Here is a 57,671-nt window from a genome sequence, read left to right on the forward strand (position 1 = left end):
AAACAAAATCTTTAACGAAAATCTCGACTGAAAATGCGCTCGAGTTCCTCGCTTCTGGGAAGGACTTTATTATGGATCGCCTTACAGGCTCGAAATCTTAACGAAAATCTTTAGAATAATCTTTAACTGAAATCTTTCTCCGTGTACTCCGTGTGCTCCGTGGATTTTTTTTAGTTGCCTACGCCGTGTCGTCCGTGTGACATTTTCCGTGTGCTATTGGCGGAGAGACCCGCATACGAGTCCTCTTCCGTGTGTACCCACATAAACGCGACCGTATTCTTGCATGTCTCCGCAAATGTGGAGGACAAGGCCATACTGGTGGTTGTCATCGTTGATGCGCACCCAGTTGTTGCCAGAGTCGTCAGAACGGAAGAAACCATAGACACCATCTACTACACCTATTATATATAGGGCGGGATAGCCATCTTCTATGCGTGACTTGCCAAAACCGAAAGCATAGAGGGTGCTGACATGAGGCATGGCACCCACGGCCTGTAAGTCAGCGTTGAGATGATACAGTCCGTCGTAGGCGGCAAGCCATAGGTCGCCTTCGCGGTCGGGCATGGCGTATATGCGATCTTGACCGCCCCGATTGTCGCCCCGTTTTTTCTTTTCGGTGGTTCGCAATGTGATGTTGAGCGGTTTTGAAGTGAAGGTTCTACCCGCATCTATACTGGTATAGAGTGTTTTGTTGATCACATCGACAGCATAGAAGCGTTGTGGATTTACTTTGTCGGCGATGACTTTGATGTTTTTGGGGAGACCTTGACATGTGTTCCACGATTCCCCTTTGTCGGTAGTGAATGAGGGTAGGGCACCGCGTGGCGTCCATATCCATACCGAGGCATCGGCATTGACAGCGATGTGTCCGCTCTCCGCTTTTTCTACAGGAGCATTTGCGCATGGCTTCCATGTGCGTCCGCCATCTTCAGAATACGAGATAGGTGGAATGTCGAATAGATGGTTGAAGATGACACCCACGCGCACCATGACGTCAGGTTTGTTCCATGCGCCAGTTACTCCGTCGGTATTGCCGAAATATGGAGCGTAGTGCATGCCCTCCGGTACTGGTTTGGTGATGTCGAAATGCGTATATCCGCCGTAGTCTCCCACACCGCTTACTATGCTTGCTCCCGTTGGAGGAGCATAGAGTTCGAGGGGTACAGTTTCCTCAACTCCCTTAGTGGCAATGCTCCACACGATGGTGTCGCCCTGTCGTTCGCCAGCAGAGAGATTGAACGTTTCCCAACCTCCGAAACCAGTAGTGAAATAGGCATGATCGGCATTGCAGGGGTCGATCTCTATGTCGAACATCCAGTGGAGCGGTGCCATCTTCGTATAAGGAGCTTTGCTATGGTCGTATCTGTAACCATGTTTGAAGAGTGGTATCCATTGTTTACCGCCATCGGTACTGCGAAACATTTCCTCGTCACCGTAGCCGTATTTCTTCCCTAGTCCGTGTGTGCTTACAATGATATGTTGCGGATGGTGTGCATCGACAGCAACTGCCGCATATCCGAATCCCGATTTCTTGCCCTTGTCGAATTTCAAAGGAGAGATGTCCGTCCATGTGTTCTTCTTGATATCGTAAGCCCACAGTGCGCCATCGGTCATGGGTGACGGTCCTGGCGAATCGGCATAACTGATATACAGTTTTCTGTCGGCAGCCATGACCATGTGGGTGGGGCGCAGTCCGACGGGTTGATTGTCAACGGCTTTCCAACTCTTTCCGGCATCGCGGCTGACAAAAATGCTCTGTCGGTCTTTGAGCGAAACAGCCACAAAGATATTCTTTGCATCGTTGCCTTTCTTCTCTTTTTTGTCGAATACAACGGCAATGATGCCGCTGCCTCTGTTCATGCGGTTTTGGGGATTGGAGAAGTCCGTCTGTTCTGTGACATCAGGAAAAGTGTCCACGCGCTTCCATGTCATTCCTTCGTCAACCGACCTCCAGAGTCCGTTGAGCCGTGTTCCGAAGTAGATATTGCGTGAATTGAGCGGATCAACCATCATTCGTTCGCCGTTGCCACGTCCGTTCTCGTTGCCTCCCATGGCAATGGGCACTTTCACCTCGATGAATGATCTGCCTCCGTCGTTTGATTTCAGAATACTTCCCGTCTTAATTGTATATGTGCCACAGGCCAGATACACCTTTTGGTCGTTGTTGGGGTCGATAGCCACGCTCTCCACCCCTTGCAGATTTTGATTGTCGAGCGACACCCAGTCGAACATCTGTATCCACTCTTTGTTGACCGCATCCCATCGGTATGCGCCTCCCATATCTGTTCTGCAGAAGCGTACGTCAGGGTTAGTCGGATGAAGAATAAACCCATCTACGAATCCTCCGCCGACGATAGGTACATTCTTCCATTGGTATTGTTGTGCTGAAGCAGTCATGCCTGTCAACAGGCAAGCGATGGTTAACAGAAAGTGTTTCTTCATATTCCTGAATATCATGTTGGGTTATTAGTATTGGGCTGTAAAGGTAGTCATTATTCTGAAGAAAACCACAAAACTTTGTGTGAAAAATGCAAAAAAGCTTTTGATGGGATGTTGCTTCGCTTTTTTATCATCGTATGATCGTATGATCGGAATTTAAACGGATTTTTTGGGGGGGTGCCTACGGCAAGAAATCTTTGGAGGAAATCTTTTTTTAAATATGGCCTTTGGCCAGAAATCAATCATCGGATCATTGGAATTTAAACGGAATTTAGACGGATTTTTTTGGGGGTTGCCTACGGCAAGAAATCTTTGGAGGAAATCTTTTTTTTATATGGCCTTTGGCCAGAAATCAATCATCGGATCATCGGAATTTATACGGATATTACGGATATACGGAATTATGGCGGGCTGAAAGCCCAATGGTTTCCTTAGCCCAGGGTAACACCCTGGGGGGCTTTGTATTATTTAGCCAACGTCCTGTAAGGACAAAAGTAATTACCTGGTAGGCTGGAAACAAAATCTTTAACGAAAATCCTAACTGAAAATGCGCAACAGTACGTTGCTTTTGGGAGCGATTTAATATGGATCGCATCGGAGATGCTCGAAATCTTAACTAGAATCTCGAATAAAAATTTTTAACTAGAATCTTTTCCGTGATTTCTGTGATTTCCGTGTGACATTAAAAAAAATCCGTGTTCTTCGTGTGTTCCGTGGATTTTTTGGGGTTGCTTCGCAAGATGTTTTGGGGGGAAATCAGTTTTCGGGTATTGTATTTCAATCAAACACCCAATCAATCAAAAACCATCCGGCAGAAAAGGAATATCTGCCGGATGGAATATAGATGATAGGTTGTCAACGCTTAGAAGTTGTCTTTGTGGATTTCGAAGTAGGCTTGAGGATGAGCGCATACAGGGCAAACCTCTGGTGCTTTCTCACCAACTACGATGTGTCCGCAGTTGCGACATTCCCATACTTTCACTTCACTCTTAGCAAACACCTCCTTCATTTCTACGTTGTGAAGCAGTGCGCGATAACGCTCTTCGTGGCGTTTCTCGATAGCAGCCACCAGGCGGAATTTTATTGCCAAGTCAGCGAAGCCTTCCTCTTCTGCGGTTTTAGCAAATCCCTCATACATATCAGTCCACTCGTAGTTTTCCCCTTCTGCAGCAGCAGCCAGGTTTTGAGCGGTGTCTCCAATGCCGTTGAGTTCTTTGAACCACATTTTAGCATGCTCTTTCTCGTTATCGGCAGTTTTTTGAAAGAGTTCAGCAATTTGTTCGAAACCTTCCTTTTTTGCTTTTGATGCGAAATAGGTATATTTGTTACGTGCTTGCGACTCGCCAGCGAATGCGGCCTCGAGATTCTTCTCAGTCTGTGTTCCAGAATACTTTGTTGTCATAGTCTTTATTGTGTTTAGTTTATATCATTGATGTTTATTGTTCACGATGCAAAGTTACGGATTATTCCAATAGGTTGTTTGAAAATAAAAGAAATCGAATGGTAAATAATGGAAAAAACATGAAAAAACACATGTTTTGCCATTTTTTTAGTATCTTCGCATAATGAAACAAACGATAGCAATCATAGGAGGCGGTGCCGCGGGCTGCTTTTGTGCCATAGCGGTCAAGCGCCTGTTGCCTCACGCAGATGTCACGGTCTATGAAGGCGGCCGTAAGGCGTTGGCCAAAGTGGCAGTGACAGGAGGTGGACGGTGTAATCTGACCAACTCGTTCCGGCAAGTGGAACACCTTGCCGCAGTATATCCGCGTGGTGAAAAACTGATGAAGCGACTGCTGAAAGGCTTTTCTGCTGCCGATGTCTGCCGATGGTTTGAGCGCGAAGGAGTGCGCTTAGTGACGCAAACCGATGAGTGTGTGTTTCCCAAATCGCAGTATGCGATGGAAATAGTAGATACGCTGTTGTCGCTGATGCGTCAGTTGGGCGTGACGCTGAAGTTAGGTCATCGTGTCAGCGCTATTGCCCATGAGGATGAGTGCTATCGGTTGACTTTCTCACCGGCCGATAGCGTTCAGCAACCAACCGTTACTGCCGACATGGCGGTAGTGACGACAGGAGGCAGTCCGACGATGCAGGGTCTGCAGATGCTTGCCGGTTTGGATTTAGAAATGGTGTCGCCAGTGCCATCGCTCTTCAGCGTATGTGTTGCCGACCGCGCTCTGACCCAGTTGACGGGAACCGTGGTAGAACATGCGACCGCCGCCCTTCCCGGTACTAAATTCCGAGGCGAAGGTCCGTTGCTCATCACCCATTGGGGCATGAGCGGCCCTGCCGTACTGAAACTGTCGAGTCGTGCAGCACGCCATTTGCACGGCTGTGGTTATCAGCACGACCTTTGCATCAACTGGTGTGGAGCGATGACGCTCCCTGAAGTGGAGGCCATGATAGGGGAGATGAGTGTGGCACATGGTCGCAAACAGGTATCTACTGTGTATCCGCCCCATTTGAACAGCCGACTTTGGCAACTGTTGGTTGACCGATCGCAGATACGTGGCGGACAGCGTTGGGCAGAACTTCAGAAGAAACAGATCAATCGATTGGTGAATACGCTGACTGCCGATGTCTATCGGATGACAGGTAAGTGTAGGTTTAAGGAAGAGTTTGTGACCTGTGGAGGTGTGGCCCTTTCCAATGTCAACCTCTCTACCTTAGAATGTAAGCAGCATGAAGGTCTTTATTTTGCAGGTGAGGTGCTCGATGTAGATGCCGTCACAGGCGGTTTCAACCTGCAGGCAGCTTGGACCATGGGGCATACCGTTGCCGTTGCCATCAACAAGAAGTGCCATTGACCGACAGTCTGTCGGAGGCAAACGAGATGTAAGAATAGAAACAACCGGCCGTTCCTTCCCTTGGTCATGGGGCAGTGGGGCGGTATAAAACAAATATGAAGATGAATATGAAGAAAACACTGATGTGGATGATGCTGATGCTGACCGGCACCGCCACGCTATCGGCACAGACCGCTGCCGACACTACGCAACACGAGGTGGTGATGGAAACCACCATGGGTACCATTGTTCTGCGGCTTTACAACGACACCCCCTTACACCGCGACAATTTCTTGGATCGGGTGCGAACGGGCTATTATAATGGCTGCACGTTTCAGCGTGTCATTCGTAATTTCATGATTCAAGCCGGCAATCCGCAAGCCCGTCAAGTGTCTGCCGGCGATACAGTGCAGTATGATGTGGAGCGCCGTGTACCTGCAGAAATCCGTTATCCGGCGCATTATCATCGTCGCGGACAACTCTGTGCCGCGCGCGAGGGAGATGATACCAATCCTGAGTTTGCCTCCTCGTCGCATGATTTCTACATCACGTGGGGTCGCAATTTCTCGCCTCGGCAGATGGAATACTATGCCGACCAACTTCGCCGTGAGGGCAGAGCTTATGTCATTCCCGATTCAGTGATGCAACAGAACTATATAAAATATGGTGGTGTGCCCCATCTGGATGGCGGTTATACTGTGTTTGGCGAGGTCATCGAAGGACTGGATGTGGTTGATCGCATCCAACAGACTCCTGTGGATCACGACCATGGTGACCGTCCGTTGGAGGATGTGGTTATTCTCCGGGCTACTATTCGCAAGTGATATGCTACGGTTGTGAATCTGCAATCCGGCGCAACATAGAGCCCAATGGGTTTTCTTAGCCCTGCTGATGTTACTGTTGCCCTTACAGGGCGTATAGGTAAAAATAGGCATAGAACCCCAGGGTGTTACCCTGGGCTATGAAGATATTGCCCCGTTCGGGGCGTTGGTTGCAGAACGTGTGCATGTGGTATAATCACACAACCACAACAGGCCGAAAGCCCAATGGTTTTCTTAGTTAGGACATCGCCCTGCTGGTGAGAATATAATGACCGCATAAACAAAGGACAACGGGCTGAAAGCCCAATGGTTTCCTTAGCCCAGGGCAACGCCCTGCGGATGTGAATGTTAACAAATTAATAAACGTCCTGTAAGGACAAAAGTAAAAATCATATGTCACAATCACTTTGCAAAATCTATTTGCATATTATCTTCCACATCAAGACATCTAGCCCATGTATTCTTGATGATGATCTCGATCGGGTGCATGCGTATATAGGGCAACTCGTCAACGATGCAAATTGTCTAAATATTTGGGTTGATGGCACAGGTGACCATGTGCATGTATTGTGTCTATTAGGGCGTGAGATTTCTATTGCAAATCTCTTGGAAACATTGAAGCGCAATAGTAGCAGATGGATTAAATCATTATCACCACATTATTCAATGTTTGCGTGGCAGGGGGGATATGCAGCATTATCGGTCAGTCAATCTGTAGTCGATAAAACGTTAGCATACATCAAAAACCAGAAAGCGCATCATAAGAAGACAACATTCCAAGAGGAATACAAGCAATTCTTGAAGCTATATAACATAGAATATGATGAGAAGTATGTGTTCTCTGACTAGCTTGATTTTACTGTTGCCCTTACAGGGCGTATAGGTAAAAGAGGCATAAAAACCCAGGGTGTTACCCTGGGCTATGGAAATATTGCCCCGTTCGGGGCGTTGGTTGCAGAACGTGTACATGGGTAATAATCACACACCATTCGTGATGTTTTCCATCTGCAACAATCCGACGTTGCAAAACGTGTCGTGGGTAATAATCACACACCATTCGTGATGTTTTTCATCTGCAACAATCCGACGTTGCAGAACGTGTACATGGGTAATAATCACACACCATTCGTGATGTTTTTCATCTGCAACAATCCGACGTTGCAAAACGTGTCGTGGGTAATAATCACACAACCACAACGGGCTGAAGGCCCAATGGTTTCCTTAGCCCAGGGTAACACCCTGTGGGTGTGTGGGGTTATTTTACCGAACGTCCTGAAAGGACAAAAGTAAAATGTTAGAAGACCTTTTCAATGAGTATATAACACAAATCCGCCCTCTTTCTGATGGAACGGGGGTGGACTTGTGTTTTTATTTATTGTTATTTCGGCAGATTGAATGCGCGACTCATCTCCTGCATTTGCTCCTGACTCATACCTTCGGGCATGAAACCCATGGCTCTTGCGTTGACATAAATCTTAGCACTCTTGGAGAGAACGTCAATCTGGTCGAAGGCATCCATCACGTCGATACCTTTGGCAAAGACACCATGTTTCTCCCAAAGCACCACATCATAGTCTTCCAACTGATGGAGTGTGGCCTGAGCGAGCGTATTAGATCCCGGCAGTTCGTAAGGCACAATGCCCAGTCCGAGCGGACAGAAAGCCTTGGTTTCCGGTATCATCGACCAGAGCAGATTGGTGAGCACATCCTTGCCCAGCATCTCGCGGTTGTGGCTCATTGCCACCAGTTCGATGGGGTGGGTGTGTACCGTAGCACGGTAGTTGCTGCCTGTGGCAATGAGCTGTGCATGTACGGTGAGGTGGCTTGGCAGTTCGCTGGTAGGCATGACGGGCTCGTCGGCAATGATTACATACGATGCGCAGTCGTCGAGAATGCGTATGATGCTACCGTTTGTCATGGGCTTTCTTGCTAAATCGCGCATGCGCTTACCCGTACCTTTACAATAGAAATAGGTATTTTTAAGTTCAGGGAGAGTCACTCCAATGGGTATTGCATCGCTGATGGGAGGCATCTGCCTGATTTCGTCATCAACGAGTTCGGTGACATTGACGGTGATGTTTCCACCGTTGCGCTCTGCCCATCCGTTTTGCCAGAGGTATCCTGCCACTTCTGCAATCTTCTCAATTTCCTGTGTCAGTGCAGGACGTTGTTCCAATATACTTTTCATTTTGTTTGTAGATTTGTAGTTTGAATGGTGCAAAGGTAGTCATTTTTCTGATATTTAACGCTATTTGTTCATGATATTTCATATATTTTCAGTAATTTTGCGTCTCGAAGAAACCAAATACAAAACGACGATGAATAAGAAGGAATTACCTGTATTGCTGCTCACGGGTTATCTGGGCAGCGGAAAAACCACCTTGTTGAACCGCATCTTGACCAATAAGAAAGGCATCAAGTTTGCTGTTGTGGTCAACGATATTGGTGAGGTGAACATCGACGCCAACCTCATTCAGCAGGGCGGTGTGGTCAATCAGAAGGACGACAGCCTTGTGGCTTTGCAGAATGGCTGCATCTGTTGTACGCTAAAGATGGATCTCGTGGAACAGTTGAAAGACATTGCTGCCATGCAGCGCTTCGACTATATCGTGATAGAGGCGAGTGGTATTTGCGAGCCTGCACCTATCGCACAGACCATCTGCTCCATCCCCACCTTGGGTCCGGAATATACGAAAGACGCGATACTGCGCCTTGACAGCATTGTTACCGTGGTCGATGCATTGCGTATGCGCGATGAGTTTGGCAGCGGTGAGGCGCTGACCAGCCAGAATATTGGTGAGGAAGACATTGAAAACCTGGTTATCCAGCAGATAGAATTCTGCAACACCATCCTGCTCAACAAGGCTTCTGAGGTGTCGGCAGAGGAGTTGGAGAAGATCAAGCAAATCATCCATGCACTGCAACCCAAGGCAGAGATTATCACATGCGACTATGGTGACGTGGATTTGGATAAACTGGTGAACACCCACGGTTTTGACTTTGATGCCGTAGCCACGTCGGCTGCGTGGATTGACGAGATAGAACATCACCATGAAGATGATGACGACGAAGAAGAAGAACATCACCACCACCATCATGACGACGATGATGACAATGAGGAAGAACATCACCACCACCATCATGACGATGATGACGACGACGAGGAAGAACATCACCACCACCATCATCACCACCACCACGACCATAAAGGCGGCGAAGTGGAAGAGTATGGCATTGGCAGTTTTGTGTATTATGCCCGCAAACCTTTCGACATCAACTACTTCGATAATTTTGTTGCGCGGCAGTGGCCCAAGGGCGTTATCCGTTGCAAAGGCATCTGCTGGTTTGTCGATGAGCCCGACCGCTGTTATGTGTTTGAGCAGGCAGGCCGCCAGATGGGACTTCAGGGAGCCGGTCAATGGTATGCTACCATGCCCGAAGACGAGTTGCGCGACATGATGGCGATGAACGAAGACTTGCGTCGCGACTGGAATCCGATGTATGGCGATCGCATGCAGAAACTGGTGTTTATCGGTCAGCACATGGATCGCAAAGCCATTACCGATGCGCTCGATTTCTGCCTGAGCGACAAGGTGACGTGGTAATCGCACGTGATAAGACTTACAAGTCGGAGATCGGTTAGTGTGCCGCTCTCCGATTTTTTTTGTTTACCCTCTTTTCATATAGGTCGCAAAATACCTGTTGCATGTAGTCGTGGCAATATCCTACAGCGTGTCGGTGGACGTCAATCAAATAGCTTATGAATAAAAAAACAGCCCAGTTTTTGTAGATTTCCCAGATTATTTCATATATTTGCAAAATAATTGCTCCAACAGAGTCATTGGCAATTAAAAATACTACTATCCTGCATGTCAGACAAGAATATTATATATAAGGTGTATCGATTCTATCGAGATGGATTTCGCAGCATGACCATAGGTCGCACGCTGTGGACCGTTATCATCATCAAACTCATTGTGATATTCGCCGTGTTGAAGTTGTTTTTCTTCCCCGATGTGGTGGGCAGACAAGCCAAAAACGGCGACCGCGCCACATTTGTGGCAGGCGAACTGACGCGCCGGTAGGTATCTGTGCTGACAATACAGCCTGACAGTGAAGCAAGCAAATAGAAAAATAATCAATAATAAAAAAACTAAAGTTTATGAATCATCTTCTGACAATCGACCCCGCACTCATTGATTGGTCGCGTGCCCAGTTTGCTCTGACAGCCATTTACCACTGGTTGTTTGTGCCGCTAACATTGGGCTTGGCTGTAGTGATGGGCATTATGGAAACCATCTATTACCGTACGGGAAAACCTTTTTGGCGCGAACTGTCGCAGTTTTGGCAGCGTTTGTTTGGTGTCAATTTTGCCATGGGCGTAGCCACAGGCATCATACTTGAGTTTGAGTTTGGCACCAACTGGAGCAATTATTCCTGGTTTGTAGGCGACATATTCGGCGCTCCACTTGCCATAGAGGGTATTGTAGCCTTCTTCATGGAGAGTACGTTTGTGGCAGTGATGTTCTTCGGATGGGACAAAGTGTCGCGCGGATTCCATCTTGCATCCACATGGCTTACCGGTATCGGTGCTACGATATCTGCATGGTGGATACTTGTGGCAAACTCATGGATGCAGTATCCTGTGGGTTGCGAGTTCAATCCCGATACTGTGCGCAACGAGATGACGAGTTTCATGGAGGTGGCACTGTCGCCGGTGGCTGTTGATAAATTCTTCCACACCGTCACTTCCACATGGATTGTGGGTGCTGTGTTTGTTTGTGCCGTGAGTTGCTGGTATCTGTTGCGTGGCAGAGAGAAGGAACTTGCACGTCAAAGCATCAAGGTGGCAAGCATCGTGGGACTGGTGGCTTCGCTGGCTGCCATACATACAGGCGATGGTTCTGCGGTAATGGTGGCAGAGAAACAACCCATGAAACTTGCTGCTATGGAGGCACTCTACGATGGTGGTGAGGGTGTCGGACTGACCGTGGTCGGTGCGCTCAATCCCTTTGCTCAACCCGATTATGCCCAGGGAGGCGAGATGCCTTTGCGCATAGCCGTGCCTTACGGACTCTCTATCCTTGCCACTCATTCCACCGACGGATATGTGCCTGGAGTGAACGATCTGCTCAACGGCTATACGCGCAAGGACGGTACGCGCGAACTGTCGGCTGAGGAGAAGATGGAGCGTGGTCGCAATGCCATTGCCACGCTTGCCGAATACCGCAAAGTGAAAGCTGCCAATGCCAACGACAGCCGTTTGCCACAACTCGCAGAACAGTTGAAGGCCGACATGCCATACTTTGGTTATGGTTACATCAAAGACCGTGCAGAACTCGTGCCCTATATCCCCATCAACTTCTACGCCTTCCGCGTCATGGTAGGAGTGGGCAGTCTGCTGTTGCTGTTCTTCATCGTTATAGGTTTTGTGGCATGGCGAAAAGACATCACCAGGAGTGGCAGATGGCTCTGGATAACGGCTGTTGCGATGCTACCACTGGTTTATATTGCCAGCGAAGCAGGTTGGATAGTGGCAGAACTGGGTCGTCAGCCATGGGCTATACAGGATATGTTGCCCACGGTAGCCGCAGTTTCCGACCTGAAGGCAGGTAGCGTTTCGCTGACCTTCTTCATCTTCCTCGTGCTGTTTACCGTTCTGCTGATAGCAGAAGTCAGCATCATGTGTCGTGTCATCAAGAACTATAAGTCGGCACAAGAATAGAGATTACATCCAATATTCAATTTCCAACACTAAAAAAGAACACTGTTATGACTTATACATTTCTTCAACAATACTGGTGGTTTGTGGTGTCGCTGCTTGGCGCATTGCTCGTATTTCTGCTCTTTGTGCAGGGTGCCAATTCGCTGGTCTATAGTCTGGGACGTACCGAAGAGGGACAGCGCAAAGTGATGGAGTCCACTGGCCGGAAGTGGGAAATCACGTTTACCACACTCGTAACCTTCGGTGGTGCATTCTTCGCCTCCTTCCCATTATTCTACAGTACAAGTTTCGGCGGAGCTTACTGGCTGTGGATGATTATTCTCTTCTCGTTTGTGTTGCAGGCTGTGAGCTATGAGTTTCAGCACTGCAAAGGCAATCTGCTCGGCAAGCGCACCTATCAGTGGTTTCTTGTGATCAACGGCATAGTGGGTCCGTTGCTGTTGGGTGGGGCTGTTGCCACCTTCTTCAATGGGTCAAACTTCATTGTCGAGAAAGCATCGCTCACCGATCTTGGCGCACCGGTCATCAGTCGGTGGGCCAACGCTTCGGCAGGTCTTGACGCACTGCTCGACCCTTGGAACCTTGCATTGGGCTTTGCCGTGATGTTCTTGGCGCGCATCTTGGGCATCCTGTATATCATGAACAATGTTGATGACGAGGATATCCGTTCGCGCGGTTCAGTAAGACTGGTGGGATGTACGATACCATTCCTGGTGTTTTTCCTTGCTTTCTTTGTGCGCACGCTACTGAAGGATGGCTTTGCCGTTGACCCTGCCACGGGTGCTGTGTTTATGGAACCGATGAAATATCTGCACAACTATCTCCAGTTGTGGCCGCTCGCAGTGCTCACGGTGATTGGTGTTGTGCTGTTGCTCTACGGCGTGGCGCGCACCATTTTCAGTGCCACCTATGTCAAAGGAATATGGCCTGCCGGTATTGGCGTGGTGCTTGTGGTGTTGTCGCTGCTGTTGGTGGCAGGGTGGGGCAATACAGCCTACTATCCGTCGAATACCGATTTGCAGTGCTCACTGACCATTGCCAACAGTTGCAGCAGCGAGTTTACGCTTCGCACCATGTTTTATGTTTCGCTCCTCGTGCCTTTTGTTTTCTGCTATATAGCCTACGTTTGGCGCGTGATGGACAGAAAATAGCGACGTTGCCGATAGGCTTTGCAAACATGCTAATATATCCGTGGCTTTGCTGCGGATATATTTTTTTAGGTGTTTGCCTATTGCTTGGCTCACTCGGCAATGGTCTGTTGATGTGGTTCAGATATTCCCTTGCTCGGCAATTTCAATGAATTTGCTGAGTAATTTCAATGAATTTGCTGAGTAATTTCAATGAATTTGCTGAGCAAAACAAATTGAATTGCTGAGGAAAACAAATTGATTTGCTGAGCAAAACAAATTGATTTGCTGAGCAAAACAAATTGATTTGCCTTTAGAAGTATGTGCTATAGGAATGTAAGGTGTTGCTTGTTAGGTTGTTAAGCGACGCTTGCACGACCTGTGGCAGCACCACTTTCAACATCGGTCGAAACCCTATACGGCAAAAGCGCATGCCACAGACTATTGCTGCCGATGGACTGCAAGAGTTAAGTCAGCTGGTGACAGACCAACAGTCAGATGCATGTAGCTCAAGGGCGGATGAGATATGCGGCGAATACTCAGATGTAATACTCGGCAGAATCGACGAGGCCGGCACGTAGCGCATACTTGGTAGCCTCGTGTGCATTGTTGACACCCAACTTGCGGAAGATGTTTTTGCGATGGGTGTTGACGGTATGGAAACTGGAGAAACGGCGCTCGGCAATCTCTTTCGTGGTAAGACCGAGCGCAATATCCTTGAGGATCTCGGTCTCTGTGGGCGTCAGGCGAATGTCTTCCTCTTGCTTCTCCTGACTTGGCGCCAATAGCATTTCTGCCATGCGCTGGCAGATGTAGCGCTGATGGCGACAGGCGGCAGACAGACATTCGCGCACTTCTTGCAAGGGAGATTCCTTGAGCAAAATGCTGAAACGGGGACTCAGCGCCAGCAAACGGCGTACAAAATCGCCGGAAAGGTCGGTGCTGAACATCACCCATTGCACATCGGGAAAACGAAGATGCAGAATGTCGAGCTCGTCAACATCATTGACGTCAAACAGCGTATAGTCCATCACAACCACCGCTTCACTATCGTTTTTCAATAATTCAATAAGTCCGCATTTGTCTTCAGCACTATCCGTTGACCACTGGTCGGCCTGACTGCAAACATACAGAATGCCCGCACGGGTGATGTCTTGATTGTCGGCAAGGATGATGTGACTGTTCATGGGGCAAGAAACTATTGGAAGGAAGCAAGTCGCTTGGTCATCTGTTCGGACAGGCGCTCATGGCTGCGGCGCATGTGTGCATACATCACGGTATAGACCGTAATCTCCAAAATAGGATAAACGTAGGGCACACCCAGCAGACACGACAGATAGACAATGATGGCACGGCTGTTGAAAGTCAGCAGATTGGTGTATTTCATCAGCGGAAGAGAACCTCGGCGGAACTCGTCGCGCAACGATTGCGGAATAGTGGCAGGATTGGAATAACGCTGGCGCAACTGCTCATAGAATGCCTGAAACTTAGGAGTGCGGTCTTCTTGTGATTTGCAGTAGCCGGCATAGTTGGAATAGAATAGGCGGGCAAACCAACGCTCTTTGGGCATCGACTCGGCTATCTTACGCTGTTCGGCAGAGTTGTCGAGCTCGCTGCCTTCCTTGCCTAACAGGAAGAAAAGATGAATCTGACGATAGTAATCGGCTAAGGAACTCTGACGGGAGTGGCAGCCGAAACCTGCCCAAGCGGCAATGGCAAAGGCTATGAAGTAGGCAGAATAGCCTATTTCGTCATAAAACATATTACCTGTGCGAAGGAAGATGGCTACGTAGATGAAGAGAAACCAGACATCGCCGGATAGTCCATCGAGCACACGGCCTACAAGGGTTTTCTTGCCAGTAAGGCGCGCCATCTGTCCGTCGGTAGAGTCGCAGAAGTTAGCAAACATCAGGAGAATGACTCCTGCAATGTTGTGATAGAGGTCGGGGAAATAGAACATCACTCCGGCTGCAGCACCAAGGAAGAAGGAAATGATGGTGATGACGTTGGGATGCACACCGAAACGGTTCCAGAAAAGCGCAAACGCCAAACCGATAGGACGTGTGAAATGCACATCAAGCCACTCTTCGGTATCGTCTGACTTGAAGGATGCACGAAGCAGTTCGCTGAAGGTTTTATGTTCGTTTGTCATAATCGTATTGTGAATGAGAAATATCTGTTATTGACCGGCGAGGAAGGCTTCTGCCTTCTTGATATCATCGGCATGGTCGATGTCGAGTACTTTGGAGAATGCCCAAGCCGTCAGCTGACGACCGTCGGTCAGCAGGGCACGCTGGAAATTGCGCATGCGGCTTTCGCCACGTTCCATGCAGCCATTAAGTGTTTCGATGGCTGACGAGGTGAGACCATATATGCCGCCGGAGATGTAACGGGGATGCTCTTGATGGTCGAGAAAATTGAGAATACGGAGCGTATCGTCGGTTTCGACATAGAGTGGCTTTTCGTCATCGATGTAGTCGGTGACGCCCATCACGCCATCGATATGTCCGTCGGCAATCTGTTGACGGAAGGCTTTCACGTAGTTGCTGAATTCTTCTTCGCGGAAAATGGTATCGACGGTGGTCAATACAAAAGGACTGTCGGAGAGATAGGGGCTGATGACATGGAAACTGTGCATCGAACTGGGAGTGCTCTGAACGCAGAAGCGCAGAGGAATGGGGCGTCCTTTCAGTCCGTCGCCCTGCAGTTCTACCAAGTGTTGAGCTACCAAAGTGGTGAGATCGTTGCAGATGACAACGATTTCTTCTGCATCATTATCCATGAAAACACGTATCAGACGGTCTATCAGATACTCGCCGCCTACCTTGACCAACGGTTTGGGAGAGTCAATTCCCTCGGCTGCCAATCGGCTGCCTTCGCCGGCCGCAATTATTGCATATTTCATCTTATATATAAATAATGTGTAACTTTGCAAGCGCAAAATTACACATTATTCGTGAAAAACGAGCAATATACTGTCGTTTTTTATCTTAATACCAGTTTGTTGGTATATACATCGCCTGAACCTTTGACGTCGTGGCGCTCCCTTTGGGCTGTTCCTTCAATGTTGATATCGCCCGAACCGATGACCTGACTCTCGATGGTTCCGCAGTCAACGGCTTTCAACTCGATATCGCCCGAACCTTTCAAATCCATGTGTGTGGCGATGACTTGGTGCTGCGTGATGTCGATGTCGCCCGAACCGATAAGGGAAAGATTGGTGTTGCGTGCCGTAACATTGGGGAGATCGATGTCGCCACTTCCGGAAAGAACCACTTTCAGATTGTCGCAGATGAGGCTCTGAAGGTCGATATCGCCGCTACCACGCAGATCAATCATCATATTGTCGGTATCGATATGGCCGTTGCATTTGAAATCGCCCGAACCTTTCAAGAAGATGCCGACAAGGTCGGGAGAGCTGACGGTAACGGTTACATCGTCGCTATTGCCGACGTTGAAAAAGGTGTTGGGGGTCTTGATCATAATCTTCAACCGCTTGTCAGAAACGGAGGTCTCTACATTCTTAAGGAGCGACTGCGGGGCTTTTACTGATACATGATACGTATTGGCTTGTTGATAAACAACATTGACCGAACCGTAAATCTCAATGGCTTCGAAGTCTTTCACTTCGTTGCGAATGGTGGTAACCTGCTGCGATTGCGAGTCGGCGGTAATCTTCATTTCCTTGCATGATGTCATGGTGACGATGGCAGTCAGCATTAAAAACATGATTTTTTTCATAGTCTAATATTTTTTGTTTTTGTGATGTTTCTGACCTTTTGACGATACATAGTGTGGAAAAGTTGCAGGCAACCGATTCTTTTTTCGCAAGTAATGTGATTTTATGGAATGGGTCAGACAGCAAGGGTATGATAATCATATAGGGTGGAAATGATAAATAGAAATGGATTTTCTATCATAGAAGTAGGTGCAGAATGACAATCAGGGCTGGATTTCCAATCGTAGGAATCCAGCCCTGATAGGTGGTGTATGCAGCAAATGTACTGTCGATAGCGGTTAGAAAGTCATGCGCACCATGAAACGGATGCCGTGCTTGTGGGCACTCGGCAGGTCGTTGTAGTTGAGGCGGCGCACATATTCCACATGCATGATCTTGAAGATATTGTGAATACCCAATGCCAATTCCCAGTAGGGACGATGGGGATCCATGATATGCGAACCTGTGGGGAATGCCATCACGATAGGACTGTCGGTCTGCATGTTGGGGTTGTTCTTGTCGGAGAGTTCTCCCCACAGCATCTTCACGCCGATATATTCACGCCATTTCAACTTTTTAAGCAATGGGATGCGGTTGAAGATTTTACCGTTGAGGTCCCAACTGATATCGGCAGAAACATAGCGGTCGTTGAGAAACTCCATGTTGTTGATCAGGTTGAACGTGTTGTCCTGAATGATGTATGAGAGGTTGGTCTCAGGCATGCAGAGCAGCAGGAACGGCACTTTCTCCCATTGTATTCCACCCTTGAGATAGCAGTCAATCTTTCCCCAGCTGTTCATCCAGAAGCGTTTGTAAATGCCTGCTTCGGTATAGTTGTAGCTGTAGTCACCGCCCAATACATTCTTCAGACCCAGGGTGTGGCTGACAGAGAACACCGGTGCATCAAGATTGATCTTCAAACGGCGCTGTTTGGTATTGATATAGGTGGCGCCGGGGCAATACTCCAGAGCGGCACGTATTTCTGTTGTGCGAATATGGTGAGATGGCTGAACTGCTGTTGTCGGATAGGGTGAAATGATGTTATCTTCACCGTTGCCAGCAATATTTTTCCATGCCGTGTATTCGTTCATAGGAGTGAAACGCAGATTACCGCAGGCTTCGTTGTCTTCGGTCTTGATGCTGAAAGTAGTCTTGAAACCGAAGTCTTCCTCACGTTCGAAAGTGATCTGCTGTCGGTTGTAGAACATCATAGCATCTACTTTGCTCCACTTGAATGCAGTAAACACGTTGTCCTTGTCGGTATGCATGAACTTGTCTGAGGGCGACATCACATCGTAGGTAGAGGTGAAACTCAGCGTGCGTTTAGGGAACTCACGTGGGAGATACTCCTTCTTGTTGAACGAGTAAGTCACTTCGCCTTTATAGTAGTTCTTGTGTGACTTCATGCCGTGGGCATAGTAGCCGGAGAAGAACCAATGCTTGTTGAGATAGGCTGTGGTCTGGGCAGAAGCACGCAGTCGCATACCGTCAACAAAGTTGTTGGATATCATGGTGTTGATAGGTCCGATATCAACTTTCGACGGATTGCCGGTCTCTACAAAGTTTTCGATGAGTGCCTTTGCACCGAAGATGATATACTTGAACCCCTTGATGTTCTGCAGTCCTTTGATGAAGGCGTCCATGGAATTCTCGCCTTTGGTTAGTTCCACCTGACGGTATTGAGCCCAGAAAGCATCGCCACGCATCATGGCATCGGCCTCGCGCACATCTTTCTTTTTGCCTTTGAAGAGCTGTTTGGGCAACTCATCGAAAGCATAGTCTGTGAGGCGTGTGTTACGTATGACAATGATTTTATGGAGGAAACTTGCAATCTTCATCTCCACAATCATGTCATCAACAGAGAGTACCCATTCGCCATTGGGCAACTGGGTAAATTCCTGATCGACACGAAGGTTCTCTACGAAATTGACGTCGCTGCGCCGCGGAATGGTCAGTTGGCAACGTTTCACCTGATAGGACGAGTCCTTCAAAATGTAGATGTCGCCACGGAATCCGAAGTCCTGCTGGTTGTTGGGAAGAAACTGCAGATGGATGCAACTGTCGCGATCTACCTTGACGGTGTCCTCTATATAAAATCGGTAGAAGCCGATGGCTCCTTTGCCAATAGGTGAGGTGAAGGGATATTGCAACAGTCGGATCTGGTCGTCGTAGATATTTACATCGGTGAACACATCTTTCAGCATCGTCGTGATGATATCGCCAGTTTGGAAAAGATCGCCTATTCCTGTAGAACTCTGTCCGATGATGATGTTCTTTTCATCGTGTGGCCTGCGGCGATAAAGTCGTTTGGTGACGGTCTCATCTACCGATAGGGGCAATATCAACTTGTTGTTATAGGGGCAGTTCTCAACCTGGTCGGTCAGCCATTTCTTGTTCTTGAACTTAGGGTTCTGGAGCATTTCCGGCGTTATTTCGTTGGCCGCCATGGTGAGCTTCTGATACTTATTGTATTGGTAGAAGTCGTTGTTGGCGAGGTCGGTCATCTTCTTGTGTTCGATGACCTTGCGCATCAGTTCTACTGCCGGATTGTTTTTGCGGCTGTAGCGTTGGCGCTTGGCACGGACGGTGACTCCCTTTAGCATCTTTGTATCGGGCTTCAGACGGATGTCGAGCCGCATGGGGGTGCGGTCAGTAATCTGAATCGTCTGTGAAATATAGCCTACGGCACTAAAGGTCAAGGCCCAGCCAACCCTCTTCTGAATGGTGTAGCGGCCCTCGATGCTTGATACAACAGCTTCTTTATGGGTTTTATAAACGACGCTCGCCATGGGTATGCTGTCTTTGGTCTGAGCGTCGATGACGTATCCTGAAAGCAATCCTTGTGCCTGCGTGGGCAGGCACAAGGACATTACTAATATTATAAAATAGAGTTTAATCGATTTCTTCATCGGCTTCATAACCACCCATTTCGCGGATAGCATTCTTCAACATGGTGTATTGCTGGTAGAGGTTGTTGACAGCCTCTTCGCCCTGAGTGTAGTCGTGCATAGGTGCTTTGAGGAAGAAACTCAGGAAGCGCTGGATGCCGAAGCGTCCTGCACGTGCAGCCAGATCACTCAACAGAGTGAGGTCGAGCAACAGTGGAGCGGCGAGGATAGAGTCGCGGCAGAGGAAGTTGATCTTGATCTGCATGGGGTATCCCATCCATCCAAAGATGTCGATGTTGTCCCATCCTTCCTTGTTGTCGTTGCGGGGAGGATAGTAGTTGATACGTACTTTGTGGTAGTATTGAGTATCCTCATCGTTGCCGTGGCCGTAGAGGTCGGGCTGTACGTCTGGCTTCAGAATGGTCTCAAGAGTAGAGAGCTTGCTGACTTCCTTGGTGTGGAAGTTTGCGGGTTCGTCGAGCACGAGACCGTCGCGGTTGCCGAGGATGTTGGTAGAGAACCATCCGTTCAGACCGAGGCAACGTGTGCCGATGATAGGAGCGAAGCCTGACTTAACAAGTGTCTGACCTGTTTTGAAGTCTTTACCTGCGATAGGCATCTTGGTCTTTTCGGCGAGTTCCCACATGGCGGGAATATCTACGGTGGTGTTTGGAGCGCCCATGATGAAGGGTGCACCTTCGGTGAGGGCTGCGTAAGCATAGCACATAGATGGTGCGATGTGCTCGCGGTCGTCGGCCTTCATAGCTTCTTCGAGTGCTGCGAGTGTGCCGTGGATTTTCTCGTCAACGGGTACGTAGATTTCGGTAGAGGCAGCCCAGATAACAACGATGCGTGCGCAGCCGTTCTTTGCTTTGAAGTCGCGGATGTCCTGACGCAGGGCTTCAACCATTTCCCAACGTGTTTTGCAGTCTTTCACGTTGTCGCCATCCAGACGCTTAGCGTAGTTTTTGTCGAAAGCGGCCTTCATAGGAACGATCTTTTCCAGTTCGTCGCGTACGGGCTCGATATCTTTCTCTTTCAGAACTTCAGCGTACATGGCAGCCTGATAGGCATTCTGGGGGTAAACATCCCATGTGCCGAACACGATGTCGTTCAGATCGGCGAGGGGAACGATATCCTTGTAGTGGAGATACTTCTTGTCTGTGCCACGGCCGATACGAATTTTGTCATACTGCGTCATGGAGCCGACAGGTTTGGTCAGTCCCTTGCGAGTCATGAGTACACCAGTCATGAATGTAGTGGCAACGGCGCCGCAGCCAACTACCATAATTCCCAATTTGCCTTCAGCAGGCTTAACATTAGTTTGTTTCATTACACTTAGTTTTTAATATATGTATTTTATATTATTGTTGTCTAACAGTTCTGTGAGATTGTCGATAGCGAGATTGGCCTGTGATTCATCTACTGGGTCATCAGTCCATTGTTCGCCTCGTATCCATACGGTATTGCATCCTGCACGATGTGCGGGGATGATGTCTTTGTCGATGCTGTCGCCTACTACGGTTACTTCGTCGGCTTTCATGCCGAGGGCTTCTACTCCGAGTTGGAAGATGCGTGGGTCCGGTTTGCGTACGCCGACCACCGCCGACTCTATGATATGGTCGAAGATGCCATCGAATCCGAATTCGCGGAGTACGGTTGAGATGTTGCCGTAGAAGTTGCTCACCAGTACCATGGGCACTCGCTCTTTGAGTTGCAGGAGTACTGCACGACTTTCTGCGGTGTGTCTGCACACCTCGGTATAAAGCAGGTCGAGTACTTGGTCGTGGTAGTTCAGACAGTCGAGATATTCCATCTCGATGTGCAGCTTAGAGTCGAGGGTTTGACGGAATGTGTAGTCTGGCTGTATGATAGGATTCTTGGCCAATGTCCGCTCGCCGTGCACGTATGCATCGCGAAAGCGGGCTTCGGTCACGGGTACGTCTGCCTGTTGGTAGGTGTGCCACAGTACTTTTCCCCAATGGCAGCCTCCGGTGTCGAGTGTTCCGCCATAGTCGAAAATATAGCCTTTCGTCTTAAGCATGTTTGTCAGTTCTGTCATTTCCTTTTTTTATTGTTTGCAGTCCTGCCTTCTGAACGATGTGTTCTGCAATGGCTTGGGCTGCTTCGGTCCGGCATCTTGAGAAACTGGGCCAGTCGTTGAAGTCTATCAATACGGGGGTTCCGTCTGGCTGTATGATGCAGTCACCTCCGTAGATGCCTGTCTGCAGTAGTGTTGCGGCTTGGTTGGCCATCTGCTGCAATTGTTTTTTGTCAAACGGATAGTGGGCGGGCTTGCCGTTGCGCTTTTCGTCGCCGAATTTGCTTTGCCCATCATCGCCTGGATAGTAGTAGCAGAAAAAGTCTGTATCGGTGACACCGTAAAACTTCACAAGGTCTCCGGTGATGTGTGCCCGTATGTCAATTTCCGTTATTCCCTTGGCTTTCATCTCATTTGCCGTGGTCATGGCGCTTTCGTAGTCTGGGCGGAACAGTACATCCGCTGATGTCTGTGCCGAAGCATCGCCTCGTTTGACCCAATAACCGTTGTTGCCTTTATGCGGTGCAACATTTATTCCGGCGCTTTCCAGCATCTTCATTTGTTGGTAGCGCTGACAGCAGGTGATAATGCCTTCCGGACTGTTGATGACGATGGCGCCTTGCTGTTGCTTTCTTTTAAGCTCTTGCAGCACCGTTTCGTCGCGTCCCATGGTCACATACACCTCTGCTTGAGGAAGCGGTTTTTCTTTCTCGTCTTCCGAATATGTTGCTATACGAAGCCCTTTGTCGAGCAATCTGCAACCGACTTCATGTAATATGGCCGTGTCCTTCTCTACGCTGTTGGGCGAATACCGATGGGCCCGGCTTATCATGACTATTTGACTGTCGTACATATTTTATATTACGCATTAAAAAGCATACAAAGATACTCCTTATTATTCAAATATAGAAAACTTTTGAACATTTTTTTGTTTTCTACGTAAAGTTTTGCCTTTTTTATTTATTTTCTTACAAAATAATGGCGATTATTGCCGTTTGTTGGCAAATAAACGGGGACTGGCTGCAAAAAGGACGTGATGATGGATTTCGGAGTCTTGTTGCGTAGGAAAATACGATTTTGAAATCGGTTTGAAAATGTTCCGAAGCTATTCAGAAATCATCCCGGAGGCATCCCGACGGCATCCCGAAGGGTGGCGGTAAGCATGTCAAGGCGATATGATGTCTCCAATTTACTCTTTTCTCTCGTTGAAAAAATCAATCCAGAATATGGAACCTTTGCCCATGACCGATTCTACTCCAACCTTGGCTTTCAGACTCTTTGCCAAATTGCGGCAGATGCTTAGGCCAATTCCCGTGCCTGGAACAAATTCGTTGACCTTCACGAAGCGTTCGAAAAGAAGGTCGTTGCATTTGTCAGCAGGAATGCCGATGCCTGTGTCTCTTACCCAAATGCTGATGCGATCGGTTTTCTTTGTGTAGCCCAAACGGATTTCTCCAGTCTCGGTAAACTTGACTGCGTTGCTGACATATTGATTGATAATTTCCTTTAGGCGGTCGTGGTCGGTTTGTAATAGGTGGTTGTTTGTATTATCAACAACAATTGTTAATCCTTTTTCTTTGCATGGTGTGGTGTATTTGTCGGCAATCTCACGCAAGACTTCCAGTATGCTGACGTCTGTATTTTCTATAGTTTGGTAGCTTCCTGCTTCCAGTTTGGAGACGTTCATCATGTCATCGAATAGGCGTAGCAGATGTGCATTATTCTGCTTGATGAGGTCTATCAGATTCTGGCGCTCCTCATCGCTCTGTGCCAAAGGTAGAATATCGCTAAATCCGACAATGGCGTGGAGAGGTGTGCGTACTTCGTGAGTGATGTTGGCAAGGAATGCTGATTTCAGTCTGTCGCTCTCTTCGGCGTGGTTGCGAGCTTCGAGTAGTTCTTGTTCCACCTGCTTGGTGGTGTCTATGCATGAGGTTGCTCCTACTATGGTTAGTGGGCGCCTGTTCAGATCCCGCTTCTCAATGGTGGCAAACATGGCAGCCCAATACTTTTTTCCTGCAGCATTAGTCATTTGGTATTCCTGATAGGTTTCTTCCTCGCGTCCTGCCGCAAGGTTGAGAAAGGCGTTGCGAACTGCTTGCGCTTGTTCGGTGGCGATGTGTTTGAAAATCTTTTCTACAGGAGTTCCCTTTTGCGGTATGAAAAGGTCTTTACCTTCACGATAGTCGCTCTCTACGTTGATGGTCATCGAAGGTACGTCAACTCGCCAAGTGGAGAGCTTCATTGCTTTAAGCACCAAGTCGTATTCAATGTTGCCAACTTCGTCGGACATGGCCTCTACTTGAGTCTTTAATCGTTTGACTCTGCGTGTCAGCACAAACCAAGAAATTGCCAAAAAAATAATAAGTGGAATGCTTATAATCCATGCAAGAACATCGGCTGTCAGCCATGAACGGATAGATAGAAATATGGTGTCTGTTAGGTTTGTCATATTGGAATTGGCAATATTGCGATGGGCAAAATTACATAAAAGATTTAGAATAATGAAAAAAAACGGGAATTATTTTGCAATTTGCGGCATTTCAGTTAACTTTGCACCATATTTATAAATACACATAATGACACAAGAATTTGAACTGATCGCCAAGACCTTTATGGGATTGGAACCCGTCTTGGCGAAGGAATTGACGCAACTGGGCGCAAACGAAGTGCAAATAGGACGCCGCATGGTGTCCTTTATGGGCGATAAAGAAATGATGTATCGAGCCAATTTTCAGTTGCATACTGCTATCCGTATTCTTAAACCCATTAAGCATTTCAAGGCTCTGTCAGCTGATGATGTCTATCGGGAGGTGCAAAAAATCGATTGGTCAGAGTACATCGGCTTAGACAAAACGTTTGCCGTTGACTCTGTGGTGTTCTCGGAAGAGTTCCGCCATTCTAAGTTTGTGGCCTATAAAGTGAAGGATGCCATTGTTGACCAATTTCGCGAAAAGACAGGAAAACGCCCCAATATCTCGGTGGCAAATCCTGATATCCGTCTGAATATCCATATCGCAGAAGACAAATGTACGTTGTCGCTCGATTCAAGTGGTGAATCGCTCCATCGTCGCGGCTATCGTCAGGAGTCGGTAGAAGCTCCGCTCAATGAGGTGTTGGCTGCCGGTATGATTCTCATGACAGGATGGCAAGGCGAAACCGACTTCATCGATCCTATGTGTGGAAGCGGTACGTTGCTCGTTGAGGCAGCACTCATTGCCCACAATATGGCTCCAGGACTATTCCGTAAGGAGTATGCTTTTGAAAAATGGCCCGATTTCGATAGCGATCTGTTCGACCGCATCTATAATGACGATTCCAGCGAAAGAGAATTTACTCACCATATCTATGGCTATGACGTTGATATCAAGGCAGTCAATACTGCGCGCCTTAATGTGCGTGCTGCTGGGCTTCTCAACGATATTACCGTAGAGGAGGCTGATTTCAAAAACTTCACACAACCGAAGGAGAAAAGCATTATTGTTACCAATCCGCCATACGGAGAACGCATCTCTACCCCTGACCTGCTTGGCACTTACAAGATGATTGGCGAACGCCTGAAACATCAATTCCTCAACAACGACGCTTGGATACTCAGCTATCGTGAGGAGTGCTTCGATCAGATCGGTCTTAAGCCAAGCATCAAGATTCCCGTTTACAATGGCAGCTTGGAATGTGAGTTCCGCAAATATCAGATATTCGACGGAAAGATGAAAGACTTCCGTGCAGAAGGCGGTACCGTCAAAACCGACGAAGAGAAACGTCAGATGGCTGAGAAACGCCGCTTCAAGCAGAATCGTGAATTCAAAAAACGACTTGACGAGAAAGAAGAAAACGAAGAGGCAGACATACGCACATTCCGATTCCGCTCTTTAGAGAAATGCGAATTTAAAGGCGACCGCCGTGATGACCGCTTCCAGAAACGTGGCGGACGCAACGACCGCTATTCACGTGACGATCGTGGTGATGACCGTTATTCGCGCGATGACCGCAAACCCTATCGCAAGAGCGAGAACCGTGGGGGGCATGAGCGCTTTGACCGAAGTGGAGGTAAAAAGCAACGCGGCGGTGGACGTGGCTTTGACCGTAACAAAAGAAGATTAGAAGATGACAATGATTAAATATTGTAGTAAGGCGTTGATGGTCTGCATGACTATGTTGATGACTGTATCTCCAATGAACGCACAGAAGAATTTTACACTTGAGGACCTTAATTTCGGTGGTACAAACTATCGGAATATGGTGCCGGAGAACCGGTGGACTGCATGGTGGGGAGACCAACTCGTTCGCCTCGATGTGGATGCTTGTTATCTGGTAGATAAAGCTAACGGTAAAGAAACCCGTCTCTTTGATGTCAGCCAGATTAACCAATGGATTGCACCAACAAAGGATATTAAGGTTCGTACGCTATATAATGCAGAATTTCCATTTGCAAACAAGAGCGTTGTGGTGATTAGCCAAGGTAGCAAAACCTATATGGTCGATTTCAAAAAACATGCCTTGGTCAGCTCTTTCGAGTTGAAAGACGGTGAAAATCTGTTGGAAACCAATGCTCAACAGACAGCCTATGCTTTCTTGAAAGACAACAACCTGTTTGTCTGCAACCATAAGCAACAGACTGTGCAACTCTCAACCGACGGCAGTAGAGAAGTGGTTTATGGACAGGCTGTGCATCGTGATGAGTTCGGCATCAGTAAAGGAACATTCTGGAGTCCCGATGGAAACAAACTGGCCTTTTATAGAATGGACCAGTCGATGGTGACCGATTATCCACAAGTGGATATCCCGGAAATCGGTTTCGACCCAGAAGAAAAACGTTCCTGCATCGCCACACTGGCTCCCGACAAATATCCTATGGCTGGCGAGACTTCACATCAGGTGACTGTAGGTGTGTATGACCTTACTACAGGAAAGACTATTTATCTCAAGGCTGGCGATCCCACAGACCGCTATTTCACCAATGTGGCATGGAGTCCAGACAGCAAAACGGTTTATATGTTTGAATTGAACCGCAAGCAGAACGACAGTCGCCTGGTCGCTTATAGTGCAGAAACAGGCAATAAAACTGCTGAACTCTATCGAGAAACCGACGAGAAGTATGTGGAACCTCTACATCCCATCGTCTTCTTGCCATGGGATGCTAACTCATTTATCATGCAGAGTCGTCAGGATGGATATAATCACCTGTACCTTTGTTCACTTGGCAAGCACGGTAGCAGAATGGCCGGCAATACCGAATCACTCGAAGTCAGTCAACTGACCGCTGGCAAGTGGGAGGTCCTGGAAATGATTGGTTTTAATGCCAAACAGAAGACCATTATCATTGCCAGCAACGAAAAGAGTCCTATCCAACAGAATATCTATGCGGTAAGTGTAAAGACCGGCAAACGAACATTATTAGGAAATGGCGAGGGTTGGCATAATGCCAAACTCAGCGGAAGCGGCAACTATATCCTAGATAACTATTCTACTCCGACCGTTCCACGTCGTATAGAAATCGTGCAAACCACTAAGGCAAAGGCCGTTTCTTATTTCCAGGCAAAAGATCCTTGGATGGGATATTCTATTCCGCAGTTCAGTTGTGGTACCATTAAAGCAGCAGATGGCGTTACCGATCTCTATTACCGTATGGTGAAACCTGCGGATTTTGATCCTAACAAGAAATATCCTACTGTAGTATATGTCTATGGTGGACCTCATGCACACAACGTCGATGCACGTTGGCATTATAGTAGCCGTGGATGGGAAAGCTATATGGCAGGCAAAGGATACATCACCTTTATCCTCGATAACCGCGGAAGTGAACATCGTGGCAAGGATTTCGAACAGGCTACATTCCATCAACTGGGACAGGAAGAAATGAAAGATCAGATGAAGGGAGTGGAATTCCTAAAGACACTATCTTATGTGGATGCAGACCGAATCGGTGTACACGGATGGAGTTTTGGTGGATTTATGACCATTTCGTTGATGACCAATTATCCCGATGTCTTCAAAGTCGGTGTGGCTGGTGGCCCTGTTATCGACTGGCATTGGTACGAAGTGATGTATGGCGAACGCTATATGGGAACTCCACAAAGCAATCCGGAAGGTTACAAAAAAACATCATTGCTCTATCAGGCTAAGAATCTCAAAGGAAAACTGCAAATCATACAGGGACTTAATGATGTGACAGTAGTGCCACAACATTGCCTCACTTTCCTTAAAGCATGTATCGCAGCAGGAACACAGCCCGACTTCTTTGTATATCCGGGCGAACCACACAATATGCGGGGACATCAGAGCGTGCATCTGCATGAACGTATTACACAGTATTTTGAAGATTATCTGAAATGAACCAAGAAGAACAGATACTTGTGCGCATCACAGGTCAGGACCGCCCTGGATTGACGGCCTCAGTCATGGGAATCCTTGCTCGGTATGATGCGCAGATTCTCGATATCGGTCAGGCCGATATCCACTCAACACTTTCGCTGGGAATACTCATGCGCTTGAAGGAAGCACATTCCGGACAAGTCATGAAAGAACTTTTGTTTAAAGCCACAGAACTGGGAGTCAACATCGGATTCTCGCCTATTACTGACGATGAATATGAAGACTGGGTGGGACATCAAGGCAAAAACCGTTATATCCTAACAGTTATGGGACGCCAGTTGGATGCACGGCAGATAGAGGCAGCATCGCTGATTATCACCGAGCAGGGGCTTAATATCGACAGCATCCTCAGACTGACAGGTAGAAAGAGCATCAAGAATCCAACAAACCATGTGCGAGCTTGTATCGAATTCTCTCTCCGTGGCGAACCCAACAACCGCAAGGAGATGCAAAGCAAACTCATGCAGGTGTCGAAAGATATGGAAATTGATTTCTCGTTCCAACGCGACGATATGTTCCGCAGAATGCGACGGCTCATCTGTTTTGATATGGACTCGACACTTATACAAACTGAATGTATCGACGAACTGGCAGATCGGGCAGGAGTAGGTGCAGAGGTGCGCGCCATTACCGAGAGTGCTATGCGTGGTGAAATAGACTTCAAAGAGAGCTTCACCAGACGCGTTGCATTGTTGAAGGGATTGGATGTCAGCGTGATGAAGGATATTGCTGAACATCTCCCAATAACAGAAGGTGTGGACCGACTGATGACTATCCTCAAGCGTTACGGGTATAAGATTGCCATCCTCAGCGGAGGATTTACCTATTTTGGCGAATATCTCCAACGTCGATATGGTATTGACTATGTCTATGCTAACGAACTGGAGATTGACGATAACGGCAAGTTGACTGGACGTTATGTTGGGGATATAGTTGACGGACACCGGAAAGCGGAACTCCTCAAACTCATCGCTCAGGTAGAGAAAGTCAATCTTGCACAGACCATTGCCGTAGGTGATGGAGCCAACGACTTGCCCATGATATCAGAAGCAGGACTGGGTATCGCATTCCATGCCAAACCGCGCGTGGTTGCCAATGCCAAGCAAAGCATCAATACCATTGGACTTGACGGCGTGCTTTATTTCCTTGGATTTAAAGATTCCTACCTTGGCGAGCAAGGCAAGTTATAAAATAACCATTCCATTAATATAATAAGGTGTAACAAGATATGAAAATATTACTTTTAGGCAGCGGCGGACGTGAACACGCCCTGGCATGGAAAATCTCCCAAAGTCCGAAATGTGAGCAACTCTACATCGCCCCAGGCAATGCCGGTACTGGCAACTGTGGTGAGAATGTGGCCATGAAGGCTGATGACTTCGAAACCATCAAGACTTTCTGTGTAGAGAAAGCCATAGATATGGTTATCGTAGGTCCAGAAGACCCATTGGTAAAAGGTATTTATGATGAGTTGAAAGCCGATTCACGCACCAAGGACATCCCAGTGATAGGTCCTTCTAAACAAGGTGCAGTACTGGAAGGATCGAAAGACTTTGCAAAAGCATTTATGCAACGTCATCAGATTCCTACTGCACGCTATCAGACTTTTGACGGAGAACATCTTGAAGACGGATTGCGTTTCCTCGAAACCTTGCAAGCTCCATACGTGCTGAAGGCCGATGGACTCTGTGCAGGCAAGGGCGTCTTGATTCTGCCTACACTTGAAGAAGCACAAAAGGAACTCAAGGAAATGCTTGGCGGAATGTTTGGCAATGCCTCTTCGCAAGTGGTTATTGAGGAATTCTTGAGTGGTATTGAGTGCTCGGTGTTCGTGCTGACCGATGGCGATCACTATAAAATTCTGCCTGAAGCCAAGGACTATAAGCGCATTGGCGAACATGATACCGGTTTGAATACTGGTGGTATGGGTAGTGTTACACCTGTACCTTTCGCCACTAAGGAGTGGATGCAGAAGGTGGAGGACCGTATTATCCGTCCTACTGTGGAAGGTTTGAAAGCTGAAAATATTGACTATAAGGGATTCATATTCTTCGGTCTTATCAATGTTGAAGGGGAACCGATGGTTATCGAATACAACTGCCGTATGGGTGACCCAGAAACCGAAAGTGTCATGTTGCGATTGAAAAGCGATATCGTAGATTTGTTTGAGGGAGTGGCTGAAGGCAATCTCGACGAGCGCGAAATAGCATTTGACGAACGAGCTGCTGTATGTGTTATGCTTGTTAGCGGTGGTTATCCGCAGGAATATAAGAAAGGCTATCCTATTACCGGTATTGACCAAGTGGAGGGAAGTATCGTGTTCCATAGCGGAACTGCCCTTAAGGATGGTCAGGTGCTAACCAATGGCGGACGTGTAATTGCCGTTTCGTCTTATGGTAAGGACAAGGCCGAGGCTCTGCAGAAATCATTTGAAGAAGCCCAGAAAATTCAGTTTACCGACAAGTATTTCCGTCGTGATATAGGTGCAGACCTTTAAGCGATAGCTCTCAAGCATGACGAAACTACTGCAGAATAGAATATCAGAAAGCAAACTCACACTACCTGTCACCGTACTTTGTGTGACGGGGGTGTGGTTATTGGCAGGACTCACACAAGGAGATTGGTGGGCATCTTTTGCGTGCTTTGTTGTCTCGACCTATCTGATGATAGAGTTGAACAACAGCAATGCGCTCATCCGTATTTATTCACGTATGGTGTCGTGTGTCTTCTTGGTGCTTTCGGCAGTGGCATGTCCATTGTTTGCTTCAACCGAAGGTGCATGGGTACAAGTGTGTGTGGTTGGTGCCTTGCTGATGATTTTCCGAACATACCAAGATGACACATCGGTGGGAAGTTCCTATTATGCCTATCTGTGTATAGGACTTGCCAGTTTGTCATTTGTCCAGATAGTATGTTTGATACCATTACTGTTGTTGATGCATGGTGTTGTGCTTCACTCTTTGTCGTGGCGTACATTTTTTGCCGGCTTCTTTGGCTTGCTCACTCCCTATTGGTTTTGGACATGCTGGTCGGTGTATCAACAGAGTATCGACCAGATAACTGACCATTTCATGGCATTGACAGAATGGAGTCAACCCTTTGACTTCAGCGCGTGGGATGGGAGTCAGGTTGCTGTGCTGTTGCTATTGGCGCTGATAAGTGTAATAGGTATAGTGCATTATATTCGCACAAGTTATCTCGACCGCATACGTGTGCGTCAACTTTACCATGTCTTCAGTTGGTCGGTATTGCTGATGTTTGCATGTTTGTTGCTACAGCCAACGCTTTACAACATTCTTACTCGCATGCTTATTGTATTTGTGTCGCCCTTGCTGGCCCATTATCTGGCGCTTACCCATACCCGTATCACTAATATCACCTTCCAGGTGTTGCTATTCATGGCTGTACTTCTGATAATTTATAATCTATGGACATCATCACTACTTTTCTGATTAGTTATGGTTATTGGGGAATGCTTATAGCTGCTTTTGTGGCTGGTTCGTTCTTCCCTTTTTCCAGTGAAGCTGTCATGGTGGGACTGATGGCGGCAGGGCTTGACCCTATAGGCCTTATAGTCTATGGTACGATAGGTAATGTGTTGGGATCATGTTTCAATTATGGCGTTGGACGAATGGGGCGTTTGGAGTGGATAGAGAAGTATCTCCACGTCAAGAAAGAGAGTATCGACAAGGCTACGCGTTTCATGGGTGGCCGTGGTGCATGGATGGGATTCTTTGCCTTTCTGCCTATTTTGGGCAGTGGTATTACCATCGCTCTTGGCTTGATGCGTGCCAATATAGTCATCTCATTGGTCAGCATCAGCATAGGTAAGTTACTACGCTATGTGTTGCTCATCTATGGTGCAAGCATCTTTATCTAGTTAAAATTGCTGAAAGATACGGCGCTTCGATAGAAATATTGTACTTTTGTATTTTATTAGGTAATTAAGATCATAATTAATAATACACAATGAAACAATTTCGACTGTTAGACAATATACTGGGGTGGGTCACCTTTTTGATTGCCGCCTTTGTTTATTGCTCTACTATTGAACCGACAGCCTCTTTCTGGGACTGTCCCGAATTTATCTCTACGGGCTATAAACTCGAAGTCGGACATCCACCGGGTGCACCGTTCTTCATGCTTACCGCCAATCTGTTTTCACATTTTGCCAGCGACCCCTCGCAGGTAGCACGTATGGTCAATACGATGAGCGCATTGCTCTCGGCAGTAACCATTCTGTTCCTGTTCTGGTCTATCTCGCATCTTGTTCGACGCTTGTTGGTCAAGGATTGGAGCGAGTTGACACCCGCCAAAACCATAGCCATTGAAGGCTCGGCACTGGTAGGTGCGCTGATTTATACGTTCAGCGATACCTTCTGGTTCTCAGCTGTTGAGGGTGAGGTATATGCCTATTCTTCGGCATTTACCGCTTTGGTATTCTGGCTGATTCTGAAGTGGGAAGAACATGCCGACGAGCCTCATTCCGACCGTTGGCTGGTGCTTATCATGTATATGACAGGCCTCTCGATTGGTGTTCACTTGCTCAACTTGTTGTGTCTGCCTGCCATCGTACTGGTATATTACTATCGCAAGTGTCCCCAGCCCGATTCACGTAAAGATCTGTATGGCTCTATTGCCGCTTTGGTGATATCAGTAGTTATCTTGGGCGCTGTGCTCTATGGTCTTGTGCCGGGTATTGTTCGTGTGGGTGGATGGTTCGAACTGTTGTTTGTCAACGTGTTTGGTTGTCCGTTCAATACAGGTGAGATTGTTTATATCATCCTGCTTATTGCCACATTGGTATGGGCGATCTATGAGTCCTACAAGGATCAAAGTCTGAAACGTCAGAATATAGCATTTCTGTTGTCTGTAGCCATGTTGGGTATTCCTTTCTTTGGCTATGGCTGGTCAGCAGTGCTTATCGGCATTGTTGTATTGGCTCTGATTTGGCTGGTACTTCAATATAAGCGCCAAGGCAAGTTGCTCATCACTTCACGTATCAAGAATACATCTCTGCTCTGCATGATGATGCTCCTCATTGGTTATTCGTCATATGCTGTCATCGTCATTCGTTCGGCAGCCAATCCACCAATGGACCAGAACTCTCCAGAGGATATATTTACCCTTGGCGACTATCTGGCTCGTGACCAGTACGGACAGCGTCCGTTGCTTTACGGTCAGGCTTATACCTCACAGGTGGCTTTGGAGAAGGCGGGCGACTATTGCCGTCCAGTCTCAACAAAGGGCGCACCTGTTTGGCAGCGCAAGGAGAAAGCATCTGCCGACGAGAAGGATGAGTACTTCGTAGCACGTACTAAGGACGACTATGTATATGCTCAGAATATGCTGTTCCCGCGTATGTGGGATTCAGGTAAAGCTGCTTCATATCGTAGTTGGTTGGGCGAAGAGCCCGATGGAAGTGAAGAAGCATACGATCGTTGTGGCGAGATGGTTACGGTGAAGATGCCGAGCATGTTGCAGAACATTCGTTTCTTCCTCTCATACCAGTGCAATTTCATGTATTGGCGCTATTTCATGTGGAATTTCGCAGGCCGTCAGAATGATATTCAAGGTCAGGGCGAATTGGAACATGGCAACTGGATAAGTGGTTTCAGTTGGTTGGACAACTGGCGTCTGGGAGATCAATCGACATTGCCCGATGAGTTGAAAAACAACAAAGGCCACAATGTATTCTATATGATGCCATTGATGCTCGGTCTTATCGGACTCTTCTGGCAGTCGTGGTACACTCGCAAACGTCGTGTGCCCGGTAGCGACAAAGAAGAGATAGAACCAGTGGGCATCCGCCAGTTCTGGGTTGTGTTCTTCCTGTTCTTCATGACAGGTTTGGCTATTGTCATCTACCTTAATCAGAATCCTGAGCAGGTACGTGAACGCGACTATGCTTATGCGGGTTCGTTCTATGCTTTTGCCATCTGGTGTGGTATGGGTGTTGCAGCTCTCATCGACCTGTTGAACCGCAAGCTGAAGAAAGAAAATGTGTTGGTTGCCGCAGTTATTGCTGTAGTGGCATTGGCTGTTCCCATACAAATGGGTAGTCAGACATGGGATGATCATGACCGAAGTGGTCGTTATTCGTGCCGTGACTTTGGACAAAACTATCTGATGTCGCTGCAGAATGAGGGCAATCCTATCATCTATACCAATGGTGATAACGATACATTCCCCTTGTGGTACAATCAGGATGTAGAAGGTGTGCGCACCGATGCGCGCGTTTGCAACCTGTCGTATCTGCAGACCGATTGGTATATAGACCAGATGCGTCGTCCTGCTTATACCTCTCCTGGCATTCCCATTAAATGGAATCGTTTGGAGTATGTTACTGGTACCAACGAGTATGTGCCCATCGATCCTCATATGAAGCAGGCTGTTCTCGATTTCTATAAGCAAGATCCCGAAACTGCCAAAGCACAGTTTGGTGATGACCCATTTGAGTTGAAGAATGTATTGAAGTATTGGGCACGTTCCAAAAATTCAGAACTCCACGTCATTCCAACCGACACACTCTATATGACTATCGACAAGGAGGCAGTACGCAAGAGTGGTATGATGATGGCAAGTGATAGCATTCCCGACCGCATGGTTATCTCGCTTGCAGGCAAGAGTGCACTCTACAAAGGCGACTTGATGATTCTGGAGATGTTGGCTGAGTGTAACTGGAAACGCCCCATCTACGTGGCTGCAACTGTTGGTGAGAGTAGTTATATCAACCTTGGCAACAATGTGGTGACTGAAGGATTGGCATATCGTATCACACCATTCACTACCAATGCTCAAGGCGCACGCAACTTCGATACGAAGCGCACCTATGATAACGTGATGCATCGTTTCAAGTTTGGTGGACTCAACCAAAAGGGCATATATATCGATGAGACTGTGATGCGCATGTGCTACAGCCATCGTCGCATCATGTCGCAGTTGGCCAACAAACTCATTGAGGAAGGTGACAAGAAGCGTGCCGCTGAAGTTCTTGCCTACATTGACAAGATGCTTCCTTCATATAATATCCCGCATGAATTCTCATCGGGTTCGCTTGATATTGCAGAAGGATGGTATCAGGTAGGTCAGAAGCAGAAAGCCATCAAGGTGCTCAATGAGATGTGGCACAATTCTCAGCAATACCTCAATTGGTACAACAACCTCAATGCTGAGCAGTTTGCCTTCTCTAAGAATAATGCTTATGCCCATGCTTACTATTTGCAGCAGATACTTCTCGTGGCTCAGCAGATAGATCAGCAATGGTTCAACAAACACTACGAGCAGTATAGCCGCATGATACGCACCTTTGAGGAGCGTGGCGGTGCACAGGGCATAGATCGCTGATCGTGGATAGTGATAATATGAAAAGTATTAACTGCAAGTGATAATAGAACAACCGGCAATATGGCTAAGGTGGCTATATCCCAGAGCCACTTGGCGGATGAACCGTCACGAACGGTCAGTATATCTGACCTTCGATGACGGTCCCATCCCCGAGGCCACGCCATTTATTCTTGATACGCTTAGACATTATGGCATCAAAGCCACCTTTTTTATGGTGGGCGACAATGCTCGTAAGTATCCCGAATTGTTGCAGCGTGTCATCGACGAAGGTCATCGGGTGGGTAATCATACACACAACCATATTAGTGGTTTCCGTCATAGCATCCATCAGTATTGCTATAATGTAGAAAAGGCTAATGCCTATCTTCATACTGATTTGGTGCGCCCGCCACATGGTTGGATGCGATGGGAACAGTATGCCATCTTAGGTCGAAAGTATCGCATAGTGATGTGGGATCTTGTCACGCGAGACTATTCCAAGTGGATGACGGCAGAAGATGTGTTGGCTAATGTGAAACGCTATGCTCGCAACGGTTCCATCATCACATTCCACGATTCTCTCAAGAGTATTGATAAACTGAAAACGGCATTGCCAGCAAGTATAGAATGGTTGCGTGAGCAAGGCTATGAATTTAAGGTGTTCGAATGAACACCTTTTTTGTTTCTGTACAATCATAATATGTACGCGCACGCATACTCATGCGTGCGTATGTGCGCAGGTGCACATGCGATGCTGTAAAAACAGAATATATGACTGTAAATGTAGGATTTGCAGCACACCACCGCATCTTTGAATGTGATGGATGCCCATGTTCGGACCATACAGAATATGGTTTATTCCTGTTCTTTTCTTATGCTGAATTCACATCCACAATACTGCTGGTTGTAAAACTGGTATTGCTTTAACAGTTCGTTGCGACGCTCCTGCAGTCCTCCTTTGCGCCAGTTTTGCGCCCAGAAGTGGATGCCTGGCACAGCCTCTTCTGCCATTTTTCCTGCTGCTGCTATTTGGTCAAGACTCTTCCAACGTGATGTGGCAAGGGTGGTGGCAATCGTGGTAAAACCACGTCGTTGTGCCTCCATGGCAGTGGCAATGAGTCGCATACGGAAACATTGCAGACAGCGGCCTCCCCGTTCAGGTTCGCCCTCCAGCCCTTTGATAGCCGCAAGCCATGTTTCATGATTGTAGTCGCCATCTATCCACTCGATGCCGAGTGAAGTGGCGTGGCGCTTGCTTTCTTCTTTGCGGATTTCATATTCTTCATGTGGCCAGATGTTTGGATTGAAGTAGAAGATAGTTGGGCGCACATCGTGTGCCAGCATCCATTCTACAATGGCTGAAGAACATGGAGCACAACAGGCATGTAGCATGATGCGGTTGATGCCTTCTGGAATTTCGATATCGTTTTTCTTTTTTTTCATTGTGTAGTATAGGATGTCTGTGTCAGCAACAATTCTATGGCCCGTCAATTAACTTTCCAAACTTTCAAGCCGATAGTGTTCTGCTCGAAAAATGGTGTGCAAACAAAGGTTGCGTCATTGAGCCAAGCATAACAACTCTCGGTGGGTGCCTCAAACACAGGTGTTGTGTTGAAGTAGAAGCCCGTTTTCCCGTTGGGAAGGATAGGGTTGGCCAGAACTCCCTCGTTACGCACATGAATCATCACTCCATCTGCTGTACGGATGTTGTAGATGGCTTCAAGATGAGTACGGTTGCGTATGGTATCTACCAGTTGATAGTCTGCACCGCCTGCCAAGACATCTCCTTTGAAACTGCTGCCGTTGGGATGTGTTCCTTCGAAGTGTCCGCCTATAATCGGTATGACGATGCGTTTGCCCATAGCAGTATTTCCCAATGTTTGTGCTGGCGAACATGCTACATGTAATGTCAGTACGTGAGTGAGTTGTGGCGTAGTTGGTTCCTGAGCCATGGCCGTTAGTGGCGTGGCAAGCATCAGTAGCCAAGCCATTGTTGTCATCAAGTATAGAATAGTCTTTTTCATTGTCACCATTTAATTGTTGGTTGGTCTGCAAAGTTACTATCTTTTTTCTTTATACCCAAATCTAATGGCAGATTTGCACCAAAACATGAGGTGCCGATATTCCGTTATGTTAAAATGATGTGGCGCCATAATTGCTACCTTTGCACCGGCAATCAAAAATCATTTCTATAGACGAATGAAGAGATGCACGACCACAATACCGACTTTCATAAACACTAATCATAATTATCAATTTAGGTTTGGGGCAATGTCCATCGTGATGGTGGGTGTTGCCTTTTGATATTTTTATGGCTCTTGCAAACGACAATGCTATTCCTGTTTATGGACGATACTATTGGTGCTGTTTTCCTTCGGGATGCCTTCGGGATCCGTTCGGGATGTGTTTTATGTCGGTAGGATAGTATCATTCCCGATAGCTGAAGTATAGAAGAAAAAGCGATAAACATCCTTTGTGGATTGAAGAGAAAAGTGTATCTTTGCTGCATCTTTCTGAAAGATGCGATAGAATATGAAGTGGAATAGACGTAGAAAGATACTCGTAGTATTCTTGGTAATCGTTGTTGCCGTACAAGGTATAGGTGGGTTGGGTGACTATTATGCCCAAGCGGTCTATCCATGTGTTGCTACCGTTTTGACATTCTTGTCAGGATATGTGCCCTTTGCCATAGGCGACTTGTTTATAGCCTTGAGTATCATCGGTATTGTGGCATTTCCGTTCTATGCTGTTCGTCGGAAGAATAAAATTGTGGGCTATGCCATTGCTGGGGTGGGTGAGTATCTGTTGTGGGTCTATGTGTGGTTCTATCTGGCATGGGGATTAAACTATGCCCAGTCTGATTTTTATCATCGAAGTCATACACCCCGTTATGAAGCCAACGATGATCAACTGCGATATTTTGCATGGCGTTATGCCGATAGCTTGAATGCCAATTATAGTAAAACAGCCATTTATGATACTCTGCGAGTGCCGTCTTTGGTGGTGGCAGGTTATAAGCGTTTAGCCCAGCAGAATATGGGTGTCCATGCCCCTTTCCATGTTCATACGCAAGCCAAGACCATGCTTTTCACTCCATTGAGTTCCAAGGTAGGAGTGACCGGCAGTATGGGTCCTTTCTTCTGCGAGTTTACGCTCAATGGCGATTTGCGTGCCCACGAGTATCCATCCACGTTTGCCCACGAGTATGCTCATCTACTTGGCATCACCAACGAGGGTGAAGCCAATTTCTATGCCTATCAGGTTTGTACATCATCTGCCGACCGCACGATGCGCTTTTGTGGCTATTATGCCATCTTCTTTCATGTGTTGCGTAGTGTAGATGCTGTACTTGGTGATGAGGCAGCCGAAGATTTCCTGCAATATGTACGACCGGAAATCAGGCAGATGGCATCTGCCGACCGCAACTATTGGCGTTCGAAATACAGTACCTGGTTGGGCAACTTGCAAAATGCGGTCTATGAGTTTTATCTGAGAACCAATCGGGTTGATGGCGGACGGAAGAGTTATTCGCAAGTGGTGGCGCTGATACTCTCATGGGAGCAACGCCAAGGACAGATGCAACGCCGTTGAATAGACTATAAAACAATGTGTTATAGACGGATAGGTGATGGCTGATACAAAAAAAACTGGGCGTGTCTCGCGACAATCCCAGTTTCTGTTTTCTAACTAACTTATTATCAACTATTCATTACTCTTTCTTTGTTATGCACAAAATTATTTCTTGTTTGCTGATGCAAAGGTATGTACATTTTATGATAAAAAACAGAAAATGGATGAAAAAACACACGTAAACGTTTGCGCCATTGCGAGTTTTTTTGTATTTTTGCACCAATGAACAATAGAAAGCAACACAGAACATCGTTGAAGGACCTGGCTAAAGAGCTCAATGTGAGTATTGCTACAGTCAGTCGTGCCCTGCGCAGTTCTTCGGAAATAGGCCATGAAATGCAGGAAAAGGTGAAGGCTTTAGCCAAACTACGCAACTATCGCCCCAACCCTTTTGCACAGAGTTTGCGTAAAGAAGCTCCGAAGATTATTGGCGTGGTGCTGCCCAATTTGGTGACCCACTATTATGCTGCGGTACTCGATGGCATAGAAGATGAGGCCAAACGATCGGGCTATAGCGTCATTAGTGCCAATAGCCATGAATCATTTGATATTGAAACACAAGCCATCGACAACTTTATCAATCTCCATGTGGAGGGCATTATAGCTTGTTTGTCACAATCCACTACTGATTACAGCCACTTTGAGGAGATTGCAGAGATGGGCATTCCTTTGGTATTCTTTGGTCGTACTTGTCTGAAAGAGCGCTTCTCGTGTGTCACAGCCAATGGTGACCAAGCCGCCCAGATGGCTACTCAGCATTTGATAGATACCGGTAGTCGTCGCATAGCCTTTATCGGCGGTCCTAACCACCTCGATATGGTTCAGCGTCGTAAACATGGTTATCTTGAAGCACTTCGTGAAAATCAGATTCCCATCGAGCGTGAACTTGTGAAATGCGGATCGATAGATTATGATGCCGTACTTTCCAATACTGTTACCCTACTTAAAGAGCAGAAACCTGATGCCATAGTGGCTTTCAACGATATCATCACCTTTGCCGCATTCAATGCCATTCGTGAGGCAGGATTGCGCATACCCGACGATGTGGCACTCATCGGCTTTACCGATGACGTGCATGCTGCATTCGTCACGCCGCAAATGTCAGCCATCGTCGATCAGGCTCACCAAATGGGTGCAACAGCCTGTCAATTGCTGCTCAAGAATATTGCAGGAGATACAGGCGTATATCACAAAATTGTGCCACAAAAGTTGGTCATCCGTGGTACCTCGGCTAAAAAACCGCAGTAAGTAGTAGGTCGAGGACCAAAAAAGGCTGACTATGTTTGGTCTTTTCAATAAAAAAGAGTACATTTGCACCATATTATATATAACTCGTAAAACCTAAAATAAATGCCTCTGGCATTGATGCTAATGACTGTAAATATGAGAAGGATGATCATGTTACTGACGCTGATGGTCAGCTTTGTGCTGACAGTCGGTGCTGCTATTGATGACATTAAGTTTAGCCGACTTGATACCCGTGACGGACTGAGCAACTCACAGATTCTTTGTGTGAAGCGCGACTCCAAGGGATTTGTATGGATAGGAACTCCCTATGGCCTTAATCGATACGACGGATATCGTATCAAGACATTCTACTCATACGCCAAAGATACCACTACGCTACGCAACAATTATGTGGATGAGATCTATGAGGCATACGATGGAAAACTATGGTTGAAGCAGGGTATGAACTATACCATCTTCGACCCAGTAACCGAGTCATGTGACAGACATCCTGAGCGTTGGTTGCAGCAACACGGCGTGGCGGGTGGTGTCGAGCGCCTTTATATAGACAAGCATCATCATTTTTGGGTAAAAACCTATGATACTGGTTTCTGGCATTATAATCCTTATACCAAAGAAGCCAAGCAGTTTAATTTCGGTTATGGCCGCCAAGAGTTCAATTCCGACTTTGGTGTATCGAGTTTTGCAGAGATAGGCAAGAGCTTGTTGGTATCTTCACACAATGGTGAGGTGTTCTGTTTCAACAGAGAGAAAAACTGGATTAGTTGGAAAGATTCTTATATTCGTGAGAAAGGATTCTTCAACAATCAGGAATGTAAGTTGCGTACCGATGCCGATGGTAATCTCTGGATGATAACCGTGGTAGGCTGTTTTGTGAAGTCGAAAGGACGTTGGATTCTTTCTTATAAAGAACTGGCGAAACGCTGGGGCGTGGAATTGCCTGACGGACTGAGCATTTGGGATATTTGTTCGGATAGCAAAAAGCGCGTTTGGATAGCTACCGACCATACAGGACTCTTTCTTGTTGACCGCCAAGCGCATGAGGTGCGCCAGTTCTTGACTCAGAAAAACGACGGTACGTCTATCAGCGAAAACACCCTCCGCATTCTTTATCGCGACCAGCAGGGTCGTATTTGGATTGGTACCTATATGAATGGCGTCAATATGTTTAAGGAGGGACTCTCCAATTTCCGCCATCTTGATCTGGGAAATATCACCACCATCACTTCCGATAAATCCTTCTTCTGGCTGGGAACCAATGATGCGGGTATCATTCGCATGGATCGTAAAACTGGCGAACAGGTTGTTTTCGACCGCAACAACAGTGGCATTGCCACCAATACCATGGTCAGTTCGTTGGTTTCACGTGACGGTACCGTATGGTTTGGAACCTATGAAGGTGGACTGATACGTTTCCGTGGTGGTGCTATCACTAATTTCCGCTCATCGGGTAAACCGGGTGAATTGGCCAATAACAATATCTGGTCGATATGTGAAGACCGTCAGGGCAATATCTGGATTGGCACATTGGGTAACGGTATTCAGCGCTTAACCCGTGCAGGACGCTTTGACACACCTATCACCAGCCATAACTCTATCTTGGTATCAGACTATATCTCGACTGTCAATTTGACGAAGAAAAACTGGTTGATGGTATCCCATTCCAATTTCTATTCGATTGTGAATCCCGTTTCTGGCAAGATTATCAATCGCAATATTATTGACAATAAAGAGGGCATCGGTATTACCGAATCCTCAATATGTACTATGGAGGACAGTCGGGGACTTGCCTGGCAGGGCTCTTCATCGGGTGCAACCATCTGGGACACGAAGACCAATGCTGTCTATCTGATTGATATGCGTTCCGGACTCATTGGTTCTACCGTCAATGCCATGGTGGAAGACAACAACCACACGGTATGGTTGGTGACTGATCATGGCGTATCAAACGTCATCCCGCAGCAAAAAGACGGACGATGGAACTTTATCATCCGCACTTTCAATAGCAACGATGGTCTCCAGAACGGTCCGTTCAACCAGCGTGCCATCTGTAAGACTGCCGATGGACTTATCTTGGTGGGTGGTCAGGAAGGTCTTGATGTCATCAATCCGAAGCTGATGCGCGAAGAGAAGTATAAGGAATATCCCGTATTCAGCGGCCTGAAACTCTTTGAACAGGACGTAAAGGTTGGTGAAAAGATTGACGGTCGCATCATATTACGTAAGGCACTGAACATCTGTCGTGCCGTTCGCTTGAAATACAACGACCAGTTTACCATTCAGTTGGGAAGTTCCAATGGCGAAATCCATCACCGCTCGCGCTTCCTCTATCGCCTCGATGGTGTGAACAACGACTGGATTAGAACCGAAGAAGCCAACCCCAACATTACTTATATGAGTCTGCCTTCAGGATCTTATACCCTGCGCGTACGCATGCTCAACGACGATGGTACCATTGGTAGTGAAGAGGCAACACTCACCATTATTATACAGCCTCCGTTCTGGCGTTCATGGTGGATGATCATGATGCTGTTGCTGGTTGCCGCCTTTGGCATTTGGTGGTGGCGCAAGAATTATATGCGTCGTCAGGCTAAACGCCAAGCCGCCTTCGCATTGCGCCTTGAGATGGAGAAGCGCCAATGGATGGCAGAGATGAAAGCATCGATGGCAGCAGAACAGCCAGCAACAGGAGATGCTGTTGTTGAAGAACCTGTGCGCCACCTTATGATGCATACGGAATATGCCGACCTTGTAGCAGTGATTAAGAAGCAATGTGCTGAATATGTGAAAGGCAACAAGGGTGTAAAGATTAGCAATGTCATGCTTATCGACGAACTCTTTATGGAGTTTGACGTCGTTCTGATCAAGCGCATGCTCAACATCTTGTTTACCAATTCACAGAAATTTGCCGCCAAGAACTGCCACATTAGTGTTGGGCTCATTCGAAAGGACAATGGTAACGTACAGATTCAAGTGGCTGACAATGGTATCGGAGTGGCTGATGAGTATAAACCACATATGTTTGACCATACAGCAGGTGTTGACGAACTCGAACTCGCTCTTGTCAAAGACATCATAGTGGCACATGGTGGCACCATCGAAGTGAAGGACAACCCTGGTGGCGGAACCATCATGGTGATCGACTTGCCAGCAAAAGGCATGGTGGAAGAAGCTGAAATTATGGACGACGACCATGCTGACGATGAAATAAAATAATTGAAAAAAGTAGTATATAATAACCCTAAATGATCAAATGAATATTATTAAAACCCTCATGGTCGGTGCGTTCTCAATGACCGCATTGACAATGGCTGCAGCAGAAGTGCAGCAGAATGGCAACAAGGTAATGGTCAAACCCGATGGTGGTCAGGCCAAAGTTATCTGTCTTGAGGTGATGAACGACAACATCATCCGTGTGCGCGCCACATCCGAGAGTGCATTACCTGTCAAGAAACCCAGTCTGATGATTGTACCGCAGATAGCTCCTGCCAAAAAAAACTATACGATAAGTGAGGACGAGCAGTCTGTAATAGTCAAAGCGAAGAATGTGACTGCCGTAGTCAATAAGGCAACGGGTGCGATCGTATTTTTTGATGCCACAGGAAAACAACTGCTTAAAGAGGCTAAGGATGGCAAGAAATTCCAGAACTTCACAGTCCCTGAGCGCGAATACGGTGTGCGCAACATCGGTGGAGTGACCGAAGAGATGAAGCACGGACTGACTTGGCAGATGCTTTTCGACAGTCCTTCCGATGAAGCCTTCTATGGATTGGGACAGCATCAGTCTGAGGAATTTAATATGAAAGGCAAAAACGAAGACCTGTTCCAATATAACACCAAGGTCTCTATTCCTTTCGTACTCTCCAACAAGAACTATGGTATCCTGTGGGACAGCTACAGTTATTGCCGCTTTGGCAATCCCAACGACTATTTGCAGCTGAACCGCGCCTTCAAACTCTACGACCGTCGCGGTAAAGAAGGTCATCTGACTGGTACCTACGTCGATAAGAATGGTAAGAAACTGGTGCGCGATGAGGATAGCATCTATTATGAGTATGCTTGTCCTCCAACTTCAGAAATTGCCAACAAGACCGATAATGGTGGTCTGAAGAACCTCCCCAAGGGCTTCAATCTCCAAGGTGCCACTGTGACATACGAAGGATTTATCGAGCCTGAATGTTGTGGTCGTTGTGCCAAGGCTGGCAAGAATGAGAAGCAACTCTATCAGTTTATCCTCTACTATGCCGGTTATATCAAGGTGTATATCGATGGCAAGGAGGTGGTGCCTGAGCGTTGGCGTACCGCATGGAACCCCAACAGCTATAAGTTTAGCACCGAACTGACCAAGGGTAAGAAGGCACAGTTGCGCATTGAGTGGCAACCCGATGGTGGCGATTCCTATTGCGGACTGCGTGTCTCACAACCTCGCAATAAGACAGAGCGTGAGCAACTCAGCATCTGGAGCGAGATGGCGCGCGATATGGATTACTACTTCATTGCAGGTCAGAATTTCGATGATGTCATCAGCGGCTATCGCACTTTGACAGGAAAAGCATCGCTCTATCCGAAATGGGTGCTCGGCTTCTGGCAGAGCCGCGAACGCTATCAGAGCAGTCAGGACATCGAGGATAACCTCGCAGAGTTCCGTCGTCGCCACATTCCTATCGACAATATCGTGCAGGACTGGAACTACTGGAATCTGCCCGATTGGGGTGCTCACGACTTTGAAGCAAGCCGTTATCCCAACCCACAGGCTATGCTCGACTCTGTTCACGCTATGCACGGACGCTTCATGATTAGTGTATGGCCTAAGTTCTACGACACCACCGAACACTATAAGGAACTCGACGAGAAGGGATGGATGTATCGTCAGGCTGTCAAGGACGATATCCACGACTGGCTTGGCTTCCGTGGTTCGATGTATGATGCCTATGATGAAGGAGCTCGCAAACTGTTCTGGAAACAGATGGACGACCATCTCTATAGCAAGTTTAATAAGAATGGTGTGCCTGGCATCGATGCTTGGTGGATGGATGCCTCAGAGCCTAATGTGCGCGACTGCACTCCGATGTGGTATCGCAAAGCACTTTGCGGACCTACTGCCCTCGGCACTTCTACCGAATATTTCAATGCCTATTCTACCGTCAATGCCGATGCTATCTACAACGGACAGCGTTCGGTATGGAAGGGTAAAGCCAACGAACCTCGTGTGTTCCTGCTCACCCGTAGCGGTTTCGCTGGTGAACAGCGCTATTCTACAGCCACTTGGAGTGGTGATATCGGCACCCGTTGGGAGGATATGCGCGCTCAGATGACAGCCGGACTCAACTATTCTATGTCGGGTGTGCCTTTCTGGGGAATGGACCAAGGTGGCTTCTGTGTAGAAAACCGCTATGTTGCGGCTCAGAAACTCTTCAACGAAACAGGTGAAGAGAACGAAGATTTGAAGGAATGGCGTGAACTCCAGGCTCGCTGGAATCAGTTTGGAGCCTTCATCCCCTTGTTCCGTTCGCATGGTCAGTGGCCTACTCGCGAAATCTGGAACATCGCTCCCGACAATCATCCTGCCTATAAGTCGTTTGTTTATTACGACCAGTTGCGCTATCGCTTGATGCCTTATATGTACAGCATGGCTGCATGGGCTCACTTCAAAGACTATACGCTGATGCGTGCACTCGTTATGGATTTCAATGGCGATAAGGAAGTGGAGAATATCGGCAACCAGTGGATGTTTGGTCCTGCGCTCATGGCTTGTCCTGTTGGCTACTACAAGGCTCGCAACCGTAGCGTATATTTCCCCAAACAGTGTGGTTGGTATGATTTCTATACTGGCGAACACTATGATGGTGGTCAGCATTTGGTAGTTGATGCACCCTACGAGAAGATTCCTGTTTTCGTACGTGAAGGTGCCATCATTCCATTTGGTCCTGCCATGGAGTGGTGCGACGAGAAACCTGCCGAACTCATCAATCTCTATGTCTATGAGGGTCAGGACGGATCGTTCCAACTCTACGAAGACGAGGGAACCAACTACAACTACGAGAAGGGTAAGTATGCCACCATCGAGATTGCCTATAACGATGCCGACAAAACTGTCAGCTTCGGCAAGCGCAATGGTGCTTTCAAGGGTATGCTGAAAAACCGTCGTTTCAATGTAGTACTCGTGAAGAAAGACCAGCCCCGCGACCTCAACCTCGACAATCCTGAGGGTAAAATGGTGCAGTACAGCGGTAAGGCTGTTAGCGTGAAACTCTGATTTTAAAGATATTGCAATAGGAGGGGTGTGCCATACGGCACACCCTTCTTGTCTTATATAATACCCAATGACTACCCATTGACCACCTGCATAACCATCGTACTGACATCGCCCTTCTTCTATATACAAGTTGCCTAAATGTTCCATTTACCATGTACAAGATATTGCCCGTTATTTTGCCAAGGCATTTCCAATGTTTTGCAAAAGTATTACCCCATGTTTTGCAAAAGTATTACCCCATGTTTTGCAAAAGTATTACCCCATGTTTTGCAAAAGTATTACCCCATGTTTTGCAAAAGTATTACCCCATGTTTTGCAAAAGTATTGTCTAACGTTTGAAAAAGATCTTTTCAACGATTGATAAAGATGTTATCCAACGTTTGATAAAGATGTTATCCAATATTTGATAAAAGTATTATCCAATATTTGATAAAAGTATTATCCAATATTTGATAAGGGTATTATCCAACGTTGGATAAAAAGATTATCAAGGTTTGGAAAAACGTTGATAAACGATAGCTTTTTATAAGGGAAATAGGATCACGCTTTACTTTTGTCCTTTCATGGCGTTAGTTAATTGTTTATGTTTTGTATCCTCAGGGCGTTGCAGGGGTGGTCGAATGGTGGTCGAAAATCTAAAAAACAGAAGGTTCGACCACCCGTTATGGTGTTGTGCTGTAGTCACTTATCTGATTCTGGTGGTCGAGTGGTCGATTTTTACGACGTCGCGTGTGCGTGCGCATATACGCGTACATAATATAAAGGAAGTTCGCCGATGCTCATTGATCTGTTTTTGTTAGATTTCTCCTTTGGTGCGCTACATCCTTGATTCGTCTCAATATCATTCAACAGCCCCGTATGGTTAAGCGCAGATTCAAATTAAAATGATGCTTAATACGACGATAAACAGAAGTTGTTTTCTGGTAATGAAAGTTCTCATTTCCATCCATCTTCATAAATTTGCTGGAAAAATCATAGCAGTTGCCGTTGGGTGGAGGTAAAAAAATGACAGAAAGCCTTTGTCTTCTTGCTGAAAATCGCTAACTTTGCCCAACGATTTACCAATACTAATATCTTATGCATAGATTCTTTACTCTGGCATGTGCCATTGGCTGTATGTTGACCGCACAGGCACGCGATCGCCAGAACTTTGACAACGGATGGCGATTTGTGCTGGCAGACTCGGCACAAATGTCAAAAACCGATTATCATGATACGCATTGGCGTGCACTAAACCTGCCCCACGATTGGGCTGTGGAGGGTGATTTCCTCTGTTCTAACCCATCAGGAGCGGGTGGGGGAGCACTTCCTGGTGGCATTGGATGGTATCGCAAGACTTTCAATCTGCAGAAAAAACAGGGAGAACGCTACTTCATTGAGTTCGACGGAGTGTATATGAATGCCCGTGTCTATATCAACGGTAAGGAAGTGGGCTACCGCCCTTACGGTTATAGCTCGTTTGAATACGACATCACACCTTATCTCACAGCCGGTCGCAACGTGGTGGCTGTGCGTGTGGATAATAGCGATCAGCCTAATTCCAGATGGTATAGCGGATGCGGTATCTACCGCCATGTGTGGTTTACCAAAACCGCCGATGTGCATGTGAAACACTGGGGGGTGCATGTCGTTGCCAATCCCGACGGACGTATCTCCGTGACTGCCGATGTGGAAAGTCAGGGCAAAGCCTATAAGGTGCGCAACCAAGTGTTTGATGCCCAAGGACGAGAGGTAGGTTTGAAAGTGCGCCGTCCCCATCTGTGGTCGGTCGATGACCCCTATATCTATAAGGTACGCACGCAAGTGCTGGTAGGTGGAAAAGTGGTCGATGAGGTGTGGACCAACACCGGATTCCGCTCGTTCCGCTTCGATGCCAAGACAGGTTTCTGGCTCAATGGCAAGAACATGAAGCTCAACGGGGTTTGCGAACACCACGATTTCGGTTGTTTGGGTGCTGTGGTCAACGAAGATGCCATGCACCGCAAACTCGTGCGACTGAAGGAAATGGGTGTGAATGCCATCCGATCTTCACACAATCCGCCTGCTCCCGAACTCCTCAACATGTGCGACACCATGGGACTTATCGTCATGGACGAGTCGTTTGATATGTGGCGCCGCCGTAAGACTCAAAACGACTATGCACGCTTCTTCGACGAATGGCATGAGCGCGACCTTGCCGACTTGATACTGCGTGACCGCAATCATCCCTCCATACTGATGTGGAGCATCGGCAATGAGGTGCTCGAACAGTGGTCGTCTGCCGATGCTGATACGTTGACTCTTGAGCAAGCCAACCTCATACTCAATGCCGGACACGATGCTTCGACCCTTGCCAAGGATGGCGAAACCAGCGTCAATACATTGTTGGCAGACCATTTGGCTGACATTGTGCGCCGCTACGACACGACACGTCCTATCACCGCAGGATGTAACGAACCATCACCCGACAACCACTTGTTCAAGGGTAAGGCGCTCGATATTGTAGGCTTCAACTATCATCATCAGGGGATTAAGGATGTACCCAAGAATTTCCCCGGTCGTCCGTTTATCATGACCGAAAGCGTTTCAGCCCTGCAGACAACGGGTTTTTACACCATGCCCAGCGACTCTGTCATCAAAGCACCTAAGGAATGGTGGTTGCCCTATACCGATCCTTCGTTCAAATGCTCGTCTTACGATAACATGCATGCCTCATGGAGCAGTACTCACGAGGAAACATGGGATGTGGTGAAGCATACTCCCTATGTCGGTGGACAGTTTATATGGACCGGTTTCGACTATATCGGCGAACCCACACCTTATTCTTATCCTGCTCGCAGCAGTTATTTCGGCATCATCGACTTGGCTGGTCAGCCTAAAGATGTCTATTATATGTATCAGAGCGAATGGACCAATCGCCCCGTTCTGCATCTCTTCCCCCATTGGAACTGGCTCGATGGCGAACAAATCGATATGTGGTGCTACTACAACCAAGCCGACGAAGTGGAACTCTACATCAACGGCAAGAGTCAGGGCGTGCGCCGCAAGGCAGATAGCCACCAGTATCATGTGATGTGGCGCGTAACCTTTGAACCCGGAGAGGTGAAGGTCGTGGCACGCAAAGACGGTAAAGAGGTGCGCCAGCAGACTATCCATACTGCCGGACAGCCCCATCATTTGCAACTCAGCATCGATTATCAAGGTAAAAACACCACCTTCGTCAAGGTGGAAGTGGTTGATGAGAACGGCAACCGATGCCCTTGGGCAGAGAACCAAGTGTTTTTCGATACCGATGCCACCATCATCGGTGTGGATAACGGAAACCAGACATCACTCGAACGCTTCAAGGACAATAAGCGCAAAGCATTCTTCGGCAGATGCTTCGTCGTACTCGACGGACATGGCACGCTGAAAGCTAAATCATACGGACTACCAACAGCAACTATCAAATTATGATGAAGAAAATCTTATTATCAGCAGCGCTCCTGCCCATGGCAGCCGTTGCACAGATACAGACATCGGCAGGTGTACAGTATCTGCAATGCCAGGCAAAAGATATGTCGGGCGAGTTCTCTGACTTTTCCAATACCTATTTCCTGGCTGACAGTCTGGCTGGCTTCGACCTCAACAAGGGTGAAGGACTGCTCAACTGGAAACGCTACCGTCTCGTACCGCGACAGGCTTTCAACCTCAATGGCTATTGGCCTGTGCGCATGAAGATGCTCGATTTCCCCGACACACAGTATGACAACGACCCCAACCTGCGCATCAAAGTGCAGAAAATAGACAACCGCACGCTTCGTGTCACCATCTTCACTTCACCCATCGAACCGAAGATGGACGATGCCAACGACCCCATGTTCTCACCGGAGTTTATTGCACAGCAAACTGGCGAACAGGCTAAAAACGGTCGTGGACGCTGGAACGTGAAAGCTACCGACCAAGCTATTGTCTATAAAAACAATAACGGATCACTCGAAATACAGAAGTATCCGTTCCGTATCGTGCTGCGCGACGGACAGGGCAAACTGCTCACACAGACCCGTCACATCATCGATAACGACAGTACACAGGTGAAACTCCTGCCCTTCAACTTTATCAAACGCGGTTCAGACAATTCGCGCAGCATCAATCCCGTACTGATGCTCTCACCCAACGAGCGCATCTACGGTTGCGGCGAAAGTTTTACATCGCTCAACAAAGTAGGACAGAAAGTGCAAATCTCGGTAGTCGATCCACAAGGACCAGAGACTGATGGCATGTATAAACCCGTGCCTTTCTATTTCTCTAATCGGGGATATGGTATCTTCATGCACACCTCGGCACCTACAACAGCTGATTTCGGCGCCTCTTATATCGGTGCACAGCGCCTCTTTATGGGCGACGAAACGATGGACTTCTTCATCTTCTTCGGTGAACCGAAAGACGTGCTCAATGCTTATACCGACGTCACTGGTAAGTCACCTATGCTTCCCCTCTGGACTTTCGGCACATGGATGAGCCGCATCACCTATTTCTCTCAGGAGGAAGGACTCGGCATTGCCCGTAAACTCCGTGCCAACAAGATACCATCAGATGTTATCCATTTCGATACAGGATGGTTTGGCGTAGATTGGCAGTGCGACTATGAGTTTGCCAAAGATCGTTTCAAAGATCCAGTAGCCATGCTCAAGTCGATGAAGAAAGACGGTTTCCATACCTGTCTTTGGCAGTTGCCCTACTTCACACCGAAGAACCGCTACTTCCGTGAACTCGTTGATGGCGGCATGGCTGTACACAACGGCAACGGAACATTGAGCTATGAAGATGCGGTGCTCGACCTCAGCAATCCCAAGACCGTAGCATGGTATCAAGGCAAAATCGCTAACCTCATCAAACAAGGAGTCAGTGCTATCAAGTGTGACTTCGGTGAGGCAGCACCATACGATGGCATCTATGCCAGCGGTAAAACAGGATTCTATGAGCACAACCTCTATCCCCTGCGCTACAACAAAGCACTCTGGCAGGCTGTGCGCGACAATACTCCCGACCATGAAGGTGTCATCTGGGCTCGCAGCGCATGGGCTGGAAGCCAGCGCTATCCGCTCCATTGGGGTGGCGATGCTGCTACCAACGAGATTGGTAGCGTAGGTATGTTGGGCGATCTCCGTGGCGGTTTGTCATTCGGACTCAGCGGATTCTCCTTCTGGAGCCATGACATGGGTGGCTTTGTCACCAAGAGTCCCGACGATCTCTACCGTCGTTGGCTGCCATTCGGATTCCTTTCAAGCCATACACGTGCCCATGGAGCACCTCCTACCGAACCTTGGCTCATCAGCGAAAGCTTTACCAAAGCATTCCGTCAGTCGGCAGAAATGAAATACAAACTCATGCCTTATGTCTATGCACAGGCAAAGGATTGCTCTGAGCGCGGACTGCCTATGGTACGTGCACTGCTCGTGGAATTCCCCGATGATCCAGGTGCATGGTTTGTGGAAGACGAGTATATGTTTGGTTCGCAGATTCTTGTTGCTCCAATGCTCGAAACTGGAAAAAGCCGCACCGTATATCTGCCCCGTGGAAAGTGGATTGATTATCAGACAGGAAAAGTCTATGAGGGGGGCTATCAGACTATCCCAACTGCTGAGATTCCCTGCGTCATCCTCGTCAAGGATGGATCACTCATTCCCCATGTACCTGTCGCACAAAACACAGGCGATATCAAATGGGACAAGGTCGAGCTGAAAGCCTATAAGGCCGATGCTACTAAATGTACAGGACTCCTGTTCCGCCCTGGCGATAAGGAACTGCAACATATCGAGAAATAACTATTCATGAGCCGGGGGATGAACATCAACAATGTTTCATTACCCGGTATTTTTTATAACTACAATTCCTCTTTGGTATATACGATAACGCTTTATTATCAATTATAGGTACATGCTATGAAAACAATATGGGTGGCACTTGCAGCCATGACCATGGCGGCACCGATGCACGCACAACTGGTCATCAATGAAGTCATGCAGTCTAATATCGACTGTATCATGGACGACATGAACGAATTTCCTGATTCGTGGGTGGAATTATACAACAATGGCGAAAGTAGCGAACAGCTTTCTAACTACAGTATCGGACTTACCACTGATGCTCAAAAGGCATGGGCTTTGCCGGCATCACTTATCAACAAAGGATATCGCGTACTCATCTATTGCGACAAGGCGGCATCGGGTATGCATACTGATTTCCGCCTTGAGTCGGGAAAGAACGGCGAAATCTATCTGTTCAAAAACAATAAAGTGGTCGATAAACTGACCAAAATGAAAAAACAGCCTGCGCCTAATATTGCCTATGGACGCAAAACAGACGGTAGCGACACATGGGGATATATGGCTATACCAACACCAGGCGGCACCAACTGCGGATCTACCTGCAAGGATCTCTTGGGCGATGTGGTATTCAGCGAACCTGGACGGGTCTTGGAAAATGCGCAGACTCTCAAACTCACCCTGTCACTTCCTGACGGAGCGCCTGCAGAAACTGTCATCCGATATACTACAGATGGTAGCGAACCAATAGCATCAAGTTTGCAATATACCGCTCCAATCACCATCAGCGCCTCACAGGTGGTGCGCGCAAAACCATTCTGTACGGGGTATCTGTCACCTCGGTCAGTCACCCAGTCGTATATCTTCCACGGACGACAGATGACGCTTCCCGTTATTTCCATCGTTACTAAGAATGTGTATTTCTATGATAACAAACAAGGAATACTGGTGAAAGGCAACTATAACAGCAGTCAGGAAAACTATAAATACGACTGGCGACGCCCCATCAACTTGGAACTTTTTACTGCCGCAGGTAGTAAAAGTGAGCTCAACCAACTCTGCGAAACACGTGTCATGGGAGGCGCTTCACGTGATAATATGATGAAGTCGATGGCTATTTATGCCAACAAGCGATTTGGTACGAAGCGCCTTCAATATGAATTTTTCCCTGACCAGCGACCGGGTATCACCGATTATAAGTCACTCGCACTGCGCAATGCCGGCAACGACTTCGACTATCTCTACATGCGCGATGCTGTCATCCAACGGTCTATGGCTGCCTATGTCGATCTTGATTGGCAGGCATGGCGTCCTGCCATTGTCTATATCAACGGAAAGTACAACGGTATGCTCAACATCCGTGAACGAAGCAACGAAGATAATATCTATACCAACTATGAGGGATTGGAGGATATTGATATGATAGAAAACGGATGGGAACTGAAAGCAGGCGATTGGGAACATTTCAACCGCTTCAAGGCGTTCTATCAAGAACATGGACATACCCTGGCAGAATATGAAACATGGATGGATTGCAAGGAGTATATCAACCTGATGATCATGAATCTTTTCTACAATAATCAGGACTTTCCCGGCAATAACATCGTATGCTGGAGACCACGCACAGAAACTGGCAGATGGCGATGGGTGGCTAAAGATACGGACTTCGGACTTGGGCTTTATGGTTCGGCAGCTACCTATAAAACCTTTGAATGGTTCTACAACCCCAATTATGACAAAGACCACGCATGGGCAAATACATCTGAGGCTACAAGATTGTTTCGCCGATTAATGGAAGATGCCGATTTTCAACGGGAATTCATAGACCGTGCTGCCATCTATCTGGGTGACTTCTTGTCGGAAAAGAATATACGGCTGCTATGGGATGATATGTATAATCAGATCAAAACGGAATATCCTCACCATCGCAAGCTTGTCAACGAGTGGTGGCCAAATTATACCAACGAATTGAATACAGCACATAAATGGCTTAACGAACGTATTCCGAGTTTCTATCAGCAGATTTCCGACTTCTATAAAGTGGGAAATCCTGTTCCACTCACCATCAATGCCACGATGGCTGAAAGCGACAGAAACGCCATGACGATCACATTCAATGGCGTGCGCTTGACAGAAGCATGCTTTGACGGAAAATTCTTCAAGAATAGATCCATGCAGATCAATGGGGTGCTCTCCGACGGACGGGAGGTGAAAGCATGGAATATCGTACAGCATCAAGGTATTGCCACTACTACTATACAGCAGTCGGGAGCTACCCTTACTATGGCGCTACCCGATTGCGACAAGGTGGAGATTACCGCTGTAATAGGTGAACCTACTGCCATCACGCAACCTGATACCAAAACATGGCACTGGTCGTTTGCTGCTGGAACACTACAGGTTGACCAGGTGGAGAAGGGTACCAAGGTGTGTGTATATGACCTATTAGGCAGAATACTCCATCGGACTACAGCAACTGGTGCACCGCTTTCCTTCGCAGTTTCTGCCAAGACCTGCATCCTGAAAGTTGGCGATGAGGCTGCAAAAGTAACTGATTCCACTCGACGATAAATCGAAAGGAGTGTTGAAGAATAGTATGATCTGAACATCGCTAAACGCAAAATAGAATACTTATGGACATACAACCAATTGCTTATTTTCGATCACCATTCACCTCGAAATTCGGATTGCCACGACAGAGTGGTATCGTAGAAACGTTGCATGGACGCATAGAACTCACTCGCGATTATGCCACACCAGAGGCACTGCGGGGATTGGAAGAGTATGATTTCCTCTGGCTGATATGGGGATTCTCTGAAAATGTCGATGCACGTAAGCATCCTACCGTGCGACCACCATTGTTGGGAGGAAACGAGCGGGTCGGGGTTTGGGCAACGCGTTCGCCATTCCGACCCAATAATCTCGGACTCTCATCGGTGCGTATTGTGGCGGTGCGTCCCGAAGATGGAGTAGTGGAAGTGGCAGGGGCTGACCTCATGGATGGCACACCTATCTACGATATCAAACCTTATTTGGCTTATGTGGATAGTCATCCTGGTGCACGGGGCGGTTTTACCGATCGCAAACAGTGGCAGCGGTTGGAGGTGGTTATACCTGACGAACTGACGAAGACCCTCTCACCACAGATCGTGCAGACACTGACCGATGCACTTGCGCTTGATCCTCGTCCTCATTATCATGATGATCCCGACCGGCAGTATGTGATGCCTTTCGATGGCTATGAAGTGGTATTCTGTGTGGACGGCAACATGTTGTATGTCAAGAAAATTATCCCTTGTATCGCTGTACCAGAAAAAAAGTAACCCATTATTTGTAGATGACGGAAATTTTTAATATATTTGTGTCCGAAAAATGGTTGACATGATGGAAATGGTATTGATACTTATCTTGGCTATGGGCTGTCTGGTGGCTTTCTGTTGGGCTTGGCAGATGCGGAAAAGAATGCGTGTGTTGGAACGTGATATAATGATGCATCGCATCTTTCTGAAGAATGTTATTCAAGAGTCAGAACTTCCCCTTCGGCAAGTTTCTCGCATGGCTAAGATGCTTTCAAAGGATGATTTATACCTTTCCAAGAATGAAAAACACAATATGGCAGAACAGTTGAATGGCTATGCTTATTTCATCGATACATTGTTGAATGAACTTATGCTCTTCACTAATCCTTCCGATGAGGTGGCACACGTGAGACGGGAACAGTTCAGTCCTAACGAACTTTGTCGACGTTGTCTGGAAATCAATATCTTCAACATTTATCATCGACAGGCTGTCAAGTTGAATTTTCATCGTACCATGAGCGATGAGTTCTTTATAGAAAGTGATCGCCATGTCATAGAGATTATCCTCAATAAGTTGATTCAGAATGCCTGTCGCTTTACCGAAAAAGGGGAAGTGGTCGTGGGGTGTAACACTACAGAGAATGAGGGCATGCTGACACTCGATGTCAGTGATACTGGTGCAGGAATTCCCAAAGATCGTCTGAGTCGCCTGTTTAGTTGGTTTGAACAGCCCGACGATATGCGCGATGAGGCTGAACTTGATTTGAGCATTTGCCAGCGGTTGGCACAAAAAATTGGAGGTGTGCTTTTTATCGACGAACTCTATGCACGTCAGGGAACTCGTGTGGTGCTGGTATTGCCCATCAAGTAGGCTGTAATACAGAAACAAAATTATAGTTTTTCTTTCCGTCACGAAGGGATGGTGTGTCACATCCTGTCGGACTTACAGATCGCTTCTGTCCAAATGGTCGCGCCACAGATATTTGCGTGTTTCGTGTACGATGATGCCGTTCAGCGCCAAGAGCGATAGCAGGTTGGGAATTGCCATGAGTGCATTCATACAATCGGCCATGTTCCATACCACACCCAACTGCATCACGCTGCCTATAAATACGGCAACGATAAAAATCATCCGATAGACAAGCATCCATCGACGACCTTTCAGATATTCTACTGCGCGTTCACCATAATAGCACCAACCTAAGATGGTGGAAAATGCAAAGGTCAACAGACCGAAAGTCAGTAAAGGTGTACCAATGATGGGAATTTTAGAAAATGCCATCTTGGTCAGTACCGCACCATTGTCGAAAGTAATGTCGGGGTATGCCAATACACTGCTTACAATAACAATTCCCGTCATGGCACAGATGACTACCGTGTCCCAAAATGTACCAGTGCTGGACACCAAGGCTTGGCGTACTGGGTTGCGTGTCTGTGCGGCAGCAGCTACGATGGGAGCAGAACCGAGTCCTGATTCGTTGCTGAAAAGACCGCGTGCTATGCCATAACGTGCTGCCATCATCACTGTAGTACCTACAAAACCTCCTCCTGCTGCCTGCGGACTGAAAGCCGAGGTGACGATGAGCTTGATGGCAGGCCATGCATAATCGATGTTTACTCCTATTATATAGATGCAACCTAAAATGTAAAAGAGTGCCATGAGGGGTACCAGGGTTGCGCAGACACGTGCAATACTCTTCACACCACCTAAAATAACAGCACCAGTGAGTAGGCAGATGACTGTTCCTGTGATATAGGGTGAGATGTCATAGGTTTCGTAAGCGAGTGTGGCAATGGCATTGGCTTGCACCGTATTGCCGATGCCAAACGAGGCGAGGGCAGTGAAAATGGCAAAGAGAATTGCTGCCCAACGCCATCCCAATCCTTTCTCCAGCGCAAACATAGGTCCTCCAATCACTTTGCCATCAGGTTTCTTCTCGCGATATTTGATAGCCAGTAGGCCCTCTGCATATTTGGTGGCAATGCCAAATACACCAGTCAGCCAACACCACAATACTGCACCAGGACCGCCTAAGGCAATGGCGGTGGCTACACCGATGATGTTTCCGGTGCCGATAGTAGCAGCTAGAGCGGTTGCCAATGATGAGAATTGCGAAACGTCACCGGTTGCATCGGGATCACGTTGTACAGATAGCCGAATGGCTTTGAGTATATGTCTCTGTGGAAAATGCAATCGGATAGT

The 57,671-nt window shown here is 47.4% G+C and carries 40 protein-coding genes (1 of these 40 running past the window's edge); 25 read left to right on the forward strand and 15 right to left on the reverse strand.

Going from position 1 to position 57,671, the window contains the following annotated elements:
- Positions 1 to 213: 213 nt before the first annotated feature.
- The gene (locus CIK96_RS08015) at positions 214 to 2,442 is read right to left on the reverse strand and encodes an exo-alpha-sialidase (RefSeq protein ID WP_254047100.1); all 2,229 of its coding nucleotides are present in this window, start codon (positions 2,440 to 2,442) and stop codon (positions 214 to 216) included.
- 859 nt (positions 2,443 to 3,301) lie between these two features.
- Positions 3,302 to 3,841 (reverse strand): rubrerythrin, encoded by a 540-nt coding sequence (gene rbr, locus CIK96_RS08025; RefSeq protein ID WP_094389750.1) that lies wholly within the window; start codon positions 3,839 to 3,841, stop codon positions 3,302 to 3,304.
- A gap of 163 nt (positions 3,842 to 4,004) precedes the next feature.
- Here rbr and CIK96_RS08030 point away from each other — a divergent pair, with 163 nt between their 5' ends.
- The 3 genes from CIK96_RS08030 to CIK96_RS08040 all read left to right on the forward strand — a co-directional run bounded on the left by CIK96_RS08030 (position 4,005) and on the right by CIK96_RS08040 (position 6,898).
- Positions 4,005 to 5,249 (forward strand): aminoacetone oxidase family FAD-binding enzyme, encoded by a 1,245-nt coding sequence (locus CIK96_RS08030; protein WP_094440275.1) that lies wholly within the window; start codon positions 4,005 to 4,007, stop codon positions 5,247 to 5,249.
- Between the two features lie 95 nt (positions 5,250 to 5,344).
- Complete coding sequence (locus tag CIK96_RS08035; RefSeq protein ID WP_094389752.1) at positions 5,345 to 6,052, forward strand: peptidylprolyl isomerase; 708 nt, start codon at positions 5,345 to 5,347, stop codon at positions 6,050 to 6,052.
- A gap of 390 nt (positions 6,053 to 6,442) precedes the next feature.
- Complete coding sequence (locus CIK96_RS08040) at positions 6,443 to 6,898, forward strand: transposase (RefSeq protein WP_094440276.1); 456 nt, start codon at positions 6,443 to 6,445, stop codon at positions 6,896 to 6,898.
- Positions 6,899 to 7,427: 529 nt separating this feature from the next.
- Here the strand turns inward: CIK96_RS08040 and rhaD are convergent.
- Entirely contained in the window at positions 7,428 to 8,237 is an 810-nt protein-coding gene (gene rhaD / locus CIK96_RS08050) for a rhamnulose-1-phosphate aldolase (protein ID WP_094440278.1), read from the reverse strand.
- A gap of 130 nt (positions 8,238 to 8,367) precedes the next feature.
- Between rhaD and CIK96_RS08055 the strand changes: the two genes are divergently transcribed.
- The 5 genes from CIK96_RS08055 to CIK96_RS13250 all read left to right on the forward strand — a co-directional run bounded on the left by CIK96_RS08055 (position 8,368) and on the right by CIK96_RS13250 (position 13,482).
- A complete protein-coding gene (locus tag CIK96_RS08055; RefSeq protein ID WP_094389755.1) occupies positions 8,368 to 9,654 on the forward strand; it encodes a GTP-binding protein in 1,287 nt (428 codons plus the stop codon).
- A gap of 264 nt (positions 9,655 to 9,918) precedes the next feature.
- On the forward strand, positions 9,919 to 10,134 hold the full coding sequence (locus tag CIK96_RS08060) for a DUF4492 domain-containing protein (protein WP_094389756.1): 216 nt from the start codon (positions 9,919 to 9,921) through the stop codon (positions 10,132 to 10,134).
- 77 nt (positions 10,135 to 10,211) lie between these two features.
- Positions 10,212 to 11,774: a cytochrome ubiquinol oxidase subunit I gene (locus tag CIK96_RS08065; RefSeq protein WP_094440279.1), complete on the forward strand. Its 1,563-nt coding sequence runs from the start codon at positions 10,212 to 10,214 to the stop codon at positions 11,772 to 11,774.
- A gap of 47 nt (positions 11,775 to 11,821) precedes the next feature.
- Positions 11,822 to 12,925 (forward strand): cytochrome d ubiquinol oxidase subunit II, encoded by a 1,104-nt coding sequence (locus CIK96_RS08070; RefSeq protein WP_094440280.1) that lies wholly within the window; start codon positions 11,822 to 11,824, stop codon positions 12,923 to 12,925.
- Between the two features lie 407 nt (positions 12,926 to 13,332).
- Complete coding sequence (locus CIK96_RS13250; RefSeq protein ID WP_158214683.1) at positions 13,333 to 13,482, forward strand: hypothetical protein; 150 nt, start codon at positions 13,333 to 13,335, stop codon at positions 13,480 to 13,482.
- Here the strand turns inward: CIK96_RS13250 and CIK96_RS08075 are convergent.
- From CIK96_RS08075 to CIK96_RS08115, 9 genes are all read right to left on the reverse strand, one after another.
- Positions 13,441 to 14,088: a response regulator transcription factor gene (locus CIK96_RS08075; RefSeq protein WP_094440281.1), complete on the reverse strand. Its 648-nt coding sequence runs from the start codon at positions 14,086 to 14,088 to the stop codon at positions 13,441 to 13,443. The two genes, CIK96_RS13250 and CIK96_RS08075, sit on opposite strands and share 42 nt — an antisense overlap.
- 11 nt (positions 14,089 to 14,099) lie before the next feature.
- Positions 14,100 to 15,053, reverse strand: a complete 954-nt coding sequence (locus tag CIK96_RS08080; protein ID WP_094440282.1) for a CDP-alcohol phosphatidyltransferase family protein — start codon at positions 15,051 to 15,053, stop codon at positions 14,100 to 14,102.
- Positions 15,054 to 15,080: 27 nt separating this feature from the next.
- The gene (locus tag CIK96_RS08085; RefSeq protein WP_094440283.1) at positions 15,081 to 15,806 is read right to left on the reverse strand and encodes a sugar phosphate nucleotidyltransferase; all 726 of its coding nucleotides are present in this window, start codon (positions 15,804 to 15,806) and stop codon (positions 15,081 to 15,083) included.
- An 80-nt stretch (positions 15,807 to 15,886) separates the two neighbouring features.
- On the reverse strand, positions 15,887 to 16,642 hold the full coding sequence (locus CIK96_RS08090) for a head GIN domain-containing protein (protein WP_094440284.1): 756 nt from the start codon (positions 16,640 to 16,642) through the stop codon (positions 15,887 to 15,889).
- A 276-nt stretch (positions 16,643 to 16,918) separates the two neighbouring features.
- On the reverse strand, positions 16,919 to 19,528 hold the full coding sequence (locus tag CIK96_RS08095; protein WP_094440285.1) for a DUF5686 family protein: 2,610 nt from the start codon (positions 19,526 to 19,528) through the stop codon (positions 16,919 to 16,921).
- Positions 19,512 to 20,840, reverse strand: coding sequence for an inositol-3-phosphate synthase (locus tag CIK96_RS08100; protein ID WP_094389764.1), 1,329 nt, complete (start codon positions 20,838 to 20,840; stop codon positions 19,512 to 19,514). Before CIK96_RS08100 ends, CIK96_RS08095 begins: the two co-directional genes overlap by 17 nt.
- A 12-nt stretch (positions 20,841 to 20,852) precedes the next feature.
- A complete protein-coding gene (locus tag CIK96_RS08105) occupies positions 20,853 to 21,569 on the reverse strand; it encodes an HAD family hydrolase (protein ID WP_254047101.1) in 717 nt (238 codons plus the stop codon).
- Positions 21,544 to 22,401, reverse strand: a complete 858-nt coding sequence (locus CIK96_RS08110; protein ID WP_094440286.1) for a hypothetical protein — start codon at positions 22,399 to 22,401, stop codon at positions 21,544 to 21,546. Before CIK96_RS08110 ends, CIK96_RS08105 begins: the two co-directional genes overlap by 26 nt.
- A 336-nt stretch (positions 22,402 to 22,737) precedes the next feature.
- Positions 22,738 to 24,000 carry a HAMP domain-containing sensor histidine kinase gene (locus CIK96_RS08115; protein ID WP_094440287.1) on the reverse strand — a complete coding sequence of 421 codons (1,263 nt, stop codon included), beginning with the start codon at positions 23,998 to 24,000 and terminating at the stop codon, positions 22,738 to 22,740.
- A 127-nt stretch (positions 24,001 to 24,127) separates the two neighbouring features.
- Here CIK96_RS08115 and CIK96_RS08120 point away from each other — a divergent pair, with 127 nt between their 5' ends.
- From CIK96_RS08120 to CIK96_RS08155, 8 genes are all read left to right on the forward strand, one after another.
- Positions 24,128 to 25,669, forward strand: coding sequence for a THUMP domain-containing protein (locus CIK96_RS08120; RefSeq protein WP_094440288.1), 1,542 nt, complete (start codon positions 24,128 to 24,130; stop codon positions 25,667 to 25,669).
- Entirely contained in the window at positions 25,656 to 27,884 is a 2,229-nt protein-coding gene (locus tag CIK96_RS08125; RefSeq protein ID WP_371592545.1) for a DPP IV N-terminal domain-containing protein, read from the forward strand. The genes CIK96_RS08120 and CIK96_RS08125 overlap by 14 nt, the downstream gene beginning before the upstream one ends.
- Positions 27,881 to 29,113 carry a phosphoserine phosphatase SerB gene (gene serB, locus CIK96_RS08130; RefSeq protein ID WP_094389768.1) on the forward strand — a complete coding sequence of 411 codons (1,233 nt, stop codon included), beginning with the start codon at positions 27,881 to 27,883 and terminating at the stop codon, positions 29,111 to 29,113. Before CIK96_RS08125 ends, serB begins: the two co-directional genes overlap by 4 nt.
- A gap of 38 nt (positions 29,114 to 29,151) precedes the next feature.
- Positions 29,152 to 30,420 carry a phosphoribosylamine--glycine ligase gene (gene purD, locus CIK96_RS08135; RefSeq protein ID WP_094440289.1) on the forward strand — a complete coding sequence of 423 codons (1,269 nt, stop codon included), beginning with the start codon at positions 29,152 to 29,154 and terminating at the stop codon, positions 30,418 to 30,420.
- Positions 30,421 to 30,436: 16 nt separating this feature from the next.
- A complete protein-coding gene (locus tag CIK96_RS08140) occupies positions 30,437 to 31,375 on the forward strand; it encodes a hypothetical protein (RefSeq protein WP_144007225.1) in 939 nt (312 codons plus the stop codon).
- Complete coding sequence (locus CIK96_RS08145; RefSeq protein ID WP_094389771.1) at positions 31,351 to 31,803, forward strand: YqaA family protein; 453 nt, start codon at positions 31,351 to 31,353, stop codon at positions 31,801 to 31,803. Before CIK96_RS08140 ends, CIK96_RS08145 begins: the two co-directional genes overlap by 25 nt.
- Before the next feature lie 89 nt (positions 31,804 to 31,892).
- A complete protein-coding gene (locus CIK96_RS08150; RefSeq protein WP_094440291.1) occupies positions 31,893 to 35,270 on the forward strand; it encodes a DUF2723 domain-containing protein in 3,378 nt (1,125 codons plus the stop codon).
- Positions 35,271 to 35,307: 37 nt separating this feature from the next.
- Positions 35,308 to 35,919: a polysaccharide deacetylase family protein gene (locus CIK96_RS08155; protein ID WP_094389773.1), complete on the forward strand. Its 612-nt coding sequence runs from the start codon at positions 35,308 to 35,310 to the stop codon at positions 35,917 to 35,919.
- Positions 35,920 to 36,104: 185 nt separating this feature from the next.
- On the opposite strand, the gene CIK96_RS08160 is transcribed toward CIK96_RS08155, so the two are convergent.
- Positions 36,105 to 36,692 (reverse strand): epoxyqueuosine reductase QueH, encoded by a 588-nt coding sequence (locus CIK96_RS08160; RefSeq protein ID WP_094440292.1) that lies wholly within the window; start codon positions 36,690 to 36,692, stop codon positions 36,105 to 36,107.
- 44 nt (positions 36,693 to 36,736) lie between these two features.
- Entirely contained in the window at positions 36,737 to 37,273 is a 537-nt protein-coding gene (locus CIK96_RS08165; protein ID WP_094389775.1) for a DUF3237 domain-containing protein, read from the reverse strand.
- A 508-nt stretch (positions 37,274 to 37,781) separates the two neighbouring features.
- Between CIK96_RS08165 and CIK96_RS08170 the strand changes: the two genes are divergently transcribed.
- From CIK96_RS08170 to CIK96_RS08210, 9 genes are all read left to right on the forward strand, one after another.
- Positions 37,782 to 38,840 (forward strand): DUF3810 domain-containing protein, encoded by a 1,059-nt coding sequence (locus CIK96_RS08170; RefSeq protein ID WP_094440293.1) that lies wholly within the window; start codon positions 37,782 to 37,784, stop codon positions 38,838 to 38,840.
- A gap of 261 nt (positions 38,841 to 39,101) precedes the next feature.
- Positions 39,102 to 40,127: a LacI family DNA-binding transcriptional regulator gene (locus tag CIK96_RS08175; protein ID WP_094389777.1), complete on the forward strand. Its 1,026-nt coding sequence runs from the start codon at positions 39,102 to 39,104 to the stop codon at positions 40,125 to 40,127.
- 135 nt (positions 40,128 to 40,262) lie between these two features.
- Positions 40,263 to 43,343, forward strand: a complete 3,081-nt coding sequence (locus CIK96_RS08180) for a two-component regulator propeller domain-containing protein (protein WP_158214849.1) — start codon at positions 40,263 to 40,265, stop codon at positions 43,341 to 43,343.
- 37 nt (positions 43,344 to 43,380) lie between these two features.
- Positions 43,381 to 46,383, forward strand: coding sequence for a TIM-barrel domain-containing protein (locus tag CIK96_RS08185; RefSeq protein ID WP_094389779.1), 3,003 nt, complete (start codon positions 43,381 to 43,383; stop codon positions 46,381 to 46,383).
- 1,077 nt (positions 46,384 to 47,460) lie between these two features.
- Positions 47,461 to 49,818: a glycoside hydrolase family 2 TIM barrel-domain containing protein gene (locus tag CIK96_RS08190; RefSeq protein WP_094440295.1), complete on the forward strand. Its 2,358-nt coding sequence runs from the start codon at positions 47,461 to 47,463 to the stop codon at positions 49,816 to 49,818.
- Positions 49,818 to 52,169, forward strand: coding sequence for a TIM-barrel domain-containing protein (locus tag CIK96_RS08195; protein WP_094440316.1), 2,352 nt, complete (start codon positions 49,818 to 49,820; stop codon positions 52,167 to 52,169). The genes CIK96_RS08190 and CIK96_RS08195 overlap by 1 nt, the downstream gene beginning before the upstream one ends.
- Before the next feature lie 117 nt (positions 52,170 to 52,286).
- Entirely contained in the window at positions 52,287 to 54,740 is a 2,454-nt protein-coding gene (locus tag CIK96_RS08200) for a CotH kinase family protein (protein ID WP_094440296.1), read from the forward strand.
- 62 nt (positions 54,741 to 54,802) lie between these two features.
- Entirely contained in the window at positions 54,803 to 55,492 is a 690-nt protein-coding gene (gene tsaA, locus CIK96_RS08205) for a tRNA (N6-threonylcarbamoyladenosine(37)-N6)-methyltransferase TrmO (RefSeq protein ID WP_094440297.1), read from the forward strand.
- Positions 55,493 to 55,550: 58 nt separating this feature from the next.
- Complete coding sequence (locus CIK96_RS08210) at positions 55,551 to 56,339, forward strand: sensor histidine kinase KdpD (RefSeq protein WP_158214850.1); 789 nt, start codon at positions 55,551 to 55,553, stop codon at positions 56,337 to 56,339.
- A 72-nt stretch (positions 56,340 to 56,411) separates the two neighbouring features.
- On the opposite strand, the gene CIK96_RS08215 is transcribed toward CIK96_RS08210, so the two are convergent.
- On the reverse strand, positions 56,412 to 57,671 hold the 3' portion of the coding sequence (locus CIK96_RS08215) for a sodium:alanine symporter family protein (protein ID WP_094389784.1). The gene runs 93 nt beyond the window's last position; only the last 1,260 of its 1,353 coding nucleotides appear in the window; its start codon lies off the right edge, out of view; it ends in the stop codon at positions 56,412 to 56,414.

The sequence above is a fragment of the Prevotella sp. P4-98 genome (genome assembly GCF_002251405.1).
GTDB lineage: Bacteria > Bacteroidota > Bacteroidia > Bacteroidales > Bacteroidaceae > Prevotella.

Excerpts from the sequence above, each read along its gene's own strand:
- CIK96_RS08015 (WP_254047100.1), bottom strand. The coding sequence starts at position 2,442 with ATGAAGAAACACTTTCTGTTAACCATCGCTTGCCTGTTGACAGGCATG.
- rbr (WP_094389750.1), bottom strand. The coding sequence starts at position 3,841 with ATGACAACAAAGTATTCTGGAACACAGACTGAGAAGAATCTCGAGGCC.
- CIK96_RS08030 (WP_094440275.1), top strand. The coding sequence starts at position 4,005 with ATGAAACAAACGATAGCAATCATAGGAGGCGGTGCCGCGGGCTGCTTT.
- CIK96_RS08035 (WP_094389752.1), top strand. The coding sequence starts at position 5,345 with ATGAAGATGAATATGAAGAAAACACTGATGTGGATGATGCTGATGCTG.
- CIK96_RS08040 (WP_094440276.1), top strand. The coding sequence starts at position 6,443 with ATGTCACAATCACTTTGCAAAATCTATTTGCATATTATCTTCCACATC.
- rhaD (WP_094440278.1), bottom strand. The coding sequence starts at position 8,237 with ATGAAAAGTATATTGGAACAACGTCCTGCACTGACACAGGAAATTGAG.
- CIK96_RS08055 (WP_094389755.1), top strand. The coding sequence starts at position 8,368 with ATGAATAAGAAGGAATTACCTGTATTGCTGCTCACGGGTTATCTGGGC.
- CIK96_RS08060 (WP_094389756.1), top strand. The coding sequence starts at position 9,919 with ATGTCAGACAAGAATATTATATATAAGGTGTATCGATTCTATCGAGAT.
- CIK96_RS08065 (WP_094440279.1), top strand. The coding sequence starts at position 10,212 with ATGAATCATCTTCTGACAATCGACCCCGCACTCATTGATTGGTCGCGT.
- CIK96_RS08070 (WP_094440280.1), top strand. The coding sequence starts at position 11,822 with ATGACTTATACATTTCTTCAACAATACTGGTGGTTTGTGGTGTCGCTG.
- CIK96_RS13250 (WP_158214683.1), top strand. The coding sequence starts at position 13,333 with ATGCCACAGACTATTGCTGCCGATGGACTGCAAGAGTTAAGTCAGCTG.
- CIK96_RS08075 (WP_094440281.1), bottom strand. The coding sequence starts at position 14,088 with ATGAACAGTCACATCATCCTTGCCGACAATCAAGACATCACCCGTGCG.
- CIK96_RS08080 (WP_094440282.1), bottom strand. The coding sequence starts at position 15,053 with ATGACAAACGAACATAAAACCTTCAGCGAACTGCTTCGTGCATCCTTC.
- CIK96_RS08085 (WP_094440283.1), bottom strand. The coding sequence starts at position 15,806 with ATGAAATATGCAATAATTGCGGCCGGCGAAGGCAGCCGATTGGCAGCC.
- CIK96_RS08090 (WP_094440284.1), bottom strand. The coding sequence starts at position 16,642 with ATGAAAAAAATCATGTTTTTAATGCTGACTGCCATCGTCACCATGACA.
- CIK96_RS08095 (WP_094440285.1), bottom strand. The coding sequence starts at position 19,528 with ATGAAGAAATCGATTAAACTCTATTTTATAATATTAGTAATGTCCTTG.
- CIK96_RS08100 (WP_094389764.1), bottom strand. The coding sequence starts at position 20,840 with ATGAAACAAACTAATGTTAAGCCTGCTGAAGGCAAATTGGGAATTATG.
- CIK96_RS08105 (WP_254047101.1), bottom strand. The coding sequence starts at position 21,569 with ATGACAGAACTGACAAACATGCTTAAGACGAAAGGCTATATTTTCGAC.
- CIK96_RS08110 (WP_094440286.1), bottom strand. The coding sequence starts at position 22,401 with ATGTACGACAGTCAAATAGTCATGATAAGCCGGGCCCATCGGTATTCG.
- CIK96_RS08115 (WP_094440287.1), bottom strand. The coding sequence starts at position 24,000 with ATGACAAACCTAACAGACACCATATTTCTATCTATCCGTTCATGGCTG.
- CIK96_RS08120 (WP_094440288.1), top strand. The coding sequence starts at position 24,128 with ATGACACAAGAATTTGAACTGATCGCCAAGACCTTTATGGGATTGGAA.
- CIK96_RS08125 (WP_371592545.1), top strand. The coding sequence starts at position 25,656 with ATGACAATGATTAAATATTGTAGTAAGGCGTTGATGGTCTGCATGACT.
- serB (WP_094389768.1), top strand. The coding sequence starts at position 27,881 with ATGAACCAAGAAGAACAGATACTTGTGCGCATCACAGGTCAGGACCGC.
- purD (WP_094440289.1), top strand. The coding sequence starts at position 29,152 with ATGAAAATATTACTTTTAGGCAGCGGCGGACGTGAACACGCCCTGGCA.
- CIK96_RS08140 (WP_144007225.1), top strand. The coding sequence starts at position 30,437 with ATGACGAAACTACTGCAGAATAGAATATCAGAAAGCAAACTCACACTA.
- CIK96_RS08145 (WP_094389771.1), top strand. The coding sequence starts at position 31,351 with ATGGACATCATCACTACTTTTCTGATTAGTTATGGTTATTGGGGAATG.
- CIK96_RS08150 (WP_094440291.1), top strand. The coding sequence starts at position 31,893 with ATGAAACAATTTCGACTGTTAGACAATATACTGGGGTGGGTCACCTTT.
- CIK96_RS08160 (WP_094440292.1), bottom strand. The coding sequence starts at position 36,692 with ATGAAAAAAAAGAAAAACGATATCGAAATTCCAGAAGGCATCAACCGC.
- CIK96_RS08165 (WP_094389775.1), bottom strand. The coding sequence starts at position 37,273 with ATGAAAAAGACTATTCTATACTTGATGACAACAATGGCTTGGCTACTG.
- CIK96_RS08170 (WP_094440293.1), top strand. The coding sequence starts at position 37,782 with ATGAAGTGGAATAGACGTAGAAAGATACTCGTAGTATTCTTGGTAATC.
- CIK96_RS08175 (WP_094389777.1), top strand. The coding sequence starts at position 39,102 with ATGAACAATAGAAAGCAACACAGAACATCGTTGAAGGACCTGGCTAAA.
- CIK96_RS08180 (WP_158214849.1), top strand. The coding sequence starts at position 40,263 with ATGAGAAGGATGATCATGTTACTGACGCTGATGGTCAGCTTTGTGCTG.
- CIK96_RS08185 (WP_094389779.1), top strand. The coding sequence starts at position 43,381 with ATGAATATTATTAAAACCCTCATGGTCGGTGCGTTCTCAATGACCGCA.
- CIK96_RS08190 (WP_094440295.1), top strand. The coding sequence starts at position 47,461 with ATGCATAGATTCTTTACTCTGGCATGTGCCATTGGCTGTATGTTGACC.
- CIK96_RS08195 (WP_094440316.1), top strand. The coding sequence starts at position 49,818 with ATGAAGAAAATCTTATTATCAGCAGCGCTCCTGCCCATGGCAGCCGTT.
- CIK96_RS08200 (WP_094440296.1), top strand. The coding sequence starts at position 52,287 with ATGAAAACAATATGGGTGGCACTTGCAGCCATGACCATGGCGGCACCG.
- tsaA (WP_094440297.1), top strand. The coding sequence starts at position 54,803 with ATGGACATACAACCAATTGCTTATTTTCGATCACCATTCACCTCGAAA.
- CIK96_RS08210 (WP_158214850.1), top strand. The coding sequence starts at position 55,551 with ATGATGGAAATGGTATTGATACTTATCTTGGCTATGGGCTGTCTGGTG.